General features: G+C 33.5%; 51 protein-coding genes, 1 tRNA gene, 1 other RNA gene and 4 pseudogenes (2 of these 57 cut by a window edge). 24 read left to right on the top strand and 33 right to left on the bottom strand.

The features are described 5' to 3' along the window. From HJ01_RS17915 to HJ01_RS14695, 4 genes are all read right to left on the bottom strand, one after another. Positions 1-24 carry the 5' portion of a hypothetical protein gene (locus HJ01_RS17915; RefSeq protein WP_007139272.1) on the bottom strand. The gene continues 525 nt to the left of window position 1, outside the view, so only the first 24 of its 549 coding nucleotides appear in the window; its start codon is at positions 22-24; its stop codon lies beyond the left edge, outside the window. 98 nt (positions 25-122) lie between these two features. After that, positions 123-1208: a DNA polymerase III subunit gamma/tau gene (gene dnaX, locus HJ01_RS14705; RefSeq protein ID WP_007139271.1), complete on the bottom strand. Its 1086-nt coding sequence runs from the start codon at positions 1206-1208 to the stop codon at positions 123-125. A 377-nt stretch (positions 1209-1585) separates the two neighbouring features. Next, the gene (locus HJ01_RS14700; RefSeq protein ID WP_007139270.1) at positions 1586-1885 is read right to left on the bottom strand and encodes a hypothetical protein; all 300 of its coding nucleotides are present in this window, start codon (positions 1883-1885) and stop codon (positions 1586-1588) included. A gap of 45 nt (positions 1886-1930) precedes the next feature. Then, entirely contained in the window at positions 1931-2239 is a 309-nt protein-coding gene (locus HJ01_RS14695) for a hypothetical protein (protein WP_040474005.1), read from the bottom strand. 118 nt (positions 2240-2357) lie between these two features. On the opposite strand from HJ01_RS14695, the gene rnpB reads away from it, so the two are divergent. Continuing rightward, positions 2358-2681: RNase P RNA component class A (rnpB, locus tag HJ01_RS17210), an RNA gene on the top strand. Positions 2682-2815: 134 nt separating this feature from the next. Next, positions 2816-3751 (top strand): ketopantoate reductase family protein, encoded by a 936-nt coding sequence (locus tag HJ01_RS14690; protein WP_007139268.1) that lies wholly within the window; start codon positions 2816-2818, stop codon positions 3749-3751. A 95-nt stretch (positions 3752-3846) separates the two neighbouring features. On the opposite strand, the gene HJ01_RS14685 is transcribed toward HJ01_RS14690, so the two are convergent. After that, entirely contained in the window at positions 3847-4440 is a 594-nt protein-coding gene (locus HJ01_RS14685) for an RsmD family RNA methyltransferase (protein ID WP_007139267.1), read from the bottom strand. Beyond that, the gene (locus HJ01_RS14680) at positions 4437-5258 is read right to left on the bottom strand and encodes a DUF3822 family protein (protein WP_007139266.1); all 822 of its coding nucleotides are present in this window, start codon (positions 5256-5258) and stop codon (positions 4437-4439) included. Before HJ01_RS14680 ends, HJ01_RS14685 begins: the two co-directional genes overlap by 4 nt. Before the next feature lie 153 nt (positions 5259-5411). On the opposite strand from HJ01_RS14680, the gene HJ01_RS14675 reads away from it, so the two are divergent. From HJ01_RS14675 to kdsB, 5 genes are all read left to right on the top strand, one after another. Further along, positions 5412-6833 (top strand): ATP-dependent RecD-like DNA helicase, encoded by a 1422-nt coding sequence (locus tag HJ01_RS14675; protein ID WP_007139265.1) that lies wholly within the window; start codon positions 5412-5414, stop codon positions 6831-6833. 12 nt (positions 6834-6845) lie between these two features. After that, complete coding sequence (locus tag HJ01_RS14670; RefSeq protein WP_007139264.1) at positions 6846-7235, top strand: VOC family protein; 390 nt, start codon at positions 6846-6848, stop codon at positions 7233-7235. Positions 7236-7261: 26 nt separating this feature from the next. Next, positions 7262-8092 (top strand): 4,5-DOPA dioxygenase extradiol, encoded by an 831-nt coding sequence (ygiD, locus tag HJ01_RS14665; protein ID WP_007139263.1) that lies wholly within the window; start codon positions 7262-7264, stop codon positions 8090-8092. A gap of 85 nt (positions 8093-8177) precedes the next feature. Next, positions 8178-9269: an acyltransferase family protein gene (locus HJ01_RS14660; RefSeq protein WP_007139262.1), complete on the top strand. Its 1092-nt coding sequence runs from the start codon at positions 8178-8180 to the stop codon at positions 9267-9269. Between the two features lie 81 nt (positions 9270-9350). Then, entirely contained in the window at positions 9351-10076 is a 726-nt protein-coding gene (gene kdsB / locus HJ01_RS14655) for a 3-deoxy-manno-octulosonate cytidylyltransferase (protein WP_007139261.1), read from the top strand. Positions 10077-10499: 423 nt separating this feature from the next. Here kdsB and pgl read toward each other — a convergent pair whose 3' ends face one another. The 6 genes from pgl to HJ01_RS14625 form a co-directional block, all read right to left on the bottom strand. Then, positions 10500-11219: a 6-phosphogluconolactonase gene (pgl, locus tag HJ01_RS14650; RefSeq protein WP_007139259.1), complete on the bottom strand. Its 720-nt coding sequence runs from the start codon at positions 11217-11219 to the stop codon at positions 10500-10502. Continuing rightward, positions 11203-12762: a glucose-6-phosphate dehydrogenase gene (gene zwf, locus HJ01_RS14645; RefSeq protein ID WP_007139258.1), complete on the bottom strand. Its 1560-nt coding sequence runs from the start codon at positions 12760-12762 to the stop codon at positions 11203-11205. The genes pgl and zwf overlap by 17 nt, the downstream gene beginning before the upstream one ends. A 17-nt stretch (positions 12763-12779) precedes the next feature. Continuing rightward, entirely contained in the window at positions 12780-14186 is a 1407-nt protein-coding gene (gene gndA / locus HJ01_RS14640; RefSeq protein WP_007139257.1) for an NADP-dependent phosphogluconate dehydrogenase, read from the bottom strand. Between the two features lie 77 nt (positions 14187-14263). Then, entirely contained in the window at positions 14264-14905 is a 642-nt protein-coding gene (hxlA, locus tag HJ01_RS14635) for a 3-hexulose-6-phosphate synthase (protein ID WP_007139256.1), read from the bottom strand. A gap of 43 nt (positions 14906-14948) precedes the next feature. Beyond that, positions 14949-15515, bottom strand: coding sequence for a 6-phospho-3-hexuloisomerase (gene hxlB / locus HJ01_RS14630; protein ID WP_007139255.1), 567 nt, complete (start codon positions 15513-15515; stop codon positions 14949-14951). A 282-nt stretch (positions 15516-15797) separates the two neighbouring features. Beyond that, positions 15798-16685, bottom strand: a complete 888-nt coding sequence (locus tag HJ01_RS14625; protein ID WP_007139254.1) for an AraC family transcriptional regulator — start codon at positions 16683-16685, stop codon at positions 15798-15800. A 1064-nt stretch (positions 16686-17749) separates the two neighbouring features. On the opposite strand from HJ01_RS14625, the pseudogene HJ01_RS14620 reads away from it, so the two are divergent. From HJ01_RS14620 to HJ01_RS14610, 3 genes and pseudogenes are all read left to right on the top strand, one after another. Continuing rightward, positions 17750-18018, top strand: a pseudogene (locus tag HJ01_RS14620) (cytidylyltransferase domain-containing protein); the annotation flags it as partial. A gap of 139 nt (positions 18019-18157) precedes the next feature. Next, complete coding sequence (locus HJ01_RS14615; RefSeq protein WP_007139251.1) at positions 18158-19471, top strand: M16 family metallopeptidase; 1314 nt, start codon at positions 18158-18160, stop codon at positions 19469-19471. A gap of 4 nt (positions 19472-19475) precedes the next feature. Further along, positions 19476-20876 (top strand): M16 family metallopeptidase, encoded by a 1401-nt coding sequence (locus tag HJ01_RS14610; RefSeq protein WP_007139250.1) that lies wholly within the window; start codon positions 19476-19478, stop codon positions 20874-20876. Between the two features lie 86 nt (positions 20877-20962). On the opposite strand, the gene HJ01_RS14605 is transcribed toward HJ01_RS14610, so the two are convergent. Both HJ01_RS14605 and HJ01_RS14600 read right to left on the bottom strand, forming a co-directional pair. After that, positions 20963-21673, bottom strand: coding sequence for a potassium channel family protein (locus tag HJ01_RS14605; protein ID WP_007139249.1), 711 nt, complete (start codon positions 21671-21673; stop codon positions 20963-20965). A gap of 64 nt (positions 21674-21737) precedes the next feature. Next, positions 21738-22403, bottom strand: a complete 666-nt coding sequence (locus tag HJ01_RS14600) for a spermidine synthase (RefSeq protein ID WP_007139248.1) — start codon at positions 22401-22403, stop codon at positions 21738-21740. Positions 22404-22465: 62 nt separating this feature from the next. On the opposite strand from HJ01_RS14600, the gene HJ01_RS14595 reads away from it, so the two are divergent. Continuing rightward, the gene (locus HJ01_RS14595) at positions 22466-23017 is read left to right on the top strand and encodes a 1-acyl-sn-glycerol-3-phosphate acyltransferase (RefSeq protein WP_040474004.1); all 552 of its coding nucleotides are present in this window, start codon (positions 22466-22468) and stop codon (positions 23015-23017) included. 37 nt (positions 23018-23054) lie between these two features. On the opposite strand, the gene HJ01_RS14590 is transcribed toward HJ01_RS14595, so the two are convergent. Next, complete coding sequence (locus tag HJ01_RS14590) at positions 23055-23531, bottom strand: helix-turn-helix domain-containing protein (RefSeq protein WP_007139246.1); 477 nt, start codon at positions 23529-23531, stop codon at positions 23055-23057. 311 nt (positions 23532-23842) lie between these two features. Between HJ01_RS14590 and HJ01_RS14585 the strand changes: the two genes are divergently transcribed. The 4 genes from HJ01_RS14585 (at position 23843) to HJ01_RS14570 (ending at position 28765) form a co-directional block, all read left to right on the top strand. Beyond that, complete coding sequence (locus tag HJ01_RS14585) at positions 23843-24997, top strand: M14 metallopeptidase family protein (protein WP_007139245.1); 1155 nt, start codon at positions 23843-23845, stop codon at positions 24995-24997. 77 nt (positions 24998-25074) lie between these two features. Then, positions 25075-25554, top strand: coding sequence for an Lrp/AsnC family transcriptional regulator (locus HJ01_RS14580; protein ID WP_007139244.1), 480 nt, complete (start codon positions 25075-25077; stop codon positions 25552-25554). Between the two features lie 98 nt (positions 25555-25652). Next, on the top strand, positions 25653-28238 hold the full coding sequence (locus HJ01_RS14575) for a phosphoenolpyruvate carboxylase (RefSeq protein ID WP_007139243.1): 2586 nt from the start codon (positions 25653-25655) through the stop codon (positions 28236-28238). A gap of 11 nt (positions 28239-28249) precedes the next feature. Then, positions 28250-28765, top strand: coding sequence for a DinB family protein (locus tag HJ01_RS14570; RefSeq protein WP_007139242.1), 516 nt, complete (start codon positions 28250-28252; stop codon positions 28763-28765). A gap of 1 nt (position 28766) precedes the next feature. Here the strand turns inward: HJ01_RS14570 and HJ01_RS14565 are convergent, their stop codons facing one another. The 6 genes from HJ01_RS14565 to aroB all read right to left on the bottom strand — a co-directional run bounded on the left by HJ01_RS14565 (position 28767) and on the right by aroB (position 35699). Then, complete coding sequence (locus HJ01_RS14565) at positions 28767-29243, bottom strand: DNA-deoxyinosine glycosylase (protein WP_007139241.1); 477 nt, start codon at positions 29241-29243, stop codon at positions 28767-28769. A 9-nt stretch (positions 29244-29252) separates the two neighbouring features. Then, positions 29253-31367, bottom strand: coding sequence for a DNA helicase RecQ (gene recQ / locus HJ01_RS14560; protein WP_007139240.1), 2115 nt, complete (start codon positions 31365-31367; stop codon positions 29253-29255). 104 nt (positions 31368-31471) lie between these two features. Beyond that, positions 31472-31873 carry a hypothetical protein gene (locus HJ01_RS14555; RefSeq protein WP_007139239.1) on the bottom strand — a complete coding sequence of 134 codons (402 nt, stop codon included), beginning with the start codon at positions 31871-31873 and terminating at the stop codon, positions 31472-31474. A 9-nt stretch (positions 31874-31882) separates the two neighbouring features. Continuing rightward, positions 31883-32854: a deoxyhypusine synthase family protein gene (locus HJ01_RS14550; RefSeq protein WP_007139238.1), complete on the bottom strand. Its 972-nt coding sequence runs from the start codon at positions 32852-32854 to the stop codon at positions 31883-31885. An 88-nt stretch (positions 32855-32942) separates the two neighbouring features. After that, complete coding sequence (locus HJ01_RS14545; RefSeq protein WP_007139237.1) at positions 32943-34343, bottom strand: decarboxylase; 1401 nt, start codon at positions 34341-34343, stop codon at positions 32943-32945. 288 nt (positions 34344-34631) lie between these two features. Further along, entirely contained in the window at positions 34632-35699 is a 1068-nt protein-coding gene (gene aroB / locus HJ01_RS14540; protein ID WP_007139236.1) for a 3-dehydroquinate synthase, read from the bottom strand. 92 nt (positions 35700-35791) lie between these two features. Between aroB and HJ01_RS14535 the strand changes: the two genes are divergently transcribed. Then, entirely contained in the window at positions 35792-36961 is a 1170-nt protein-coding gene (locus HJ01_RS14535; RefSeq protein ID WP_007139235.1) for a proline dehydrogenase family protein, read from the top strand. 104 nt (positions 36962-37065) lie between these two features. Here HJ01_RS14535 and HJ01_RS14530 read toward each other — a convergent pair whose 3' ends face one another. Continuing rightward, positions 37066-38853, bottom strand: coding sequence for an ABC transporter ATP-binding protein (locus HJ01_RS14530; protein WP_007139234.1), 1788 nt, complete (start codon positions 38851-38853; stop codon positions 37066-37068). 217 nt (positions 38854-39070) lie between these two features. Between HJ01_RS14530 and HJ01_RS14525 the strand changes: the two genes are divergently transcribed. Further along, positions 39071-39145: transfer RNA gene (locus HJ01_RS14525), tRNA-Val, on the top strand. 116 nt (positions 39146-39261) lie between these two features. On the opposite strand, the pseudogene HJ01_RS14520 reads toward HJ01_RS14525, so the two are convergent. After that, positions 39262-41429, bottom strand: a pseudogene (locus tag HJ01_RS14520) (TonB-dependent receptor domain-containing protein). Positions 41430-41538: 109 nt separating this feature from the next. Here HJ01_RS14520 and HJ01_RS17985 point away from each other — a divergent pair. Then, a complete protein-coding gene (locus HJ01_RS17985; protein ID WP_007139231.1) occupies positions 41539-41670 on the top strand; it encodes a hypothetical protein in 132 nt (43 codons plus the stop codon). Between the two features lie 11 nt (positions 41671-41681). On the opposite strand, the pseudogene HJ01_RS18050 reads toward HJ01_RS17985, so the two are convergent. Beyond that, positions 41682-41795 (bottom strand): annotated as a pseudogene (locus HJ01_RS18050) (hypothetical protein); the annotation flags it as partial. Between the two features lie 204 nt (positions 41796-41999). Between HJ01_RS18050 and HJ01_RS14515 the strand changes: the two are divergent. Both HJ01_RS14515 and HJ01_RS14510 read left to right on the top strand, forming a co-directional pair. Next, positions 42000-42917 (top strand): bestrophin family protein, encoded by a 918-nt coding sequence (locus tag HJ01_RS14515; RefSeq protein ID WP_007139229.1) that lies wholly within the window; start codon positions 42000-42002, stop codon positions 42915-42917. 53 nt (positions 42918-42970) lie between these two features. Continuing rightward, entirely contained in the window at positions 42971-44113 is a 1143-nt protein-coding gene (locus HJ01_RS14510; RefSeq protein WP_007139228.1) for a serine hydrolase, read from the top strand. Here the strand turns inward: HJ01_RS14510 and HJ01_RS14505 are convergent. The 3 genes from HJ01_RS14505 to HJ01_RS14495 form a co-directional block, all read right to left on the bottom strand. Further along, positions 44110-45042, bottom strand: a complete 933-nt coding sequence (locus HJ01_RS14505; protein WP_007139227.1) for a hypothetical protein — start codon at positions 45040-45042, stop codon at positions 44110-44112. The genes HJ01_RS14510 and HJ01_RS14505 overlap by 4 nt on opposite strands. A 22-nt stretch (positions 45043-45064) precedes the next feature. Further along, positions 45065-45916 carry a substrate-binding domain-containing protein gene (locus tag HJ01_RS14500; protein WP_007139226.1) on the bottom strand — a complete coding sequence of 284 codons (852 nt, stop codon included), beginning with the start codon at positions 45914-45916 and terminating at the stop codon, positions 45065-45067. Positions 45917-46030: 114 nt separating this feature from the next. Next, positions 46031-47548, bottom strand: coding sequence for a succinate CoA transferase (locus tag HJ01_RS14495; protein ID WP_007139225.1), 1518 nt, complete (start codon positions 47546-47548; stop codon positions 46031-46033). 170 nt (positions 47549-47718) lie between these two features. Here HJ01_RS14495 and HJ01_RS14490 point away from each other — a divergent pair, with 170 nt between their 5' ends. Beyond that, positions 47719-48525, top strand: a complete 807-nt coding sequence (locus HJ01_RS14490; protein ID WP_007139224.1) for an AraC family transcriptional regulator — start codon at positions 47719-47721, stop codon at positions 48523-48525. Between the two features lie 48 nt (positions 48526-48573). Here the strand turns inward: HJ01_RS14490 and HJ01_RS17910 are convergent. The 5 genes and pseudogenes from HJ01_RS17910 to HJ01_RS14470 all read right to left on the bottom strand — a co-directional run. Then, positions 48574-48710: pseudogene (locus HJ01_RS17910) on the bottom strand (phosphorylase); the annotation flags it as partial. A gap of 26 nt (positions 48711-48736) precedes the next feature. Next, positions 48737-49273 carry a GNAT family N-acetyltransferase gene (locus HJ01_RS14485; RefSeq protein WP_007139222.1) on the bottom strand — a complete coding sequence of 179 codons (537 nt, stop codon included), beginning with the start codon at positions 49271-49273 and terminating at the stop codon, positions 48737-48739. Between the two features lie 116 nt (positions 49274-49389). Beyond that, positions 49390-50259, bottom strand: a complete 870-nt coding sequence (locus HJ01_RS14480) for a nucleoside phosphorylase (RefSeq protein ID WP_007139221.1) — start codon at positions 50257-50259, stop codon at positions 49390-49392. An 83-nt stretch (positions 50260-50342) separates the two neighbouring features. Next, positions 50343-50672, bottom strand: a complete 330-nt coding sequence (locus tag HJ01_RS14475) for a translation initiation factor (RefSeq protein ID WP_007139220.1) — start codon at positions 50670-50672, stop codon at positions 50343-50345. Between the two features lie 254 nt (positions 50673-50926). Further along, complete coding sequence (locus tag HJ01_RS14470) at positions 50927-51877, bottom strand: isopenicillin N synthase family dioxygenase (RefSeq protein WP_040474021.1); 951 nt, start codon at positions 51875-51877, stop codon at positions 50927-50929. A 173-nt stretch (positions 51878-52050) separates the two neighbouring features. Here HJ01_RS14470 and HJ01_RS14465 point away from each other — a divergent pair, with 173 nt between their 5' ends. Then, positions 52051-54027, top strand: coding sequence for a thiamine pyrophosphate-dependent enzyme (locus HJ01_RS14465; protein ID WP_007139218.1), 1977 nt, complete (start codon positions 52051-52053; stop codon positions 54025-54027). Between the two features lie 71 nt (positions 54028-54098). Beyond that, entirely contained in the window at positions 54099-55847 is a 1749-nt protein-coding gene (locus HJ01_RS14460) for a DUF885 domain-containing protein (RefSeq protein WP_007139217.1), read from the top strand. Positions 55848-56189: 342 nt separating this feature from the next. Here HJ01_RS14460 and HJ01_RS14450 read toward each other — a convergent pair whose 3' ends face one another. After that, positions 56190-57083 (bottom strand): LysR family transcriptional regulator, encoded by an 894-nt coding sequence (locus tag HJ01_RS14450; protein ID WP_007139215.1) that lies wholly within the window; start codon positions 57081-57083, stop codon positions 56190-56192. A gap of 98 nt (positions 57084-57181) precedes the next feature. Here HJ01_RS14450 and HJ01_RS14445 point away from each other — a divergent pair, with 98 nt between their 5' ends. Then, positions 57182-57671 carry the 5' portion of an NAD(P)H-dependent oxidoreductase gene (locus HJ01_RS14445; RefSeq protein ID WP_040474003.1) on the top strand. It continues 104 nt past the right edge of the window, so 490 of the gene's 594 nt are visible here — the first part of the coding sequence; it begins with the start codon at positions 57182-57184; its stop codon lies beyond the right edge, outside the window.

Genomic DNA, 57671 nt, shown 5'->3' with positions numbered 1-57671 from the left:
TTCTTTGTTAGCAGAAACTTGCACTGTGTTTATAGCAGGAATTACTGCAACAGGTATTGATTCAGTAGCCTTTGTTGTATCGGCTATTGAATAATCATTTTTTCTGAAATAAGTTGGAGGAATTATGTATGAATCAACTTTTTTTTTTCTCCATCAAAAGTGATAGAGGCTAGTTGCATCAAACAAAGTTCAACGAGTAATCGTTGATTTTGACTGAGTTTGAATTTTAGGTCGCAATCATTTGCAATAGCGATTCCCTTTAACAAAAAATCTTGACTGCATTTTTGAGCTTGCAATCCATACATTTTTTGAGCTTGTTCTCCAACTTCTAACAAGGATAAAGTGGAAGGTGTTTTACTTACTAATAAATCTCTAAAATGAGAGGCTAAGCCTGATACAAAATGATGGCTGTCAAATCCTTTAGCAAGTATTTCGTTGAAAGTAACCAATAATTCAGGAATTTTATTTTCAAGAATTAAATCGGTAACGGTGATATAGGTTTCGTAGTCAAGAACATTTAAGTTTTCAGTAACTGCTTGGCGTGTTAAATTAGTACCACAATAGGAAACCACTCTGTCAAAAATGGACAATGCGTCACGCATAGCACCATCTGCTTTTTGAGCAATAATATGTAAAGCATCATCTTCATAAGCGATACCTTGATTGGTAGCTACTTCTGCAAGATGCTCTTTGGCGTCCTTTACTGTGATTCTTTTAAAATCAAATATTTGACAACGAGATAATATCGTTGGAATGATTTTATGTTTTTCGGTCGTTGCCAAAATAAAAATGGCATGTTTTGGCGGCTCTTCTAATGTTTTCAAGAAAGCATTAAATGCTGCTGAAGATAACATGTGCACCTCATCAATAATATAAACTTTATATTTTCCGGTTTGCGGGGGAATACGAACTTGATCGATCAAACTTCGAATATCATCGACAGAATTGTTTGATGCTGCATCGAGTTCGAAAACATTAAAAGCAAAATCTTCAGTAGGATCGTCGTAGCCCGGCTGATTAATTTTTCGAGCTAGAATACGAGCACATGTCGTTTTTCCTACTCCTCTAGGTCCTGTAAATAATAGGGCAGAGGCAAGATGATTGCTGTCTATGGCATTCAATAAAGTATTGGTAATGGCTTTTTGTCCCACTACATCATTAAATGTTTGAGGACGATATTTCCGCGCCGATACTACAAATTGTTCCATAGAATTTTTATTCGATAGCAAATATAGGAAAAGCGGTTATATTATGAAAAGGATAATTTGTTTAATTCTAAAATTAACATCGTTGTTGAAGACATATCTAAGTATTACCGAGGACTAGATTCTTTTGGTTTAAAAAATTCACGCCGATTAAATATTTATTGCCTATTGGAAAACAACGATGGTATCTACAACGCTATTTTCATATAATTCTTAATTAGCCAAAGCGCTTTCCTTTCTAGTTCGTCTAATAATTATTCAGTAAGAAAGATAAGACTCAGATTTTAACTTAGTTCAAAATAGATCCTTTAGGGAAATAAAAATACGGCGAGAAATCGTATCAAATTTAACTATTGTATTTTTTAGCTAATGACTATTCTTTACTTTATATTGTCTTTAATACTTATTTGTATTAATGTTTGCGCAGCTTCAGAAACTGAATTTGCTGAAAATCCAGTAACAAATACCCCTTTTTTTCCAGATTTTGATTTAATACCAAAGACCATAGCCTCGTCATCTGGGTTAGAATCTCCCTCATAACGGTAAACATGAACTATTTCATACTTATCAGGGTTCTTTGAAATATCCTCTTCATGAAGGTTGAAATCAAAGTTAAAACCTTTTTCACTCAAATCATCTAGAGCTTTAGAAACGGAATCATAATGATATATGCTTTTCATATTTTTTTATATTTAAAGGGTGTAAATTTTATGGTTGTTGATAGTTTAGATTTTACATTGTTCACTACCTTCAATGCATATTTTGTTTAAAACTCGAGCAGCCTCGCTATTTGTATTAGCTGAAAAACCAGAAACAAAAACTCCTTTTTTACCTGAGGTCGACTTTATACCATAAACGACGGCTGAATCTCCAGGGTCAGAATTGCCTTCATAACGATAGACATGTTTCACTTCATGTACACTAGGATCATTTACAATTTCGTTTTCGTGAATATTAAAATCATAGGCGAAGCCCATTTCTTTTAAATTATCCAGGGCTTCAGAAACAGTCGAGTAATGATATATAGGTCTCATGATTACGAAGTTTTAATTATTACTTAAAGATAACCATTTTAAATCTAAGTATTTATAAAAGACATGTTAAAGTAAATTATGAAAACTTGACTTCGTTGATATATTGTCGTAAATTCGCGGCACAGACCGCCTTATCGCCGTTTTGAGTGATCAAGAAGGAGGAAAGTCCGGACACCATAGAGAAGCATAGCGGGTAACACCCGTCGGTTTTGTCTGAAAGGATGAGATTAGGACAAGTGCAACAGAAAGTATGTACAGGTAATGCTGTAGTGAAACCAGGTAAACTCTATGCGGTGAAATATCAAGTATATCAGCATTTAAGGGCGTCTCGTCCGTTGTTGAAGGGTAGATAGTTTGAGCTTATGAGTAATTGTAAGCCTAGATAAATGATAAGGGTTCGCCTCGGCGAATACAGAATCCGGCTTATAGGTCTGTTTTTTTTATTTTTTATAAAAATGCAATAAAATAAGGATTTTAAAATCTAAAAGAGAACCATTAAGAAATTATGTTTCATTAAGTTTAAGACTTAATTTTCTGATTCTCTTAATGGTTTACTTTTATGTTAAACGGAAAGTTATGCAAACAAGAATAGGGATTTTAGGATTAGGTGGCGTAGGTGGTTATTTTGGCGGACTTTTAGCCAAAGCGTATGCCGAATCGGATGAAATTGAAATAATCTTTATAGCTCGTGGAGAAACTCAAAAAGTGGTATCAGAATCTGGTTTAAAAATCAGTACTGATGAAACTGAAATGATTGTATTTCCAAGTATTGTTTCTAATGACCCTAAAGTTATAGGCAAACTAGATTATCTTATCTGCGCAACAAAAACGTATGATATTGAAGAGAGTCTTCTTTCTATAAATAAATGCATAAACAAAAACACGATTTTTCTTCCTTTATATAATGGTGTTGATGCTCCGGATCGAATTAGCGATTTATTTCCTGATAATCAGGTTTTACAGGGATGTGTCTATATTGTTTCAATGATTAATACTCCAGGAGTTATAAAGAAAGTGGGACCATATGAAAAACTGTTTTTCGGATCCAGAACTGCCTCTATTTATAAATTGAATGCACTACAATCAATCTTCCAAAAAGCGGCTATCGACAGTAAGCTTGTGGATGCAATCGAAGAAACGGTTTGGGAAAAATTCATATTTATTTCGGCGTTAGCATCAGCTACTTCCTATTTGAATCAGAATATAGGTGAGATTCTGGAAAGCGCATCTAGCCGAAAATTTTATGCTGATTTACTTAACGAAATTACCATGATTGCAGCAATAAAGGGATTAGAATTGCCCAATGATATTATTATGCAAACCATTCTAAAATTAGAAAAAATGCCTCATGCAGCCACTTCATCAATGCATCGTGATGTGTTGGCGGGAAGGAAATTTGAGCTTGGTTCATTGACAGAGTTTGTGGTCAATGAAGGAGTAAAATATGAAATGGAAACACCAACTTATAAGCTGGTATTAGATAAATTGGCTAAAATAAATATAGCTATTTAAGTTCTCAGTTAAAATTCTAAAACCAATAATTTTAGATTTAGATACACATAAAAGCCCTTGCAGACGCAAGGGCTTTTATGTATTATTGAGTTTGACTATTCATCTTCGCTGTTGCTTTCCATTAAGTCTTCATCTAATTCTTCTTCGCCTTTAGCTAATTCGAAGAAACTAAATATAGAACCACCATAGCTTTTCTTGAATGAAAAATGAATCATATGATCGAGTTTGGTATATTTAGAATGTTCAATAACCATCATGCCATCCTCATTAAGTGTGTTTTTTTCGAAAACTAGTAATACGATTTTTTCAAATGTAGTTTGGTCTAAAGCATAAGGAGGATCTGCAAAAATAATATCAAAAGTGGCATTGTTTCTTTCTAAAAATTTGAAAACATCACTTTTAGTAGCGGCAATATTAAAATCATATTCGGCAGCGACTTGCTTGATAAACTTTACGCAACCAAAATCGCCATCTACAGAGGTGATTGGAGAACTTCCTCTTGAGGCAAATTCGTAGCTTATGTTCCCGGTACCAGCGAATAAATCCAATACTTTTAGTCCTTCAAAACTAAAATGGTTGTTCAATACATTAAATAATGCCTCTTTAGACATATCGGTAGTAGGACGAACGGGCAGTCCCTTTGGCGGAGAGATTCGTCTCCCTTTAAATTTTCCTGAAATTATTCTCATGAGTTGAAAAGTATAAAATGTTTTCTGTTTTCGGTCTCAGAAAAATAATTGTTCCATCGTAAGGCTTCAACGTCTATCAGTGAAACGTTACGGATGTATTTGTATGCTATTTTGTAAAATTCATTTTCAGAACTGATATCTCCTATTAATTCCAGATAAAATTTCTCTGGATTCAAATTCAGTTGCTCTGCGGTAAATAGGACGTAATAAATGAAATCTTCAGGTGTCTCATAATCGAAAGAGTTGAATAGTAACAATTTTTGATTTTGGATGACTATGATTTCAAAATGACCTTGGTGAAAATGAACAGTCATTTTTTTTTCGTCATTATTTTTGGATGCATCCAAAATGGTTGACAAAAGAACACTGTTTGCATGCTTATAATCAAAAGTGCCAAACTGGTCAATAAAAAAATTATTCATGTTGACATAAGGAATGTAAACCGAATTGATCTGGTAATTACTGATTTCATCAAAGGCAAAAAAATCCGTTTCAAAAACTTTAGTATTGTACTGTAAATAGCTTCCCATGAAATTTTCGTCAAAGAGAGGAGCAGGGACAAATGTGGATAGATTGTTATTGTGCAAAACAAGCACATCGTCATATTCCTCAGTTAATTCCGGATAATCTCTGAAAGCATTCAAAAATAAATCCTCGATTTTTATCGCTTTATGAAAGCTATCAAACTGCACTTCATTAAAGGAAGTAATCGTATTGTTGAGTGTGTCAAAACAACAAAAAGAAAGTCCGGTCAAGGAAACTTGAATGGACAGTTTTTTATATTTCTTTTCGGTAATATTTGTATTTTGTGTAGACATATTCAGATTTGTAATCCATTCTTTCTATACAATCAAGAAAGGATTTAATGCGATGACAAACTTACAATTTTTTTTTATTCTAATGCTATTTAATGTGCTTCCCTCAATTTTGATTCCTATATTTGAAGTTCATTTTACAGTAACCATTCCACAATGAATTCCTCCCTGTTTTATAGCCTTTTACGCAAAAGTTTTCCTTTTAGTCCCACATACAATCAGGATATTTTTTTTCAGAAAATAGCTATTTTTTTGACAGAACCAGATAACGACACCATTTTTGTGCTTAAAGGATACGCGGGAACTGGAAAAACAACGGTTATCTCGACAATTGTAAACAACCTTTTAAGTATCAATAAAAAATATGTTTTGCTTGCGCCAACAGGTCGCGCCGCTAAAGTAATTGCTAATTATTCAGAGAAACCTGCTTTTACGATTCATAAAAAAATCTATTTCCCTAAGAAATCCTCGAGTGGAGGCGTATCTTTCACCTTGCAACAAAACAAACATAAGAACACTATATTTATTGTCGATGAAGCCTCGATGATTTCGGATACCAATTCTGATTCTAAGCTTTATGAAAGTAGTTCATTACTAGACGATTTGATTTCGTATGTTTATTCAGGAACTAATTGCAAAATGATTCTCTTGGGAGATACCGCCCAGTTGCCTCCGGTTAATTTAGACATCAGCCCGGCATTGGATATCCAAACTTTAGGTTTGAATTACAATAAAGAAGTAGAACATATAGAACTCGACGAAGTTATGCGTCAGGAAGAAGATTCGGGAATTTTGTACAATGCCACCGAACTCAGGGAATTACTGAAGGATTCCTTCATTACCGATTATCAGTTTGACGTCAAGAAATTCAAAGATATTGTCCGTCTAGTTGATGGATACGATATACAAGATGCGATAAATTCTGCCTACAGTAATTATAGTATAGAAGATACAGCTTTTATCGTGCGTTCTAATAAAAGGGCAAATCAATACAATGAACAAATAAGAACTAAAATCCTCGATAAGGAAAGTGAACTCTCAACAGGTGATTTCTTGATGGTAGTAAAGAATAATTATTTTTGGCTTAAAGATTCTGATGAAGCAGGTTTTATTGCTAATGGAGATATTATCGAAATTCTAGAAATTTTTAATATCAAGGAATTGTATGGTTTTAAGTTTGCCAAAGTAAAAATACGAATGGTCGATTATCCAAAACAGATTCCGTTTGAAACCGTCTTATTATTGGATACTATAAAAAGCGAATCTCCGTCCTTAACCTATGATGAATCCAACCGCTTGTATCAGGAAGTCTTGAAAGATTATGAAGGCGAAACCAAATACAAGCAATTCCAAAAGGTGAAAGCCAATGAATACTTTAATGGTTTGCAAGTAAAATTCTCGTATGCTATTACCTGTCACAAATCCCAAGGTGGACAATGGAACACCGTTTTTATAGAGCAACCGTATTTACCAAACGGCATTGATCGGGATTACATCCGTTGGCTATATACCGCGATGACCCGAGCTAAAAACAAATTATATTTGATTGGTTTTAAGGATGATAATTTCGTGGAATAAATTTAATAAATAATGAAACAAAAAATAGCTCATATTGCTTTGGTTGTTGCTGATTATGATGAAGCAATTACTTTATATACTCAAAAATTACAATTTGATTTAATTGAAGATACAGTTTTAAATGATGCAAAGCGATGGGTTTTGGTTGGTCCAAAAGGTGCAATTGAGTTCAGTTTGCTTCTGGCAAAAGCGGTAAATAAAGAACAGTCAGAAAAAGTTGGAAATCAAACAGGTGGGCGCGTTTTTCTATTTTTAAATACTGATAATTTTGAAAGAGATTATCAAAATTTACTGGATAATAAAGTTAAAATTATTAGAGAACCAATTCTGGAAGAGTATGGTAAAGTAGCAGTATTTGCAGATATTTATGGCAATCTTTGGGATTTGATAGAACGCAGATAATTAAGAGTAAATGAACTTTATGCAATATGAACACATTAAACGACTTACATAAAATATCAGGTTCATTTTCGAATACTGAAAAAATGCCGGTTCTGTTTCTAGGACACGGCAGTCCGATGAATGCAATTGACGAAAATGAGTTTGTGGCCGGATTTCAAAATCTAGCCAAAACTTTACCGCAACCCAATGCTATATTGTGTATTTCAGCACATTGGTTTACAAAGGGTACTAAGGTTACTGCAATGGAAATGCCCAGAACGATTCATGATTTTGGTGGGTTTCCCCAAGAGTTGTTTAATGTAGAATATTCAGCGAAAGGAAGTCCTGAATTGGCATTAGAAACAACAAAATTATTACTTCCATTGGAAGTGGAACTCGATGAACATTGGGGATTAGATCATGGAGCTTGGAGTGTGATTAAGCATTTATATCCTGGTGCAAATGTCCCTGTAATTCAATTAAGTATCGATTATACAAAACCGGGACAATTTCATTTTGAATTAGCAAAAAAACTAAGTGCATTACGTACTAAGGGAGTCTTAATTATAGGAAGCGGAAACATTGTTCATAATTTAAGATTGGTCGATTTTCAGAATTTTGACAGAGACAATTATGGTTATGATTGGGCAATTGAAGCGAAAGAAACAATAAATGATTATTTGCTTGATGGAAATTTTCACCCGCTTGTTAATTTTGAAAAACAAAGCAAAGCGTTTCAACTAGCGATTCCTACACCGGAGCATTATTTACCTTTGATTTATACATTAGGATTAAAAGAAAAAAATGAAGAACTAAAATTGTTTAATGACAAATTATTGGGAGGTTCGTTGAGTATGACTTCGGTCAAGATTATGTAGTATTGATATAATTTATCAGAATCATTAAATAAAATATATCTTATATTTGGGCTGTGAAAAATGAAACTAATTTTGGTATAAAGAAATGATTAAGCCTCTTACATCGCTGCGATTCTTTTTTGCATTTATTATATTTACCCATCACCTAACTTTCTTAGGTAAAAGTAAGGCATCTTATTTGAGATGGATTCATGAATTTATCCTAAAAGAGGGATTTATTGGTGTGAGTTTTTTCTTTATTTTAAGTGGGTTTATATTAGCTTATAATTATCGTGATTCCATCTTAAATAAAAGCATTTTAAAATCTGATTTTTACATTGCAAGAATCGCAAGAATCTACCCCGTTCATTTATTATGCTTACTTATTGCCGTTCCCATAACACTTAAAGATGTTTCCTTTAATTTATCAACTTGGCTGGCTCAGCTATTCTTTAATGTAACGTTAACCCAAAGTTTTATACCGGTAAAGTATATCTATTTTTCATTTAATTCTCCCTCCTGGAGTATCTCAAATGAGCTATTCTTTTATTTATTATTCCCTTTTTTAATAATTTTAGGTTCTAAAGTTAAAGACAATAAATACAAGAAAGGGTTATTAACAATGTCGATATTGCTAATTCCTTTACTCATGCTAATTATTCCTGCACCATATTATAAGAATCTCTTTTATGTAAATCCATTTTTTAGAGTTTTTGACTTTATTATAGGTCTCATTTTGTTTGAAATCTACTTAAGAATTAAGAAACAACAAAGTACAACCAATAATGATCTACTTGAAGTTGGTTCTATTTTATTATTACTGATTTTCTTTATTTTCCATGAATGGGTGCCATTAGTGATGCGTTATTCAGTTTATTACTGGATTCCAATGTGCTTATTGATATTGATTTTCTCTTTTCAAAATGGAATAATTTCAAGGTTTTTATCGAATAAGTCACTTATGTTTCTTGGAGAAATTAGCTTTGGGTTTTATATGTTTCATCAGCTCGTATTAAAGTACTTTATAGATTTCAATCAACATTATTTTCATATTAAAAACGAATATTATATTATAGCTATCATATTAGCACTTTCTTTGATTGTAAGTTATATTAGTTTTATTTGGTTTGAAAAACCTCTAAATAAATATTTCAAAACGATTTTAAAGCAAAAAATGGGCAGTAAGAAAATAGCATAAATTTAATAATAGCACATCATAATAAATAGTTACCTTATACATTTATAATAACCGAATAGTCCAGCAATCTAAAATACATCCATGAAAATAATAGCAGTTATTCCCGCCCGTTACGCTTCAACACGATTTCCAGCAAAACTGATGCATGACTTGGGAGGTAAAACAGTGATTTTAAGAACCTATGAAGCCGCCATGAGTACGCAATTATTTGATGATGTTTTTGTAGTAACGGATTCGGATTTAATATATAATGAGATTGTTTCGAATGGAGGAAAGGCCATTCGTAGTATTAAAGAACATGAATCGGGGAGTGACCGTATTGCAGAAGCAATTGAAGATCTGGACGTGGATATTGTGGTGAATGTGCAAGGGGATGAACCTTTTATCAACGAGGAACCTCTGGCGAAATTAATCGAGACTTTTAGGAAAGATTCGGCAAAACAAGTTGATTTAGCTTCCTTGATGCGAGAAATCAAAGACCAAGACGAAATCAATAATCCTAATAATGTAAAAGTTGTAACGGATCAAAATGGATTTGCACTGTATTTCTCCCGTTCGGTAATTCCGTACGCACGGGAAAAAAATGTAGGAGTTCGCTATATGCAACATATCGGGATATACGCTTTTCGCAAACAAGCTCTATCTGACTTTTACAGTTTACCAATGAAATCATTGGAGGCATCCGAAAAATTAGAGCAATTACGTTACCTAGAATTTGGAAGACGAATCAAAATGATTGAAACTACTCATGTCGGAATCGGAATCGATACGCCGGAAGACTTGGAAAAGGCCAGGAGAATGCTTTAGTAAGTCTTGAAAACGAATGAAGGAGAAACTATATACCAACAATTACAAAAGTTGAAAGTCAATAAATATTTTAAAGGTAGGCAGTAAATTTTATTTAGGATCTAACTTGTAACCAACCTCAAGGGACAGTGGAACACTGTTTTATTGAACAACCATATTTGCTAAACTTTATTGAAAAGAGGACTGCAGGGATAACCCTGAAGCAGTTAGTTTTTTTTAAACCTTGAAAACTAATTTATTTTTGGAAATAAATTAGTTTATGGGCAGCAACTTTAGCTGTGAATCTTTTATTACATTGAAGTTTGTTACAGTAGAGAAGTAGATATTCTACTTTAAATTTTGCTGATGCGGAAGGATTTAACTATCAAGTTAATTATAAAAATAGCATTTTACAAAAACGTAGTTTTCATTAACATATCTAAATTAACTGCTGCTACTTGTGGCATCTTTATCGGTTAAGAATAATAATTCTCCATCTAAAGGTTTAATTAATTGAGTAGGATATTTTTCAGGATTATAAGCTCCATGTAAAACTTCGTTTAGGGCATGAGCTTTATTTTCCCCGAAAGTCAATACTAAAATCTGCTTTGCTTTATTAATGAGAGGTGCAGTTAGGGTAATTCGAAACATAGTTTGTGGCTCTAAATAATAGGCCGATACCCACTTATGCTGTTCTTGCAATACGGCTTGCCCTGGAAAAAGAGAAGCAGTATGGCCATCATCGCCCATTCCTAATAAAATAAGGTCGAACTGTCCGTCCTCGCCAGTTATATTTTTAATAGATTTTTCATATTCCAAAGCATAATCCTCAGGAGTAACACCTTCTCTATACATGGGAAATATATTGTTTTTTGGTATGCTTACATGACTTAAAAGACAATCGTATGCCATTTTCGCGTTGCTGCGCTCATCATCAAGGGGTACCCAGCGTTCGTCGCCCCAAAAAATAAATATCTTTTCCCAATCTATTTTTTCCTGATAGGCGGGTGTTGCTAAGAGTTTGTAGACAGCTACAGGCGATGAACCTCCGGTAAGAGCTACCACAAAGCGGCCCCGCTCCAGTATCGCATTTTGTGCAGCAGCTACAAATATATTGGCTGCATTAGTAGTTATTTCTTCTTTATTATTAAATATACGTACCATCTAGTGCTTCTTTTTGTTTTTGCTCTTCTATTTTTTCTACTTCTTCATTTAGGGTATTTGACGCCCAAGAATGACCCTGACGGGCTAGTAATTCATTTGCTGCTTCAGGACCCCAGCCCCCGGCCTCATATTTGTGTAGACTTAACGATTGATCATTTTCCCACGCTTCCTGAATGGTTGTTACAACATCCCAGGCTTCTTCAACCTGATCGGAGCGCATGAATAGAGTAGGATCTCCTTGCAAGGCATCTAATACTAATGTTTCATAGGCTTCAGGTGATTGAGTAGAACATGAAAAATAATCGAAAACCATCTCTGCAGGTTTTAGCGAAAGTGACAGACCAGGCTTTTTTGTCATAAATTGCAATCTAATATCCATTGCAGGCTGAATATTTATAATTAAGCGGTTTGGCATCATACCTTCTTTTCCAAAAGAAAAAGTAGAATGGGGTACTGGCTTAAACTGTATGACAATTGAGGATTGCTTTTCTTGCATTCTTTTGCCCGTGCGTACATAAAAAGGAACACCTTGCCAGCGCCAATTGTCAAGATAAAACTTCATAGCCACAAATGTTTCTGTATTAGAGTTTTCATCAACTCCCTTTTCTTGAAGATATCCTGATATCGTTTTCCCCTTTACCAACGCTTTTTCGTATTGGCCTCTCACCGTGTAATGTTTTACTTCTTCTGGTTTTATTCGACGTATCGCTTTTAAAACGTCAGCTTTACGGTTTCTGATCTCATCTGCTTGTAATGATGTAGGTGCTTCCATTGCTACCATAGTCAAAATTTGCATCAGGTGGTTTTGTATCATATCTCTTAAAGCTCCGGCGCCTTCATAAAAACCACCACGGTCTTCAACACCTACTTCTTCCGCCACAGTAATCTGCACAGAATCAATGAAGTTACGGTTCCAAAGTGGCTCAAACATGGAATTTCCAAAGCGGAAAGCGAGAATGTTTTGCACTGTTTCTTTGCCTAAATAGTGATCTATACGGTATATCTGTTCCTCATCAAAGGTTTTTGATAACAGTTTATTTAGCAACTCTGCAGAATTTTTATCGTAACCAAAAGGTTTTTCAATAATAATACGATCTTGATCCGGATTAGCGGCAAGGTTTAATTTTTTAATATTATTGGAAATCGTTTCAATGAAAGAAGGCGCTATTGATAGGTAAAAAAGTCGGTTGGCACGTTCTCCAAAAGACGAATCTATGGCATCCAATTTTTGTTTCATTAGCAAGTATGATTCTTCTTTGTCGATATCATTTTGCAAATAAGTTATATGTGAAGCAAATTGCTCAAATTCTTTTTTGGAAGCTATTTTATTTCTGGAAAACTCGGTCAGATTATCGCTCACATGACTTCTGTATATTGCATCACTGTTTTTTGCCCTTCCAAGCGCAATGATCTCAAACTTTTCTGGCATACGACCATCAAGGTAAAGATTATAAAAGGCGGGGAAAAGCTTTCTTTTTGCTAAGTCACCCGTAGCCCCAAAAACAAGAATGATGGTAGGCTTTATAGTATTGAGATTATCCATTATGTTCCATTTAAAATTTAGTCATTCCACTCAGTGTGGAATATACCATTAGTATCTGTACGTTCATAGGTATGAGCCCCGAAGTAGTCGCGCAATGCCTGTATTAAGTTGGTCGGAAGTTTTTCTGAGCGGTAAGCATCAAAATAGGCTAAGGAATTCATTAGACCTGCTATAGGTATACCTTTTTGCACTGCAAATTGCACTGTAGACCTTATATTGGTTTGATTCTCGTTTAAAGTCTTAGCAATGCTATCATCGAGAAGTATGTTTTTCAGTTCCCCATTTTTGGCATAAGCCTGACGGAAATCTTCCAATAGTGTGGACCGAATAATACATCCACCGCGCCAAATCTTAGCTATTGTCTCCAGATTCAGCTCATAATTGTACTCTTTTGAAGCTTTGGTTAATAAGGCTAATCCTTGGGCATAGGTAATTAAAATAGAAAAATATAAAGCCCCTTTAAGTGTTTCTATGGCCGAAGGCAGGTCAGTATTGGTTTGTTCCGCATTCCAAATTAATTTTGAGGAAGCCTCAATTCTTTCTGGTTTGTTTTTAGACATTTCCCGCATTGCTAAGGCAGCATCTACTGTTGAAAGGGGAACTTCTAAATCCATGGCATTTTGAGAAGTCCATTTTCCTGTTCCTTTGGATTTCGCCCAGTCAGAAATTAGATTTATTAATAGCTGACCGTCGGTATCTTTTTTCTTTAGAATGTGTCCTGTTATTTCAATCAGGTAGGATTCGAGTTCGGTGTTATTCCAGTCTTCAAATACTTTTTGAATTGTAGTATCGTCTAATTTGTATCCGCGTTTCATAAGATCATATGCCTCTGAAATAAGCTGCATAATTCCATATTCAATTCCGTTATGAGCCATTTTTACGTAGTTCCCCGCAGATCCGTTGCCTAAGTATTCTACGCAAGGTTCCCCATTAACTTTTGCTGCTATGGATTCAAAAATAGGGCGTAATCTTTCATAAGCTTCTTTATTACCACCGGGCATAAGACTCGGACCAAAACGTGCTCCTTTTTCGCCCCCTGAGATTCCCATCCCAAAAAAGTGGATTCCTTTGGCCGATAATTCTGTAAATCTTCGGTCGGTATCCGTAAAATAGGTGTTTCCGCCGTCGATAATAATATCCCCTTTATCTAGGTGAGGCAGTAGATTGTCAATGACATTATCTACAGGTTTTCCTGCAGGTACGAGTATCATGATAGCCCTTGGCTTTTTAATAAGTGCTACAAACTCTTCTACAGCTGTTGTGGCTCTAATTCGGTGTTGGGAATTTGCTTCCTCTGTAAGAGAAAGAACTTTATCCGCATCTAAATCTAATCCAGCTACAGCATATTTTTGGTCGGCCATATTTAAGAGCAAATTACGTCCCATTACTCCAAGGCCAACTATACCAAAATCGAAAGTATTCATAATTAGTATGTAAATTTATTATTAGAAAAAAAAAGGCTGGACTCTATAAATAAAGTCCAGCCAAAATTAATCAATTATTAGGCTACAACAACACTATTTATAGCTTCTTTTAATGCCTTTGCAGCAGCAGCAGGATCTTCAGCACCGTAAATGGCACCGCCCGCAACAGCTACATCTGCACCAGCAGCTACAACATCCTTAATTGTACTAATGTTTACACCACCTGCTACAGAGAAGGGAACTTTTGCTAGTCTACCTTCACTAATAAGTGTTTGTACAGAATATCCTGCTAATGTTTGTTCGTCAAGACCAGCATGTAATTCTACAAAAGCAACTCCAAAAGCAGTTACTTCTTTAGCTCTTTGTACTCTGTCTTTAACTCCAATAGTATCAACTACTACTTTTCTACCATATTTTGCTGCAGCTTCTACCGCGCCTTTTACAGTTGCATCATCTACAGCACCCATAACGGTTACTAGATCTGCTCCAGCTTTGAATGCAATCTCTGCTTCTAGGAAACCGGTATCAGCAATTTTCATGTCTGCAAAAATTAATTTGTCAGGGAAAGCTGTTTTCATTGCTGTTACCACACTAAGTCCTTCCGATTTAATAAGCGGAGTACCTAATTCTATAATATCTACGTAAGGTGCTACTTTATGTGCTAGTTCTAATGCTGCTTCTGTAGTAAGTAAATCAATTGCGACTTGTAATTTTGTCATGTCTAAAATGTTTAAAAAAATTAATAATATAAAAAAAAAATCGTTATTCCAGGTTGGCGTGTTTGGGCCATAAATCTTCTTTGGTCAATTCTGATTCTTGCCAAAGCGACATAAAGACGCCTTCTAGGATAAATAATGTAAACTGTTCAAAAAGGCTGCCTGCATACTGCTTGGAGACCGAAACTCCAAAGTCTGTTTTTGTTGCCGCTTTTATGAATATGATGTGGTCTGCCACTTCTGCTAATTTGCTTTCTGCATCGGCAGTCAGCGCAATAACTGTGGCTTTTTGTTTCTTTGCTTTCACCGCTGATGAGAGTACTGAAGAAGTAGTGCCGGATCCTGATGCCAGCAGTAACAAATCTCCTTCAAGAATGGCAGGTGTATTTGTTTCTCCTACTATGAATACCGTATAGCCTAAATGCATAAACCTCATGGCTGCCATTTTTAATGCAAGTCCGCTTCTCCCTGCTGCCATTACAAAAATTCGTTTGGCTGCTTTAATTTCGTTAACCAAAACCTTTATCTCTTGAGGATTAATCTCATTTGCTAATTTTAGGTTTTCCTCTAAAATAACATGTAGATTTTTGTTTGTCAAAGTATTAGTATTCATTTTGTTTTATTTTTAAATAAGCGATGCGCGCACCCTATCATTCAAATTAGTACACCAATGAAATTGGGTAATTTTGATCGATTTTTTTTTGAGTGTCTGAGGTATTGCCTGATTGAAATTACAAGATGCCTTTATAAATTTAATTTTTTCTATTCAAAATTAAATGGAATAATAAAGCTGTAATCGATTTTTTGCCTCAGTAATTAACCTCTATTTTGAATAGTATTAATTACTGAGGCAAAGATAGATCAGAAGGGAAGGAGGGGTGTTATATATACAAGACTATGCGGTATAAATTTGCGCCAGGCCGTTCTGAAGGTCCGTTGGTGTTTCCTTTAGTTTTGCTTTTACAAATTTATTAAGTGCAGATGGGGAACTGAACCCAAGGTCAAATGCGATTTCTTTGTGAGAGAGATCAGAAAATAATAGTTGTCGTTTAATTTCTGTAAGGATTCGATTATGGATAGCATTTATTGCAGTTTCTCCAGAATATTTTTTATTTAGTGCATTGAGCTTTTTAGTACTGATAGCCAATTTTAAAGCATAGTATTGTACAGTACGCTCGGTTTTATATTGATGGTTCAAAAGTTTTTTAAAGGCAATATAATTGCTTTGGTCCGGACCTTGAGTCTCTGGATGTAAAACAGGATGTTGGCCGTGTATAGACTCTATGAGTCCTAAAAGGAAAATTTTGATGTAAAAACGAGCCTGTTCTTTTTTAACAAGACTCGGGGCGTTGTAAATATCCTGTATATTGTTAATAATAGGGAGCACCTTCTCAAATTCAACACTAGAAAGGGCGGTGCAATTAAGGTGGACTGATAGGTTAACATTGTAAGGACTAAGTTCATTTTTCAATATATCAGAGCAAAATAATACTTCTTCAAATAAAATAATTTTACCAGACAAATCAGTAGTCATATGTGACAAAAAGTGGATTTGATCAGGAAATATAATAGATATTTTTCCTGATTTCAATACATATGCTTTGTCTTCGATATGTACTTTAATATTTCCAGACTCCACTATAATAATACAAAAATGATCCTTTTTATGTGGTTTCAAATAATCTTCAATGCTTTCCGTACCAAGATCAAAAGCACGAAAGGACAAATTTTTATCATTCTCTTTTTTTATATTTTTCTTAATTTCAAACCTTTTTAAGTACATAGGATATTTTTTATATAACTGCTAAGCGTGCTAAAATTAGCAACTCTAATGCATCAAGTTCATTGTAATTTAATGTTCAATAATACTCGTCACCATATTTTATTAAATTCAGTACACCTATTTTTTTAATAGACTCGTAATAAGAAACCAGAGTGTAAAAAAAAGTAAGAACAAAAACAGTTTGTAAATGTACTCTTTTCATAATTTTAAGAGAGAAATTTAGCTTAAAATTTGGCTTAAGTTAGATTCAATAGTATTTTTAGATGATTAGTTAGGAAATTTAATTTTTAAATGTTGGGTAGTAAAACGGTCAAACTGACTACTTAATTCCTGCGTAAATCAACTAGCTGTTTCACATCAAAAGATATTTGGTCAGTTCATATATAATAAAAAGTAGCAACGGACAAGTTGGAAATCATAAAAAAAGCGAAAGGTGCAGCCAATAATAAAAAAACAATTAAAGTTTGAATTGTATTCTTACTTTTAAGGCTTTGACAAAATATTAAAAATTAACTACAAGAGAGTTAAATTTTATTTTGACATTTAACAAAAGCAGCTGTTTTTTATTCGTATTCCGGAGTTGAAATAAGATAATGGAAAAATTTATTATTTAGAGCAAAGAAAAATTCCATTAATTGATTGACCATTTGAAGAAGTAAATAAAAGCGACAGTTTAAATCAATTTAGCTGAAAGTAATTAGTTATTAATTTAAAAATAATTTTTAACTATAATATATTGGTACACCTATTTCACTTGTTATAAAAAAAGAGCTTGCTAATAGATAGGCCTCAACTCATAAATCAAAGGATCAAATTGATGACAGTTTTTTCATGAATTCGTAATAGCTGTGTTGGAAGATAATTGATTAGAAAATAATTTAAGCTTTAAGCATAGTGTTATGGTATTAAAAAAACATACTTGCAATCATTCCCACCCGTTAAGTATCGTCACGATTTTTCGCAAAATTGATGCAAGATTTAGTAGTGGAAACACTAGTGTTATGTAGCAATGAAGCGGCAAAGAGGACTAAGTTGTTTGATAATGTTTTTGTATCAAGATAGTCGCATTGTATTTTTCTCTTGTAGTAATCCCATATCCAAGATAAAAAATGCAGGAGTTCGCTAAATGCAACACATCGGGATATATGCTTTTCGCAAACAGGCTTTATCTGACTTATACAGTTTACCAATGAAATCATTGGAGGCATCCGAAAAATTGGAGCAATTACGTTACCTAGAATTTGGAAGACGAAACAAAATGATTGAAACTACTCATGTCAGAAGTGGCATCGATACGCTTGAAGACTGGAGAAAAGCAAGAGGAATGCTTTAAGACTGCTTTCATTTTTTTATTGATTACTTCAATGACCAGAAAAATGCTATAAATACACTTCTTAAGTAAGTTTAATCTTGTGAATTTTAAAATACTCAATTAAATTTATTAGTTTTATCGGTAACTAATTTATTTACCGATGAAAAAAATAATGTTCCATCTTTTTCTTTTGCTACCCTTAATAGGACAAGCACAAATGAAAGCAGATGATGTAAAAACGTTTACCTTGACAAATGGAATGAAGTTTCTTGTAGTGGAAGACTTTTCTATCCCAAATGCCAATATGTATTTGTTCTACAAGGTGGGAAGTCGAAATGAGTATCAGGGCATTACAGGTCTGTCCCATTTTTTTGAACACATGATGTTTAATGGTGCGAAAAAATACGGTCCAAAACTCTTTGATCGCACGATGGAATTTAATGGAGGGGCAAATAATGCCTATACCACTGAAAATGTGACAGTTTATACTAATTGGTTTCCGGCATCAGCTACAGAAGTTATATTTGATCTTGAAGGCGATAGGATTTCTAGTTTAAGCATCGACTCTACGATGGTAGAAAGTGAAAGAGGCGTTGTGTTAAGCGAGCGTCGTACAGGTCTTGAAAACTCTCCTTGGAGACTTCTATCTCAATCTGTGCAAGCAACAGCATTCCAAGAACACCCTTATCATTGGCCCGTTATCGGTTATGAGGATGACATGAAAAACTGGACACAGCAAGATTTAGAACGCTATTTTAAAACATATTATGCACCTAACAACTGCGTCGTTGTGGTATCTGGCGCAATAAAAATGGAGAAAGTCAAAGAGTTTGCGAAGAAGTATCTTGAACCAATTCCGGCTCAAATTGCACCACCTCAAGTTCACATTGTTGAACCTGCTCAAACTGGTGAACGAAGAATTACAGTTAAAAAAGAAGTAGCAACTCCTTACCTTATGATTGGCTACCACACACCTGAGTCAAAAAGCGAAGATTACTATGCTTTGAATATTCTTAGTTCTGTTCTTTCTAGTGGTAATTCATCACGTTTGTACGCATCATTAGTAGATCAAAAACAATTAGCCACGCAGGTATTTACTGATTTTGGAGACAGTTTTGATCCTAGTCTTTTCAATGTATATGCTGTTGCTAATAAAGACGTAAAGGAATCAGATTTAGAGCAAGCAGTTTATGCGGAGCTTGAAAAAATCAAAAAAGATGGAATCAGTGAAAAGGAGCTTCAGAAGATAAAAAACCAGAAATTAATGGAGTTTTATGACCAAGTAGAAACCATAAATGGAAAATCAAATAATATAGGTACTTACGAAGTGTTTTTTGGTGACTATCGAAAAATGTTCAATGCTCCGGCTAATTACAATAAAATCACAACGGCGGAGGTGCAGAAAGTTGCCAATAAGTATTTTACGAAAAGTAATAGAACGGTAGGTATTTTAAAAACAAATGTAGAAGAATAAAATTATGGAAGGAATCAAGCACAAAATAATGATATTCAGCCTACTGCTGATAACTAGTATTACCGTTTCGGCCCAAAGCTTTAAATTACCTGATTACAGTAGCTTTAAATTAGCCAACGGTCTGACTATCTATTTGATGGAACAACATGACGTGCCTGTAATTAGTGTTTCGGCTATATTGCCTGCAGGAGCAATTTATGACTATGATAGGTCAGGTGTAGCATCACTTACGGCTACCGCACTTAAACATGGAACTAAAAATTTCACAAAAGAAAAGATCGACGAAGAGTTAGATTTCATAGGGGCTAATGTTGATACTTACGCATCTAAGGAATTCTCTGGTCTTTCGTCTAAATTTGCCGCTAAGGATAGGGATAAAGTACTGGTAATTATCAAGGAGTTATTACTTAATCCAGCTTTTGATGCAGCAGAGTTTGAGAAAGAAAAAAGTCGCCTTTTAGTTCAGTTAGAGCAACAAAAAGAAAGCCCAAGATCAGTTATAGGACCTTATTTTGATACTCTTTTGTATGGGAATCATGCCTATGGAAATGTGATTAATGGTAATAAGGCTACCGTTGGAAAATTGACTGTAAATGATTTAAAAGATTTCTATAAAACAAACTATAAGCCTAATGGTGCTGCAATCACTGTTGTAGGAGATTTTGTTAGCAGTGATATGAAAGTAGCATTAAGCAAATTGTTTTCTGGTTGGGAAAAATCAGTTGTTGAAAAAGAAAACCCTGCATCAAATTCAATTAAAGTCCCAACAGAAAACAAAGTGCTTTTAGTAAATAAAGGGGACGCAAAGGAGACTACATTTTATATTGGATCAGCTGGAATTAGTAGAAATAATCCTGATTATGTTGCTATTGAAGTTGTTAACACACTTTTTGGAGGACGTTTTACTTCAATGTTAAATGATGAACTAAGAGTAAATTCGGGTTTAACCTATGGTGCTAACAGTAGATTTAATGCTTTAAAGAATGGAGGTTCATTTGTAATCAGCACATTTACTGCTGTTAAAACTACTGAAGCCGCTATTGATAAGGCATTGGAAGTTCTTAATAAATTACATAGTAATGGCCTCGACGAAAAGTCTTTGAGTTCAGCTAAGAATTATGTAAAAGGACAGTTTCCTCCACGTTATGAAACAACTGGACAATTATCCAGTTTGTTGTCGCAAATGTTTTGGTATAATTTTGACAAATCATTTATCGATAATTTCGAAAAAAATGTTGATGGTCTTGATTTGGCGAAAGCCAATCAAATAATAGCTAAATATTTCCCTAAGGATAAGCTGCAATTTGTGTTAGTAGGTAAATCAGAAGACATAAAGAAAATAGCTGAAAAATACGGTAAAGTATCAGAAGTGCAAATAGACGATGATATTAAAAAAAGGAATTAATAAATAAAAGTTAATAGCAGAAAAAGAGAGGATTAGTCCTCTCTTTTTTTGTTTATATAGTTTCGCATCTGAATAAAAAAGACTTTTTATTCCTTATTATCTTGATCAAAATAGCCTTTAGATTTTATTTTGGTTGAAAAAAAATTTAAAAATAAAACTACATAAAGCAAGACAAATAAAGCTTGCATACTAACTAAAAATCTGCCAAAAGGTTTAACGGGATAAAAATCTCCAAACCCTATTGTTGATGAAGTAGTAGCACTAAAATAAATGGCATCAAACCAATGCGTAAAAGGCTTATTTAAATAATTATCACAGCTGTACAAAACTGCAAAAGCAAATACCATTTCGATGTAATTAAAAAACAATAAAAGCATTGATCTTTTATACGAACGGGGTTTCGAAAATAAATCGGATGCGAAAATTAAAGTGGGGATGTATAAAACAGTTTCCAACATCACATAAACCATTACCGCAAGAATAAAAAGGTTGTTTTGCCATTGGTTAATCAGCATCAGTAAAGGCAGTGCCACTTTGAGTAGGACATAAAAATCTAAAGCCAAATCCTCGTATTCAGGCCCTTTTTTGGTAGACAGATATTTAATGTAAATTCCAGGGAAAAACAATACGGAAGAGGATAGAAATAAACGCACAATCTTTTCAATGCCATTGTCATCCTGATGGTCATTATTCCATATTGATTTTATATTTTGAATTCGCTTTTGAAAAGGATTGAATTTTGGTTTCTCTACTTTGGTGATATTTCCCAATAGAAGCTTACGTATAATTTTTTTCATCTGTTTAAGCTAAAGTTCAATCTAATTTACATCTAATTTTCTTTTATATAAAAGGAATATCTATTTATTGGTGTTTTTCAATTACTATCAATTCATTATGTCTCTCCACTCTTGGAATTGATTTAATAGCATAATCAACTTTATTAAATTCAGTGATGTATTTTGAATTCCTACTGTTGTGCTCCTCATTCAAAAGCATAGTATTAAAGAGAACGACTCCTTTACTCCGCAATAGGAAACATATTTGATCGGTAAAAAAAGTTTCATATAAAAAATTAGGCATCGTTGTGTCCTGAAAAACATCAATAATGATCAAATCGTATTTTTCTTTGGTTTTTAAAACAAATTCAAAGGCATCATCAATTACAACTTCAAGTTGTTCCACTTGATCCAAGTTAAAATATTGATTGGCTATCTTTATTATATTTAGATCGATTTCTACTCCGGTTATTTTCCCTTTAAATTTGATTTCATCAACTAATGTTTTTATGACGCTGCCACCGGCTACTCCTAAAACTAAAATATGTTCCATAGCCGCTATTTTTTCATAGCCAACAGTTTTTAATCCTAGTCTTAAAATTCGCTGCAAACTACCGTAGGAATAATTTGTGTTTTCTGAATCTATAACTAATTCGCCATTTGCCCAAGTCACTTCAATCGATTTACTAACTGCGGATTTAACGGTGTGAATTTTAATGGGAATAAAATAACTCAATATTTTTTTTATCATCAATAGCAGTTTTTATCAAAAATAAGTTTTAAATTATATATTTGACCCAAAATTGCCAAACAATGAAGAAACAAATTTATAAATGGATATTTTTCAAGCTCATGGGTTGGAAGATTGTGGGAACTATCGATGCGGACATTAAGAAATGCGTTATGATGGTTATGCCTCACACAAGTGCGCATGATTTCTATCTAGGTATATTTACAAGAGGCATAACAGGTTTAGAAATGAATTTTGTAGCTAAAAAGGAATTGTTTGGTTTTCCATTGGGTTATTATTTTAAATACATGGGTGGCGAACCATTAGATCGATCTGGTGGAATGAACAAAGTAGACGTGATTGCAGAAATTTTTAATAGAAGAGAAATTTTTCGTTTGGCAGTTCTTCCTGAAGGCACGCGAAAAAAAGTGGGAGAAATTAAAACGGGATTCTATTATATCGCCTTAAAAGCAAATGTTCCTATAATTCCAGTCGCATTTGATTTTGGTAAGAAAGAAGTTAATTTAGGAAGGCCTTTAATGCCATCTGGAGATATAGAAAAAGAAATGCCTATTTTAATGCAACATTTTGCAGGAGTAAAAGGTAAGGTTCCTGAAAAGGGATTTCAATTTTAATTTTTTATTGTAATAAACTCTAAAATTGCCCAAGAGCCTAATTTGGTTTAAATTCTTTAAAGGTTCCATCTTTATAAAAAAATACAATTTTTTCCACTTCCTCGGAAAGAGGTCTGCCTGCAACATTTTGAATTTCCTCTTTATTAGGACTTACTTTGTTTTCCTTATTAGTATCATTTTCTTTTGAAAATAAATTTTGAGGAATTAAAGGTTCGCTGATTGCATCAGAAGAAGAGGGTGTAATTTCTTTTTCCTGTTTTTCTTCCTGTATCTGAATTGTCTTATTATTTTTCGGAAAACTTCCCTTGCCGTTCAGAATCCAATACAAATCTACATCTGGAAATACATCTAAAATTTTAAGAATAAAATCTAGACTAGGTTTGTTTCTCCCTGAAAGGAGATGGGACAAACTGGATCGCTGTACCCCAATTTTATCGGCAAATGCAGAAGCGTTAAGACTGTAATAATCTAGTATTATTTCGAGACGTTTAATGAATTCTTCTGTGTTTACCATTGTAAATTGTAATTAAAAATAAGCTATTTACAAATGTAATTAAAATAGTCGTTAACACCAAAATTACAACTGTAAATAGTAAGTTACAAACAAAAATAAGTCAAGTAAAAGATTATTTGATATGACTTAATATACTGATAAATAATATTTTAACTGTTAAAAGAAAAACAGGTAACATTTGTTACATAAGCTAACATAATAGGCCCTTTTGATTAGCTTGATCTTGGTTACATTTATAATTTATGCACCAAAACAAGTGTTTACAATTGTAAAAATAAAGTTGTTTACTTTTGTAAATCAAATAATGTAACATGGATTTAGAACAATTATTCATTGATAATAAAGAAAAGTCTATCTCAGGTAGATACCTTACTTTAGAATCGATTGAACCTTTATTAGAGAAAATGAATACCAATAATCAACTTACGATTATTGGAAAATCAGTACTTGAAAAACCGATTTATAGATACCAAATTGGAGAAGGAAAAATAAAAATATTGCTTTGGTCTCAGATGCACGGAAACGAAAGTACCACCACAAAAGGCTTAGTTGATTTCTTGAATCTGTTAAACAGTGGCACTGAACTTGCAAAACAATTGTTAACTAATTTTAGTTTTTACTGCATACCAATGCTAAACCCTGATGGAGCAAAACTCTATACTCGTGCAAACGCAAATGGAGTAGATTTAAACAGAGATTCTCAAGATCTTAGTCAACCGGAAAGTAAAGTATTGAGAACGGTTTTTGAGTCTTTTAAACCGGACTACTGCTACAACCTACATGACCAGCGTACTATTTTTGGTGTGGGAAGTACTGGCAAGCCGGCTACAATGTCTTTTTTAGCTCCTTCGTATAATGAAGAAAGAGAGATTAATGAATCTCGATTGAAAGCTATAAATCTTATCGCGGGTATTAATACTGTTTTGCAAAAGTATATACCAAATCAAATAGGTCGTTTTGATGATTCTTTTAATATAAATTGCATTGGAGATACTTTTCAATATATGGGCGCGCCTACCTTATTATTTGAAGCAGGACATTTTCCTGAGGATTACGACAGAGAAAAAACGAGAAAGTATGTGTTTATGGCTTTAGTTTCTAGTTTTGCGATACTTAGCGAAAACGATATAGTTGACAATAGAATTGACAATTACTTGAGTATTCCTCAAAATAAAGTCGTTTTTTATGATTTTATATACAAAAATGTCAAATTAAATTATGATGGTGTTGAAAAAATCACGAATTTTGCTGCACAATACAAAGAAGAATTAATTGAAAATGAAATTTATTTTAATGCTTATATTGTAAAAATTGGAGATTTGGAAGGTTATTACGCTCATTTTGAGTATGATGCAAAAGAAGCAGCATATAAAGATGAATTTGGTAGGTTTCCGGAATTAAATCAAAAAGCCGATTTTTATTTAGAAAACAGCATTAAAATTGTTAACGGATTGATAAAAAAATAATTATTTATATCATTTTGTTATTTTTATGTATATTTTTATGCTTTGTTATAGCCATTAATAATGTTAATTAAAGAAATATGAGTAAGTTCCGTTTAGATGAAGTAGATCACCAGATTTTAGATATGTTGATAGACAATACAAGAGTTCCGTTTACGGATATTGCAAAAAAATTATTAATTTCTGCAGGAACTGTTCACGTTAGGGTTAAAAAAATGGAAGATGCCGGTATCATTATGGGCTCTTCATTAGTACTTGATTATGATAAATTAGGTTACTCTTTTATCGCTTATGTGGGAGTTTTTCTTAATAACACTTCTCAGACGAAGTTTGTTTTGCAACGCATCAATGAAATCCCTTTTGTAACGGTAGCTTCTGTGACAACAGGTAAGTTTAATATTTTTTGCAAGATTAGAGCAAAGGATACAAAACATGCTAAGGATGTTATTTTTATGATTGATGATATTGATGGAGTATACAGAACTGAGACTATGATTTCACTTGAGGAAAGCATTAACGATAAAAAGCGTTTAATGCACACGATCTTTAAAAACATGTAATACACTTGAACGCTATATTTTATATAACCTCAAGTTAGTTCTTGAGGTTATTTTTTTATAACTATTTTTCGTTAAACCAAACCAACTATAACAAAATTATGTATACACTACCCAAAATTGAACGTTTTAATGAAAACGTCCTTTCTAAATATAATATATACAATAGTGTTTTTATTACTTTACCCTTTCAATCGATAGATAATACAGGAGCTTTACTTCCTTTATTTACAGATGTTTGTGAAAGTGGCTTCAAGAAACTGGAAACACCTAAAGAAATCATAGAGTCTTTCTCTAAAAAATACCTACACAGCGATGTTGAGGCTGATAAAATTGATTTGATGTTTCGTTTTATACAGTATATTGAGCGTCAAATTGTTTTATTTGATGCTGTTGAAGATGCCGCTTTTCCTATTGTGAATAATATGGAGGGCAGAGGGTCTTTAAGAGATATTAAAGAGAAAGCAGACGCAAAAGGAAAGAGAGAAGAGCTAATAGGTTTCTTGGAAGATTTTAATATAAGAACTGTACTAACAGCTCATCCTACTCAATTTTATCCAGGTTCAGTTTTAGGAATTATCAATGATTTGACTGATGCTATTAGAGATAATAATCTACTTGACATCAAGGAGCTTCTAGCTCAATTAGGAAAGACTCCTTTTATAAAACAAGAAAAACCTAATCCATTCGATGAAGCAGTAAGCTTGATTTGGTACCTTGAAAATGTATTTTATAGCACTTCAGGTGATATGGTTCATTATCTTCAAAAAAATGTTTTCCATGGCAATTCGATTCAAAATTCATTGATTAAACTTGGTTTTTGGCCAGGAGGCGATCGTGATGGTAATCCATTTGTTACAACAGAAATTACTTTGAATGTAGCGGAGCGTTTGAGGACCTCTATTATGAAATGTTATTATATAGAAGTAAGAGGTTTAAAAAGAAAGCTAACGTTCTCAGGTGTTGATGTTTTGGTTGCTGAACTTGAATTTAAACTTTATCGTTCTGTCTTCTATTCAAAAGGTGAAATATACATTACTTTAGAGGAATTTAAAGCGCAATTAAACAAGATTAAAACAATAATAATCGAGCAACATCAATCGCTTTATTTAGACGAATTAGAAGCGCTTCTTATAAAAGTCAATTTGTTTGGATTCCATTTTGCAACTCTAGATATTCGTCAGAATAGTAGAATACATGATGCAGTTTTTAAAGACGTCCATGAGTTTTATTCGAATTCGAATACGGATGTTTTTCCGGAAAATTATTATGACCTAACAGAAGAGGAGAAATTTGAAGTATTGTCTAATGTAAAAGGAAATCTTAATTCAGCTGATTTTGAAAATGAAATCACAAGATCAACTATTGAGTCGATCCAAGCTATAAAGGTGATCCAAGAAAATAATGGTGAGCTTGGAGCTAATCGATATATTATTAGCAATAATGAAAGTGCTCTCAATGTTATGGAAACTTTTGCTTTAATCCGTTTAAGTGATTGGGAAGCCCCTACTGTTGATGTAGTGCCTTTATTTGAGTCGGTTGACGATTTAATGAATGCCCACAATATTATGGAGCAGTTATATACTAATCCAATGTATGCTGGTCATTTGGTTAACAGGGAAATGAAGCAGACTATAATGCTAGGTTTTTCTGACGGAACAAAAGATGGAGGTTATTTAATGGCTAACTGGAGTATCTACAAGGCTAAAGAAGAGCTTACCGCTATTTCCAGGAAATACGGTATTAAGGTTATCTTTTTTGATGGTCGTGGTGGGCCACCAGCACGTGGAGGAGGAAAAACACATAAGTTTTATGCTTCGCTAGGGCCAACAATCGAGAATAAAGAGATTCAGATTACTGTTCAGGGACAAACTATTAGTTCTAATTTTGGAACTTTAGATTCCTGTCGTTATAATTTAGAGAATTTACTAAGTGCTGGTGTTACAAATCAGGTATTTAGTAAAAATAAAAATGAATTATCGGACGAAGAGAAAGTAGTGATGGGTCAATTAGCTGATTTTGGATATGAAAAGTACTTAAGCTTTAAGAATCACCCAAAATTTATTCCCTATTTGGAGCAAATGAGTACTTTAAAGTATTACGCCAAAACCAACATAGGAAGCCGCCCTTCTAAAAGAAGCAAGTCGGCAGAATTAGACTTTAAAGACTTAAGAGCGATTCCTTTTGTGGGTTCTTGGAGTCAATTAAAGCAAAATGTTCCCGGTTTTTTCGGAGTGGGTACTGCACTCAAACATTTTGAAGATATGGGTCAGTGGGATAGAGTTCAGGATTTATATGATAATTCTTTGTTCTTTAAAACATTGTTAGAAAACAGTATGATGTCTTTGGCAAAATCTTTCTTTCCGCTAACAGCATACATGAAAAAAGATCCAGAGTTTGGTCCTTTTTGGCAAATAATATATGATGAATTCTTAGAATCTAAGAGGTTATTATTGAAGATTGCGGGTCATAAAGAACTAATGGAAAACTATCCTGATGGTAAAGCTTCAATTCAAATAAGAGAGCGTATTGTATTGCCATTGTTGACAATACAGCAATATGCTTTATTGAGAATTAATGAGCTAAACAAAGAAAGTGTTGCTAACGAAGAGTTGATAAAAGTATACGAAAAAATAGTAATGCGTTCTCTTTTTGGGAATACAAACGCAAGTAGAAATTCAGCATAAATAACATAAAGATGAAATCAAACCAATTACCTGTTACCGAATATGCGCCTTTTTATAAGAGCTATATTCAAGCTTTAGAGGATGTAGAATTGATAGAGGAGTTAGAGATTTGTGTGCATGAATTTATCAGATTTGTGCAGAATATTCCCATGGATAAATTTGATTACCGTTATGCGGAAGGCAAATGGACTATAAAGGAAATTATTCAGCACCTTATTGATGCGGAACGCGTTTTTAGTTATCGTGCAATGCGCATTTCTAGAAATGATATGACGCCATTACCTGGTTTTGAAGAAAATCATTATGTAGACAATACTAATGCAAATGCTAGAAGCCTTCAGGAGTTATTGACAGAAATGGCAGTTGTAAGACAGTCTACTTTGTCTCTATTTAAAAGTTTTTCAGCAGAACAGCTAAACATAATCGGAATAGCTTCTGATAGTCCAGTTTCTGTTCGTGCGATTGGTTTTATTCTTATTGGACACCAAAAGCATCACCAGAGAATTTATCAGGAAAGATATTTGTAAATTACTGAAAGTAGCTTGACCAAATTTTAAGCTTATTTTCAAAAGACATAGTATTTGCAGGACTTGTAGAAGGCATCACGTAATAAGTGATGCCTTCTTTTTGTCCAAATTTCTTTAAAAAGTACTTATGACTGTCCTTGCCGTTAAAGATTATTTTATTAATTGAAGGGTATTGTTCGAATAAGGATTCAAAATCATTTTCAGTTTGGTTTTTTATATGAACGTCTAAACTTCCTTTCCTCTCGCAGTTTTGTAAAACGTCCCATAGTCCAATTCGATTAAGTTTTAAAAATTCTATTTTTTCATTAAAAATTAGAGGAATAGGCATGTTATCAAACAGTGTATATATAATTTTCCAAAAATGATTTCTCGGGTGTGCATAATATTCTTGTTTCTCAAGAGAAGCAATACCTGGTATGGTTCCTAAAATTAGGATTTCGGTATTTGAACTTACAAAAGGAGTAAAGGAGGTTATCATAGTAATTGCTTAAGTTGGTCTATTTTCTTTTTCTATGATTGCCAAGGCTAACCTTATCTTGTCATATCCTAGTTTTCCTTCAAGATAGTCAAAATACGGCTTTAAGATAGTTGGATTTTCTAATTTTATACTAGCTTTGTAAACGAGTTCTACTTCCTCCTTGGATACAAATTGATTTAAATCTATTCTTTCACCGTCTACATATAATTTGGCTAAATGGGACATTATCGTTCCTAGTCCCAACTTTCTTTTCATTGCAATTTCATTCACAGATATTCCGCTTTGAAATAGAAGTAGTGTTTCTTTATAGGTTCCAGCTTCTTTTTTAGGTTTTACTGCTTTGTTCTTTTGAAATTCGATAATCGCATTTATAAATGCATCTCCATATTTCTCTAGTTTTGCCTTCCCAACACCGTCAATAGCGATCAATTCGACATCACTCATTGGTCTTTTAGTTTCCATTTGACGTAAAGCCGCGTCACTAAAAATCACATAGGCTGGAACGCTTTCCTCCTTGGAGATTTCGTAGCGCAATTTTCTTAATTTTTCGAATAGAGAGTTGGTTGCCGATTTGCTTTTTAGCTCTTTGGTATCTGTTTTTTCAACAGTATTTTTTTGTACAGTTGTTAATTGTACTTTGTCACCTTCAAATAAAACTTCGCGGGCTAATGTGGTGAGTCTTATTTTGTTTTGCTGATGAAACGCAATTTCGCAATATCCTTGATTAATCAGTTGGATAATGTATTGATTCCAGTCGTACCAAGATATATCAGCACCAACGGCATATGTTTTTAGATTTTGATATTCTTTTTCGAAAATATAGGCATTCTTTGATCCTCTGAGGAAATCAACAATTACGGGTAATGGCTCCAATTCCTTCAAACGCATAATGGCTGATAATGCTTTTTGGGCTATAATTGTACCGTCGAAAAAGGCGGGCGGATTTTTGCAAATGTCGCAATTCCCACAATTTTCGGTTACTAATTCTCCAAAATAAGATAGTAAGATTTTCCTGCGACAACTCAAAGCATCAGCATACTGCTTCATTCTTTCGAGTTTTGCTAACTGCACTTCGGCGTTTAAGCCTTGTGAAGCGAATTTTTGCAATTGAATTACATCACCATAACTTTCAAACAATATAGTTTCTGACGGCAATCCATCACGACCTGCACGTCCAATTTCTTGGTAATAACCCTCAATGTTTTTTGGTAAGTTATAGTGGATTACCCAGCGTACATTTGATTTGTCGATTCCCATTCCAAAAGCTATAGTGGCGCAAACCACCTGGCAGTCATCATTGATGAAATCATCTTGTGTTTTAGATCGGACTGTACTATCTAAACCTGCGTGATAAGCTTTAGCATTGATACCCGCTTTCTGAAGTTTCTCCGCAAGCTCCTCGGTAGTTTTTCTACTTAAGCAATAAACAATTCCAGATTCACGTGGTTTAGCACTAATGAAATCAACGATCTGTTTAACTCTGTCGAGTGCTGGACGAACTTCTAAGCTTAAGTTTTTTCTATCAAAAGAGGATATAAATGACTTAGGTTCTTTTAAGTTTAATTGTTTGCTAATGTCCTTACGTGTAGCCTTATCAGCTGTTGCAGTTAAAGCTAATATTGGAGTAGAAGGGAAGCGCTTTTTGAGATACCCCAAATTAGTATACGCCGGACGGAAATCATGTCCCCATGATGAAATGCAATGTGCCTCGTCAATTGCAATAAGACTTAAGGTTATTTGGCTAAATACATTTTCTAAATAGGATAAACTTTCAGGGGCAACATAAACAAGTTTGACTTTGTTGTTTATTAGATTCTGAATGTGCGATTGCTGTTCGGCATCTGTTTGAGAACTATTAATATAGCAAGCTTGAATTCCATTTGCTTTTAAACTGTCTACCTGATCTTTCATCAAGGCAATTAACGGAGAGATCACTATAGTTATTCCAGGAAATAGTAATGCTGGTAGTTGAAAGCAAATAGATTTTCCTCCACCTGTAGGCATAATCGCCAAAGTATCTTGGCCCGACAAAATTGCATTTATTACTTGTTCTTGATTTATTCTAAATTTTTCAAAACCAAAATTTTCCTTAAGTGTTTCATGTAATTTTTGAGATGTAATCATAAGGAATTATTGGGACATTAGGGGAGGTGCTAATTTAAATATTTTAGTACTCTATTAAAAAAAGGAACTCATTTGTGAGTTCCTTTTTTTTAAATCATATAAGTTTAATCTTCATCATCTTCTTCTTCGTCAGAATAGTCAGCGGTATCAGGATCTTCATCATCCTCATCAATATCAGGCTTGTCGTGATTGTCATCCTCATCATCGTCATCATCATCATCATCCATGTCATCATCAGTCATTCCTTTCATTGGCATGATTGGCTCAATAACGTCATCGATTTCTTCATCTTCATCGTAGTTTTCAATTCTATCAGCAAGTTTCATACTTACTTTCACTAAGTAAATAGTGTCTTCAGTGCGTACTTCAACCGCTTCAATCAACTCATTTTTTGCATTTCTAAAACGCACAATATTCGAATCGTCATAACCATCAGGAAATTTTTCAACCAAAAGGTTTAAGATTTCATTGGTAAGTTTTGCATAATCAACAATTACTCTTTTCATAAGGAAATTCTATAAATCTAATAAATAAGCAAAAATTAGAGGTGCTACAATTGTAGCATCCGACTCAATAATAAACTTAGGAGTTTTAATGTCTAACTTACCCCAAGTAATTTTTTCATTAGGTACTGCCCCCGAATAAGAACCGTAACTGGTAGTTGAATCTGAAATTTGGCAGAAATAGCTCCAAAAAGGGGTTTCTGGCATTTCCATATCTTGATACAACATCGGAACTACACAAATTGGGAAATCTCCTGCTATACCACCACCAATTTGGAAAAACCCAACTCCATTAGCGGAATTTTTAGGATACCAATCTGCTAAAAATGTCATGTATTCTATTCCAGATTTCATAGTGGAAACTTTTAAGTCTCCTTTAATGACATAGGAAGCAAAAATATTTCCCATAGTACTGTCTTCCCATCCTGGACAGATAATTGGTAAGTTTTTTTCCGCTGCAGCATACATCCAGCTGTCTTTCAAATCGATTTCGTAATATTCTTCTAAAACGCCTGATAAAAGCATTTTATACATATATTCATGCGGTAAATAACGTTCCCCTTTTTCATCTGCATCTTTCCAAATTTTGTAAATGTGCTTCTGCAAACGACGGAATGCTTCATGCTCAGGAATACAAGTATCTGTTACTCGATTTAAACCTCTTTCAAGTAGATCCCATTCTTGTTCTGGAGTCAAATCACGGTAGTTTGGTACTCTTTCGTAATGTGAATGAGCTACCAAGTTCATGATGTCTTCTTCTAAATTTGCACCTGTACAAGATATAATTTGTACTTTGTCTTGACGAATCATTTCTGCAAAAATCTTTCCGATTTCGGCAGTACTCATTGCTCCAGCAAGAGTTACCATCATTTTAGCTCCATTAGCAAGCTGTTCTTCATAGCCTTTTGCTGCATCTACTAAAGCCGCAGAATTGAAATGCAAATAATGCTTTTCTATAAACTGACTTATAGGTCCTTTACTCATTTTATTTGGTTTAAAGATTTAAAAATCAATTAATTGAATATATTCAAATATAATAAATTTTTAAGTTGACTAATTGTGTGTTAAATATTTATTTTTTATTGTACCCTAATATTTTTAAAACGTCATCAGAAGTTTGTTGCTCTGAAAAGACTTCGGTAGCGATTATTCCATTTTCATCTCGATCAATCAAAATGTGTTTGGGTTGTGGAATTAAGCAATGGTGTAAACCACCATATCCGCCTATTGTTTCCTGATATGCTCCAGTATTGAAAAATCCAATATATAACGGTTTTTCCTTGTTGTATTTTGGCAAATAGATAGCATTCATATTTTGCTCAGAGTTGTAGTAGTCGTCGCTGTCACAAGTCAAACCACCGAGTAATACTCTTTCATAGGTTTCATTCCAGCGATTAATAGCTAGCATGATAAAACGTTTGTTTATTGCCCATGTATCCGGTAAAGTAGTAATGAATGAAGAGTCAATCATATTCCATTTTTCCCTGTCATTTTGTTGTTTTTGATACAAAATTTGATAAATGGCGCCACCACTTTCACCTACAGTAAACGAACCGAATTCAGTAAAAATATTAGGAACTTCTACTTCAGCTTCGTCACAAGCAATTTTTATTTGATTGATTATTTCATCAATCATATATTGATAATCATATTCAAATGCTAAGGAGTTCTTGATTGGGAATCCACCACCAATGTTTAAACCGTCCAATGTTGGACATTCTTTCTTAAGCGCTATGTATACTTTGATACATTTCACTAATTCATTCCAATAGTAAGCAGTATCATTGATACCAGTATTGATGAAAAAGTGCAACATTTTCAGTTCCAATTTATCGTTTTCCTGAATTTGTTTTTTGTAAAAACTAACAATGTTTTTATACCCAATTCCTAGTCTGGAAGTGTAGAACTCAAATTTTGGTTCTTCTTCGGCAGCAATACGGATACCAATTTTAAATTTCCCTTTTATTTCAGCTTGAAGTAAATCTAGTTCTTCATAGTTGTCAATAATTGGAATGGTATTCTTATGACCGTTATTGATTAAGCGAGCAATGTTTTCGATGTATTGATCTCTTTTAAAACCATTACAAATTACAAACGTGCTTTTGTTAATTTTACCGTTAGCCATCAAATTCTCAACAATATTGATATCAAAAGCAGAAGAAGTTTCAACATGAATATTGTTCTTGAACGCTTCGTTCATTATGAATTCAAAGTGAGAACTTTTGGTACAATAGCAGTAATAGTATTTTGCGTCATATTTGTTTTTTTCCATCGATTTACGAAACCAGCTTTTGGCTTTGTTAATGTTGTTGGAAATTTGGGGTAGGTAAGTAAACTTTAAAGGTGTACCATATTGTTCTACCAATTTCATCAAATCAATATTATGAAACTGAAGGTTATCTTTGTTTAATTTAAATTCCTCTTGAGGAAAATAGTAAGTTTGATTTATTAAGTCGGAATATTTAGTATTCATTTAGCTTTTAGTGTTTTATATTAATTAAATTGAAATAAAATAAGCTAAAATTCAAACTCTGATATTTGCATATATAATCTGAAGCTTTTCGTGATCTACTTTTAAATATTGAGACAAATCAAAACTGAAGTTCTCTTTAATCGAATAGAAACGCTTCAAGATCCTTTTAAAAGATCGATTGTTTCTATTCTCATACGAGCTATAATTCCTTTGGTTATGACTGTTTTTCATTGAGGCAAATGTAAAAAATAATTTATACGTAATCCAATCCTTTTTGCTAAAAAATATTTAAGATTTATAATCGTTAAATGCTCTAAGAATTAATTCATTTTCAACAGATTGATTTATTTTGATATTCCCAATACCTTCTATCAAGGCAAACTGAATTGTTCCATACTCGTTTTTTTTGTCATGGATTAGCAACTCTAAGATCGGTTGAATGTCATTATCTAAAATTGTGACATCTTCAAAGATAGATTTTATGGTGGTCTTTATAAGGTTGTATTCATCAGCATTTATTAGTTCTTTGTCCAATGATATGTAGCTTTCTAAAATCATTCCTATAGCAATCGCCTCACCGTGTAATAATGTTGTTTTATTCTCATTTTCTAAAAAATAACTCTCAATGGCATGTCCTAGGGTATGACCAAAGTTCAATGATTTTCGGATGTGTTTTTCAGTAGGGTCTTGCGAAACGATTTCGTTTTTTATGGCTACAGATCTGTGAATAAGTTCATCTAAGTCAACAAAATCAATAGCTTTTAGATCAAGAAATTGCTCCCAATATGCCTTGTCGTATATTAATCCGTGTTTTAGCATCTCAGCAAGACCAGAACGCATTTCGTTTTGCGGAAGTGTTTCAAGGTATTCAGTATCAATTAGCACCATGTTTGGGGTATTAATAACTCCAATTTGGTTTTTTAAATTACCTAAATCAACACCGTTTTTTCCTCCCACAGAAGCATCTACCATTGAAAGTAGAGTGGTAGGAATATGAATAAAGGCTACCCCTCGTTTAAATGTCGAAGAAACAAAGCCACCTAAATCAGTAACAACACCACCTCCTAGATTTATTATCAAGGTTTTTCTGTCTGCGCCAAGTTCTGTCAAAACATTCCAAATTTGGACACAAGTTTCGATGTTTTTATTCTCTTCTCCATTTTCAAATTCGATTATCTCAATAGTCAAATCGGTTTCTATAAAGGGTAGAAATTTGGGTAAACAGAACTCATTTGTATTAGTGTCTACTATAATAAATAAATTAGAATACTTATTTTCTTTTAAATGAAGGTTAAGGGCTTCGTATCCTTTTTCATTAAAATGAATCGGATAATTACTGGCTTGTATTGATTGCATCATTGTAGATTAATTGAATGCGCAAAATAAGGTAATTTTTGGTAAATAATATTGAAAAGTCTGTCTATATTTGTTTAAAAATATCACAATAGATGGAAAAATTATTTAATAATACACAAGTTGCCTTTTCATTAAAAAGCGACACCGAACTTGATCGAGCTTATTTTCTTTTTAAAATGATTGCAAACCAACCCTTAGTAAGAATTGGAGCAGCAGTCACTAATTTTGCATTGAATGTAAATTTACCTGTTGAAGGTTTAATTCGTGCCACTGTTTTTGATCATTTTTGTGGAGGTATTAATGAAAATGACTGCCTTTCTGTAGTTGATAAAATGTACACCAAAGGGGTTTCATCTGTATTAGATTATTCAGTTGAAGGAAAAGAAGAAGAAGATCAGTTTGATGCTGCTTTGAGAATGACTCTAAAAACGATTGATTTTGCCAAAGAACGTGAAGCAATTCCATTTGCAGTTTTTAAACCCACAGGTCTTGGTCGTTTTGAATTGTATCAAAAAGTAGGAGAGAAACAAACACTTACTTTAAAGGAGCAAGCAGAATGGGATAGAGTAGTAGCTCGTTTTGATATAGTTTGTAGTGAAGGACATAAAAAAGATGTTGGTTTACTAATCGATGCTGAGGAAAGTTGGATGCAAGATGCAGCTGATGAAGTGGTGACTGAAATGATGCGTAAATACAATAAAAACAAGACTATTGTTTTTAATACCCTTCAAATGTACCGTTGGGATCGCTTAGATTATTTAAGAAAACTGCATGATCAGGCTAAAAAAGAAGGTTTTTTTATAGGAATAAAAATAGTTCGCGGGGCTTATATGGAAAAGGAGAATGTACGTGCTGAAGAAAAAGGATATCCTTCGCCAATATGTTCTACTAAAGAAGCCACGGATGTTAATTATGACGCGGCAGTTAGTTATATGGTTGATCATTTAGAGAGTATGTCTGTTTTTGCAGGAACACATAACGAACAAAGCACTTATTTTTTGATGGACTTGATGAAAGAAAGAGGAATCGAAACAAATGATAGCAGAATTTGGTTTGGTCAATTATACGGAATGAGTGACAATATTAGTTACAACTTAGCCGAACAGGGTTACAATGTCGCTAAATACTTGCCTTTTGGTCCTGTAAAAGATGTTATGCCTTATTTAATACGTCGCGCCGAAGAAAATACCTCTGTAGCTGGGCAAACCAGTAGAGAATTATCTTTAATAAAAGCAGAAAGAAAAAGAAGAAAAGGAAAATAGAATAGATTAAGTATATTTCAGAAAATACTTACTGCCATTTTTGAATAAAAAAAACTCCAATTAATACAATTGGAGTTTTTTTTGCGGGCTACTTATTCTAATGTTTAAGAGTTGCTAAACTGTAGATTACTTAAGTTTTTATAAATCCCGTTCTCTAAGATTATCAATTCTTGATGTGTCCCTTGTTCTGAAATTACGCCATTATCAAGTACTAAAATTTGATCTGCACTACGAATGGTTGATAGTCGGTGTGCGATGATGATACTCGTTCTTCCTTGCATCAAAATTTCTAATGCTTCCTGAACTAATTTTTCACTTTCACTGTCTAAAGATGATGTGGCTTCATCAAGAATTAATATACTAGGATTTTTTAGAAGCGCACGTGCTATCGCAATACGTTGCCTTTGTCCTCCAGAAAGCTTGATTCCTCTTTCTCCCACAATTGTTTCGAATTTTTCAGGGAAACCTTCGATGAAATTAAATGCGTTCGCTTGTTTTGCTGCCAAAAGAATTTCATCTTCAGTTGCATCCGGCTTTCCGTAAGCTATATTTTCCTTTATGGTTCCACCAAATAAAATCACATCTTGGGGAACAATACTCATATTTCCTCTTAGGGTTTCCAAATCAAAATCATAAATGTTTTGTCCGTCGACTAGGATTTCGCCACTATCAATATCATAAAAACGAAGTAAAAGGGAAGCAATAGTTGACTTTCCTGTTCCACTAGGACCTACAATGGCTATTTTTTGTCCAAAGTTTGCGGTAAAATTCACGTCTTTTAATACTTTGATCTCTTTTCTAGAAGGATAGCTAAATGCTACATTTTTGAATGTGACATTACCTCTAATTTTTTCAATTGGCGCTGTGTTCTGTTCTGAGTTGATTTTTTCAGGAGTTTCATCCAATAATTCAAAAACACGTTCAGTAGCTCCAATTGCTTTTTGGATTTGGGCATACAATTCTGCAATTCCACCAAAAGAGGCACCGACAAAAGTAGAGTATAGGACAAATGATATTAACTGTCCCACGCTCATTTCGCCACTGATGCTCAACCGAACACCAAACCAAACCACAGCAACAATAGCTCCAAAAAGACAGAAAATGATAAAGGAAGCGAAGTATCCCCTATATTTACCTCCTTTAATGGCTATTTTAACTACTTCTTTGATTTTTCCATCGTAACGAGCAATTTCGTACCATTCATTGGCGAAAGCCTTAACAATACTAATTCCTTGCATGGTTTCTTCAACAATAACCTGACTCTCGGCAACTTGATCCTGAACATTTTTAGAATATTTACGAATGAAGCGGCCAAAAATAACGGCAGCCACCGCTACTAAAGGAACAACTGATAGCATTAATAATGTTAGTTTGATACTTTCAGTGGCCAATAAGGCAACACCACCTATGATTAGAATAAATTGTCTCAAGAACTCTGCAATGGTAGAGGTTAAAGTGTCTTGTATTTGTGTTATATCTGAGCTTATTCTACTATTTAATTCACCAACTCGTTTTTGAGAAAAGAAAGACATCGGAAGCTTTACTAAGTTACTATACAAAGAGTGTCTCACATTGGCTAAGGTATGTTCGGTGAAATTGATAAATAAGGATAATCTAAAAAACGAAAAAATAGATTGCATAAAAAGAATACCAATCAATAATAATGCAATATTGTTAGCTTGGGTGTAACTTTTATTCTTCACGCAATCAATCAACATCCCCATTAATTTAGGGAAGGCTAATGCGGTAGCACCAGTAAGCAATAAAAAAATGAGACCAACATAAAATTTCCAACGGTGATTTCCCGCATATTGAAATATAAGCGTTGCTTTATTGAGTGAAGTAGCTGTAATTTTTGATTTTGGTAAATCATTTTCTTTGAACCTTGCCATTATATCTTGTTTATATCGCAAATGTAATACTATAGCGATTCATTACAAAAAAATAGTAGTCCTAGAAAAAACTATTAATTCGTTGTAACAGAGTATGAAAGGATTTAGAGGTGATTTTTTATTAATTTATTTTTAATTTTTGCTTGTAAATACCAATTCTAGGTGTATATTTGCACCAGCAATAAGAGACAATAAAACATCTTTAATTGGTAAAGTGGGGCGATTAGCTCAGCTGGTTCAGAGCACCTCGTTTACACCGAGGGGGTCGGGGGTTCGAACCCCTCATCGCCCACAAAACTTCTCAAGAAATTGAGAAGTTTTTTTTTGCTTTAGTTTTTCTAGACAATAATTTGGGATCAATCTTAATCAATCCCAAAAAAGTGTGCCTGTGTTATTGATTTATGAATTTTAAATTTTTATTTTAATTCCAGCATTTACTACGAATCCGTCTAATGGAGCATAGATGTCTTTGAAAACAGGATTTGAAATTGTTCCGGTGTATATACTACCAAATTTGGTTTGTCTTGTATCTGTATAGTTTTCGAAATTGCAATAAACTGAAAAATTCTCCCATAACTTTTCGATCATTAAACCAAAAATCCAATACTCTCTTGCTGTAGTGCCGTCATTTAATTTTTGTGGGCTATAATAATATCCTTCTAATCCAATTTTCCATTGATCTTCCATTTCATACATTAAAACATTATTTAAGCGGTGTTTAGACGTTAATGGATTTTCAGATTTTACACCAGAATTATCTATCGATGCATCAGTGTAGGTGTAACCAAGAAATAATTTAAAATCCTTATATCCCAATTTAACATTTGTTTCTGTTCCTTTCGTATCTAAATAACCGTCAATATTGACGAACTGATAGTTATCATCTGCAAGAGGTGTTAATACAAGTGGATTATCAACATTAGTAAAAAAGAATAACTGATTGATAGATACTGATATATCATTAGTTATATAAGTCTTATAATTAACATCGAAATTCACGCCATAACTCTTTTCAAGGGTATTAAAATCGCTATCTATAGGGCGTACATTTTGGTATTGAATACGCTCGCTTTCCTCAGTAAATACGGTTGGTGTTTTATAACCCAATCCTCCACCAATTCTAGAAGTAAGTTGATTATTAATTTTAAATAAAGCTGAAACTCTTGGTAAAAGAGAAAAGCCATAATCAACAACATAATCTCCTCTAAGCCCTGTTTCTATATCCAACCAATGGTTCGCTTTTACAGTGTTTTGGACAAAAGCGCCATACGTTATTTGATTGTAATTTCGCAATGGAAAAGCAGTGTTACCGTCTTCAGTAAAATTATCAGTATATAAGTTAGCTCCCACAACCCATTCAGAGATAGCACCATTATAAGAATATGCCAATTCAGAAAAGGTACTGTTCTGCAAACCGTCAAAAATATAATCTGGAATAGTTACGACACGGTTAAAATTATTAAAACTATTTTTAAACATCACAGATTCCTTTTCATTGAATTTATGTGTAAGAGTGAATTGCGTACTAATTCTCTGTGTTTTATTCTTTTCAAAATAACTATTTGGATAGCTGTTTTGATCTTTGATATAATCAATGTTTCCACCAATTCGATTTTCAAAAACCGTATTGATACCAAAATCAAGATTTGTATTCTCATTAAAATAGACAAATAATTTTGGATTAAAATTAAAACGTTCAAACTTCGGGATAGCGGTAAGCTTGATATCTGCAGGATCATAAGGTGCATTTCGATCATGTGATGCAAAAACAGTCAGTCCAATTTTATTAAATCTTTGCGAATAAAACCCATTAATATCCAGTCCAAGAGCGGATGTTCCATTAAGTAAAAAACGTAATTCTCTTTCTTTTGTTGGAGTTTTAGAGATAAGATTTACCAATCCGGCAATTGCTCCACCGCCATATAAAGTAGAAGCAGATCCCTTAATTATCTCTACTTGTTTTAAATCTAATGGAGGTGTTTGCAGTAATCCCAGCCCACTTGAAGCGCCAGAAAAAACAGGGAAACCATCTTTTAATATTTGCGTGTATCTACCGTCTAATCCTTGAATTCTAATAGATGAATTTCCTGAAGTGCAGATGTCTGTTGCGTTTGTATACCTGTACTTTCATTAAGCATCATACGGATATCGCCTGGTTTCATATTCCCTTTTTCTTCTAATTCTTCTCCGGCAATAAATTCCACTCTGCTAGGAATGTTACTAATACTTCTGGTTCCTCTGGTTGAAGTGATAACAATTTCATCCATCTCTTCAGCTTCACTTTGTAATAAAACTTCTAAAAATTCGCCTACAAAAGGTATCGCAAATGTTACTTTGTGATTGCTAAAACCATCAATAGAAAAAGAAACAATATGTGTTCCTTCGAGAAGATTTTCAAAAACAATAGCGCCGTTAGTATCTGATTTAGAGACTAAATTAGTTTGCTCAATTTTAGCTGTCACAGCATTTATAGGCTGATTTGTTTCAGCATCTTTAATAAGGACTTTGATTGTATTTTGTGCTTGTGCCGTGCCAATAGTTGCTATTGCCACAATCAATAAAATATATTTAAACATATAAATTTTCTTAATATTAATAAACATAAGGTGTTTGCGTGATCTCAAAATCAAGCAAGTCAAAACTGTTCTATATTAAGTGCTTTTGGGCGGTTGCCAAATGTTACAAATGAAAGAAGAGTATACAAATTTATCATACGATAATGGTTGTACCATTTCATCTGTAGAAAAATCTGTTTTTTCACTAATAGGGGTGAAAGTGAAGTTTATTGCGAACCCAATGCAACTGCCACAAGAGTAAAATGGCGAACACTTTCCGTTGCAATCATTACCGCAATCGTCAGAATCATTCTCACAGTTTTTCCCTAAAGCACATTCTGATTGTTTAGTATATGCAGAGCAAGGTACTGTTGAAAGAAACAGCACAATAAACGATAAAATTGTTACCCATATTTTCACATTGCAAAATTAAAGATAAAATTTACGATTAACTTATGATGTTACAATTTTCTTTAAATCAAACTTAAAATGATTTTCAAATAGTACACGATTTTAAATAACCATATGGACTTTACTTGATTTTTAAGAAAAATTTATTCTTAAACCCTCATAAAGCAGTAAATTTGCGCTATGATTACTAAGAAAAAAACAAACTGGTTCAAAATGCTCTTTGAGTGGAACGGATCGGTGCTACCGCAACTTTTGCCACGTTTATCTATCCTTTTTATCTATTCTATGTTAGTTGTCTATTTTAGAGAAGATTTACTGAGCTACAATATCTATATCAATCCTGCCATTTTTACTCTTTTCGGAATAGCGCTAGCCATATTTCTAGGATTCAGGAATACCGTAAGTTATGATCGGTTCTGGGAAGGAAGGAAATTATGGGGCGCTCTATTAAATGATACGCGTTCTTTAGCAAGGCAGGCTCATACACTAGTTGAAGGAAATGATTATGATAAGGAGCGAACTCATTTTATTCATTTGTTAACCGCTTTAGTACATGCTTTAAAACACCAACTGAGACAAACTGAGGCCGATGGAGATTTAGAAAGATTACTACCTAATTCAGCTGACGATAAATTTAAAACGTTTGTTTTTAAACCAATCATGATTTTGAAAGAATTAGGGGTTTGGGTTAACAAAGCGAAACTTTCTGGTAGGATAGATCCGATCACTCAAGCTAATTTTGATTTAAATTTGAATAAAATTTCAGATATTATAGGTGGTTGCGAAAGAATTGCAAGTACTCCAATTCCTTATACCTACAGCATCTTGTTGCATCGTACTGTTTATATTTATTGTTTTTTGCTTCCTTTTGGTTTTGTTGAATCAACAGTTTGGATTACACCATTTGTAATTGTTTTTATAGCTTATACTTTTGTTGCTTTAGAAGCAATTGCCGATGAACTCGAAGATCCTTTTGGTATTCAGCCTAATGATTTGGCTTTAGAAGCAATGTCAGATATGATTGAAAATACTTTAGCAGAAATAGATAATAAAAAAATAGATGCAATTCCTTCGCCACAGGGTTATTATATTATTTAGTTTAAGGTTAATGCATAAAAATTTATTTAACACATCAATTTAATTAACTATTTATGAAAAACGGTAATAAAATTATAGTTATAGTGCTGATATTCCTTAATATTGGTTGCTCATCCCGAAAAAAAAATATTCTTGCGGAAACTTTGAATTCCCAAAAAGAAGAGATTAAAAGAGTTATGGATAATCCAAATGCTTTTGAACTCCAGATTATTTATACCCATATTAAACGTAATCAAAAAAACGAGGTAAAATTTAAAGACTATACCTATAATCTTAATGCTAAAAACTATTTTTATCCAGCAAGTACTGTAAAGCTTCCAATTGCTATCTTAGCCTTGGAAAAACTAAATACAATACAAAATACGTCAATTAACACCGAATTCTCAATAGGCGATAAGCCACGTAAATTCAAATTTTCAGAGGAAATTTCGAAGATTTTTGCCGTCAGTGATAATGATGCGAGTACTAATTTATTAGAGTTTATAGGGTTTGATTATTTAAACAATAGTATGATAAAAAAAGGATTGTCTCCTTTTAGAGTAGTACATCGGCTGTCATCTCCAGATTCTGCGAATCCAATTACAAAACCGATTACGTTGTATAAAGAGGATAATTCTACCATGAATCTACCACCACTAATTAGTGAACCAAATAAGCCATTACTATTAAAGAAATTAAAGAAAGGAATTGGATACAAATATGATGGTAAAGTCATAAAAGGTCCGTTCGATTTTTCAAATAAGAATTATTACCCAGTAGAAACGTTGCATAATACTTTGAAAAGAATCGTTTTTCCTGAAGTTTTCAAAGAAAAGGAGCGTTTTCATTTGACAGAAAAAGACAGAGAATTTATTCTTTTTTCTATGCAGAATTTACCAAGAAATGCAGGTTATGATTCAAATCAATTTCCAGATAATTATTGCAAGTTTTTTATGTTTGGCGATTCCAATGTATCAATTCCTGATGATATAAAAATTTATAATAAAGTGGGAGATGCCTACGGTACTTTGATTGATTGTGCTTATATCGTTGATGTTCAAAATAAAATTGAGTTTATGATTTCGGCCACAATTTTAGTGAACAAGAATGAAATTTTTAATGATGATAATTATGAATATGAAGAAATTGGCCTTCCCTTTTTAGCAGAAGTAGGCAGACAGTTGTACCAGAGGAACAAAAAAAATAAATCCAATTAATCTAATCTTAATGCACCCAGGATTTCTTCAAACATGAATGGTCCGCCGGGATATTTAGCGGTATAGTCAAGATTAAGCCACACCTGTCCACGTTCGTCTATGTGATAGTGGAGCTGTTTTTTGTAGCTTTCATTTATAAACAAAACATTTTTGATCAAATAATTTACCGTTTCCAGATCATTTAGAGAGCCTATTAATATTTCGGGATAAATGTGTCCCTTGGTGTGAATCAGCCTTGGTGTTCCTCCAATAGCCCTAACTGCTGCAGCCATTAAAATAGAATGGTCGTCGCAATCCCCAGAAAAGTAATTCAATGATTCGCTTGCTGAAGCGATGTAGTCAGTGTCTTTTGGATCACTTACATAGTTCCAACGGCTGTTTATTTCTTTAAAAACAGCAAAGCATTGTATGATAGTTCTGTAATCAGAATATCCTTTTATGTTTTTGAAATTTTTTGAGGTGGCCATAATGGCAAAATTTCTAACTTTTGGGTTTTGATACTCAATAGCACTAAGAATCTTTGACTTATTGGGAAATGGAAGTAATTTTGCAATTATTATATCTTGAGGATATGGATTGTCAGACATGGTGTAAATCATCGAGTCGTAATCCTCATAAACACTATTGAAACCATAATTTCCAGATGCCGTACCATAAAACAAAAGCAATAGATATAAAATAATACAAACAATAATTACAGTTCGCAACAGCCTTAATATTAGCTGTATAATTATAATTATCAGTAAAAAAAGGAGGATTCTGTCTATGTTAAAAAACCAGTTAAGCTCTATTAAATTTTGATGGGCAATTATAAAAACGGGGACAGCTATTAAAATATTCAGGACAAAAATAATGACATCATCCCAGGGTTTGTTGACCTGAAGTTTTTGTTTTATATTTTGAAAAGAAAATTTTTTGTTGTTTATCATAGAAACCAAAAAAATGTAGAAACTAGACTGTCTTTACAATTTCATCAAAAGTACCTTTTTTATCGATGATTTTCAGCTGAAATAACTGATTTTGAACTTTGTTTAACATTTCTTTAGCGAATGGTTTTTGTGACCATTCTGTTAGTGACAACCATTGTTGAATATCCTCGGTTTTTTGATTAAATTTTGTTGCTAATGTTTTATCAATATTAAGAATATCCTTAAAGGTTTCCGTTCTTTTGTTGATTACTTCGAGAACCGTTTTAATGATTTCAGGATTTTGTTCTAAAACTGTGTCGCGAACAGCGATTACAAAACAAGGCCAAGGCGTAGGGCAGTCGCCAATTCTTCTAAAAATTCCTTTGTCGACTAAAGGTTTAGTCATGAAGCGTTCCCACATAAAGTAATCAGCAGTTCCATTTGTAAGTGCTTCAACAGCGCCATCAATAGTATTTATTATTTCGAATTGCAAATCATCAGTTTTCCAACCTTGGTTATCGGCATTTACAAACGCCATTAACTGTGATCCGGAACCCAATCTTGAGATAGCCACTTTTGTGTTTTCTAAATCAGATACTGTTTTATATTTAGAATTAGCCGTCACATGGATTCCCCATATTAATGGAGATTCTACATAAACCTGTACAATCTTGCTCTGATTTCCAGCAGCAATATCTTTAACAATTCCCTCTGTTAGGATTACGGCTATATCGGTTTGTCCAGAACGAAGCATTTGACACATTTTACCAGTTCCTTCGGGAACATCAGTCCAGTTTAAATCAATATTTTGAGCTTCAAATTCTTTGTTTTCTATGGATAAATGCCAAGGTAAATTGAAATGTTCTGGTACTCCAGCAATTTTTATTGTTTTCATTTTACAAATTTATTGCTAAGGTAGTAAGAGAATGGAGGATTTCAAATAAAAAAAATACCTAAACATAGAAAAATGGATAGGGAATCAACAAATTATAAACTAAAAAATATAGATTTAGTTAGATAATTCAATTGCTTTCTTTTGTATCATACTTCCAGTTTTGGCAAATCGGGTGTAAAAAGAAAAAGCTTCTTCTAGTAGGTGAGGAGTCTGTCCACCACCTAAACAGGCCCGATTATAATAATCAGTTAGTTCCTCTTTGTAATCTGGATGAGCACAATTTTGAATTATCACTTTTACGCGTTCTCTTGGTGCTAAACCTCTTAAATCAGCTAAACCTTGTTCGGTAACTAAAATATCCACATCATGTTCCGTATGGTCTATATGAGGAACCATAGGTACGACATGTGATATTGCATTGAATTCTTTAGAAGCTGACTGCGTGACAAAAATGCTTAAAAAACTATTTCGGGCAAAATCTCCAGACCCACCAATGCCATTCATCATTTTAGTCCCTGAGATATGTGTAGAATTTACATTGCCATAAATATCAAACTCGATAGCGGTATTAATAGCTATAATTCCTAATCTCCGTATTACTTCTGCAGAATTACTAATGTTTTGAGGACGTAGAACCATTTTGTCTTTATATTGATCAAAATTTTTTAGTACTTGTTTGTAACAGGCTTCGGAAACTGTAATCGATGATGCCGAAGCAAAATCCATTTTTCCAGAATCGAATAATTCAAAGGTACTGTCTTGCAATACTTCAGAATACATGACTAAATTTTCAAAGCTTCCTCTTGAAAATCCTGACATCACTGCATTGGCAACTTTTCCAATACCGACTTGTAAGGGCATTAATGATTTTGTCAGTCTACCAACTTCGATTTCATTTTCGAAAAAAGCTAAAAGATGATCGGCAATCGCAGTTGTTTTTTTATCTGGGGCACATACTAAAGCAGCACTATCTGGAAGTTCTGTAAACACAATTCCCACTACTTTTTTAGGATCAATAGTTATATAATCGACTCCAATTCGATCATAAGTAGATTTGATATTAACAACATCTCTATTCGGATATTTTTCGTGCATAAAAACATCATGTAATCCTTTAAAATTTAAAGGCATAGAGATGTTTATTTCAATTATAATTTTATCTGCTAAGTGTGCGAAAGTGGCTGAATTTCCCACAGAAGTCGTAGGTATTATATTTCCTTGTTCGTCCACGTAAGTGGCTTCAAGAATTGCAAAATCAAGTTTTGGTAGATGTTTATTTTCTAATAATTCAGCAGTCTCACTTAGATGTTGGTCTATGAACAACACCTCGCCTTCGTTAATTTTATTTCTAAGTGAACTATCAGCCTGGAACGGCATTCTTTTATATAAAGCATTATTTTTGGCTAGATTAGCATCCGTATTATGTCCTAAAGAGGCACCGGTTATAAGTGTAATAGCTACATTTTCAAATTCTGCTTTTTTTGCAAATGCAGGAAGCACCGCTTTGCTATCGCCAGCTTTTGTAAATCCGCTTGTACCTACGACCATTTTATCTTTTAAAAAATTGGCAGCTTCTTGTGCAGAAATTACTTTGTCTTTGTAACTTTGAAATCGAATTCGCTCTAAGTGCATAACTTTTGTTTTTAGTAAAGAATTTAATAATAATAGGTGAGTTTTATTAATGAATTAAAAACAATTGACATTTTAAATTATTAATATTACAATATTACTGAAATTTATAATTGACAAAATATCTTAAAAAGACAAATATATATTCATTTCGGACACTATAAGATCGATAAATGACAGAAGAAAAATATTATATAAATAAAGTTGACACTGATAAAAAAAGTATTTATTGTCATCATGATTTGATGGGTGAATTATTAATTCCAACCCATAAACATGACAAAGCTCAAATGTTATATACTGAAGGTGGCATCGTTTATGTGATTACACAAACCAATACTTATTTCTTGCCCGCCCGCCATTTTATGTGGATTCCGAAAGGTGTAGAGCACAGTATTCATACCAATTCTGAAAATGTAATCATGAGAAATTTATATTTTCCTGTTAAAAAGAATGAGCATACTTTTTATGAAAGTGAAGGGATTTATCCAGTCAACGATTTGTTGCTTCAAATGATGCTTTTTACCAATAGATGGGACGGTAATTTAATAAAAGGAAGTCGAAATTATGATATCACCAAAGCAATTAAAGCAATTTTACCTACCATTTGTTTAAATAATTTGCCGTTATCATTACCTTTTTCAAAAGATGTTCGACTAACGAAAATAGTTAATTACTTAGATGATAATTTAGGAGAAACCATTTTATTTTCTAAACTAGCGATTCAATTTGGATTTAGTGAGCGTTCCTTATATCGATTATTTCAAAAAGATTTAGGAATGTCATTCATACAATATCTCACTATTCGAAGAATTTTGAAAGCGATTGAATTGTTATTAGAAAAAAACCTTGCAGTTAATGAAGTGGCGCAAGCCGTAGGTTATAACAGTGTACCAAGTTTTAGTAATACTTTTTACAAAATCCTTAGACAGCGACCATCAGATTATATAAACGGAGAACAAATTCTAAAAAAAAGTTAGCCAATTGATTTGCTAACTTTTTTAATTTATTCCAATGTCCAATTTAAATTACTGTGCTAATTTAACCAATGTATAGGCAATTAATTCATGCACTTCTTTGTATGGATCTTCCCTGAAAGTTCCCGAAGCGCGATTAGCGCATTAAGTGACAAGGCATTATGACCTAAAAGCGCTGATAGACCGTAAAAACCTCCAGCAATTTTTATTTTTTTCATTTTAAGTAATCTGTTTTAGTCAATTCTAGCCAAACGCATGCTGTTCCTTCATCATCAAACTCTGAAATTTGCTGCAGTCCTATTTTTTCTAATATTTTCCTAGAACCTTTGTTTTCGATATCAGCATAGGCACATATTTTTTGGATCTTTAGTTGGTTAAAGCCATAGTCAAGCCATGCCTTTGCCGCTTCTTGTCCATATCCTTTGCCCCAATAATCCTCTATGAATCGATATCCTATGTCATAAAAATTTTGACGTTCGTTTACGGGTTCCGTAATGAATTTGAGTCCAGCCCAGCCGATAAACTCATTAGTTTCTTTGAGAATCACTGCAAATCGACCAACTCCATTTTGAATATATTGGATTTGGATGTTATTGATGTACTCTCGACTTTCTTCAATGGATGTGACTGGCTTATTACCAAGGTATCGGTGCACATTTTGATTGTTGTCCAACAAAAACATTGCTTCATCATCAGAAGGAATTAGTTTTCTTAAAATTAATCGTTCGGTTTCAATAGTTCCTATTTTCATTTTATTTAAAATTTTATAGTGACCAGATTATAGCCCCGATAGCAGTGAAAATCCTTTTTATTTTTCTTTAAAATAAAAAGATTGAAACGTATAGCGGGAAATAGCTCCTAAAACAATTAATTAGTAGCTAATTTTTCTAAGGTATAAGCAATCAATTCATCCACTGCTTTGTATGGATCTGAACTAAAAGTCCCGTTAGCACGATTGGCAATTATCGCATTAAGTGATAAAGCGTTGTGACCTAAAAGCGCCGATAGACCGTAAATTGCAGCCGTTTCCATCTCTAGATTGGTGATTCGGTTTTCTTTAAATTTGAAATTATCCATTTTAGAGTTCAATTTTTCATCCTGAATATCCAAACGTAAAACACGTCCTTGAGGGCCATAAAATCCTCCAGCAGTTGCCGTAATTCCTTTATGCATTTTGTCGCTTTCTATGATTTTTTCTAATTTTTCAGAGCAGGAAATCACATAGGGTTTTCCTTTGCGCAAATCCCAGTTGGTATGCTGTACAAAAGCATCTTCCATTTCGATATTCGAAACCTCGTCAATCAAGTAGGAGCGAAGCATGTTATCAAGTCCTAAGCCAAATTTAGACATCACAAAACTATCTACGGGAATGTCAGCGTGCAAAGAGCCTGATGTCCCAATTCGGATAATGTTTAACGAAGTAAGTTTTTCTTTTGGTTGACGAGTTTCTAAGTCGATATTCACTAACGCATCGAGTTCGTTGATTACAATATCAATATTGTCAGGACCAATTCCTGTTGACATCACTGTAATTCTTTTTCCTTTGAATATACCTGTTTGGGTTTTGAATTCTCTTTTTTGAGTAGAAAATTCTATGCTGTCAAAGAATTGGGTGATTTTTTCTACACGGTTCTGATCTCCTACAAAGATGATATCGTGTGCAATATGTTCCGGTTTTAGATTTAAGTGATAGACACTTCCGTCTGGATTAAGTATTAATTCTGATGATTGTATCATTTTTATTTTAATTGATAGTTAATAATTGACAATTGATAATTGAAAAAATAATTATTAATTATACATTTTCAATTATCAATTTGTTAACCTCCCACGCGTTTTACTTTGAAGCCCTTAACTTTAAGTATTTCCATGATTTTATCGCGGTAATCACCTTGAATAATAATGGAATCATCCTTAAAAGTTCCACCAACACTTAGTTTTGTTTTGATTTCTTTGGCTAAGATCTTAAAATCTTCGTCGGTACCTTCATAACCTTCTATAATAGTGGTGGCTTTTCCTTTTCTTTTCTCGAATTTACAAATCATAGGTTCTTTTTGAACGTATAATTCATGGGCAACTTCTTCAGTGGCTTCCTCTGGAGCTGCTTCGTGGTCTGGGAAAAGGTTTTTTAATTGGTCTTGTAAGTCCATATTGCTTTAAATCTTTTAATTGTTTTTTACCACATAGAATCATAGTCATTCTTTACGTTAATAAGGCGTTTCCCTTATTTACAGTAAAACATAGCTATGAGAAACCAAGAATTGGTCTCTATCTTTCTCCATTTTCTATGTTTCTATGTGGTGAAAACGTATATTTTTTATAATGTAAATATTTATGTTCTATAAAAAGAAAAAAGACATTAAGTAAACTCAATGTCTTTTATTACTAGAAGTAAAATTAGGAATTATATTTTGATTAATCCTAAATCTACTAAACGTTCGTACAAGTAATCACCAGCAGTAATATCGTCAAATTGTTTTGGATGTTCGGCATCAATGCAGTTCTCTAAACAATTCAATGGCATATCACTCACAGGATGCATAAAAAACGGCACTGAATAACGTGAAGTTCCCCATAATTCTCTTGGTGGATTAACCACTTGGTGAATTGTAGATTTCAATTTGTTGTTCGTATAACGAGATAACATATCACCTACATTAATAACTAATTCATCTGGTTCAGCAATGGCATCAATCCAATCTCCGTTGTGGTTTTGAACCTGAAGTCCTTTTCCTTGCGCACCCATTAATAAGGTAATTAAGTTGATGTCACCATGAGCTGCAGCGCGAATCGCATTAGCAGGCTCTGAAGTAATAGGTGGATAGTGAATTGGTCTTAGAATAGAATTTCCGTCTTTGGCAAAATTGTCAAAATGGAATTCATCTAAACCTAAACGTAAAGCTAAAGCACGCAAGACATAAACACCTGTTTTTTCAAGCATTTGATACGCTTCCTTACCTACTTCATTAAAACGAGGTAATTCTTTTACTTCAACATTTTCAGGATACTCTGAAGCGTATTTTGAGTTTTCACTCACATACTGGCCAAAATGCCAAAATTCTTTCAAATCCCCTTCTTTTCTGCCTTTGGCATGTTCTGTTCCAAAAGAAACATAACCTCTTTGACCTCCAATACCCGGAATCTCATAGCTATGTTTTGTTTCTAGAGGTAAAGCGAAAAAATTTCTTATTTCACTATACAGTTCATTTACCAATTTGTCATCTAAAAAATGACCTTTTAATGCTACGAAGCCAATATCTTCAAATGCACTTCCGATTTCATTTACAAATTTTTGTTTACGTTTCGGGTCGTCCGAAAGGAAATCACGCAAGTCAACACTAGGAATGTTTTGCATACTATTCATATTTTTTAATAACTTAGAACGCCTTAAGAGCCTTCCAATTACAAAGGTATTGAATATATTTAAATTAGAATTTTAAAAGTTATAAACAAAACAAAATAATATAACAATTTCAATCGATACTGTTATATTTTTTTATCTTTGAAATGCGAATTAAAGCCCACCACATGAAATTTGAAAGAAAAAATCTTACTGACGAAACTTTATTAGATTTATACAAAAGAATACTAAAGCCGCGGCTTATAGAGGAAAAAATGCTAATCCTAATTCGTCAAGGAAAGGTATCTAAATGGTTCTCAGGAATAGGTCAGGAAGCTATTGCAGTAGGAGTGACCGCTGTTTTAGATAAAGATGAATACATTTTGCCTATGCACCGTAATCTAGGTGTATTTACAGGAAGAGATATTCCGCTTTATCGTTTATTCTCTCAATGGCAAGGAAAAGCCAATGGTTTTACTAAAGGGAGAGATCGGAGCTTTCACTTTGGGACACAACAATATAAGATTATTGGAATGATTTCGCATTTAGGCCCGCAATTAGGTGTAGCTGACGGAATAGCATTAGCCAATAAACTTAAGAAAAACGGAAAAGTAACTGCAGTTTTTACTGGAGAAGGAGCTACGTCTGAAGGTGATTTTCATGAGGCACTTAATATTGCTTCGGTTTGGGAATTACCAGTTCTATTTGTTATTGAGAATAACGGTTACGGGCTTTCAACACCTACAAATGAGCAATATCGTTGCGAAAACTTAGCCGATAAAGGTAAAGGATACGGAATGGAAAGTCATATTGTTGATGGTAATAACATCTTAGAAGTATACAATCTATTATCACAATTGAAAGCTTCGATGAAGATTAATCCGCGTCCCGTTTTATTGGAATTTAAAACCTTTAGAATGCGAGGACATGAAGAGGCAAGCGGCACTAAATATGTCCCTCAAGAATTAATGGATCAGTGGGCAATTAAAGATCCTGTAGAAAATTACAGAACATTTTTAAAAGAAAATAAAATCCTTACTGAGGAGTTTGATGAAACTTTGCGAAGCGAAATTAAGAAAGATATTGACGAAAGTTTGGCTATTGCTAATGCAGAACCTGAAATCGAAGCTTCATTAAGTGAAGAATTAAATGATATTTATAAAACTTTTGTCTTTGAACAAGTTAAACCTACAGAGGAAAAGGAAAAAATACGTTTTATAGATGCTATTTCCAGCAGTTTAAAGCAATCGATGGAACGTCATGATAACTTGGTTATTATGGGGCAAGACATCGCTGAATACGGTGGTGCTTTTAAAATTACTGATGGATTTGTAGCGCAATTTGGAAAAAAGCGAGTTATTAATACTCCAATTTGTGAAAGCGCCGTAGTCTCTGCAGCTATGGGATTATCTATAAACGGATATAAAGCAATTGTCGAAATGCAGTTTGCTGATTTTGTTTCGACTGGTTTCAATCCTGTTGTGAATTTATTAGCCAAATCACATTACCGCTGGTTAGAAAAAGCGGATGTGGTGGTTCGAATGCCATGCGGTGGCGGAACCCAGGCAGGACCTTTTCATTCTCAGACCAATGAGGCCTGGTTTACCAAAACTCCTGGTCTGAAAGTAGTTTACCCTGCTTTTCCTTATGATGTTAAAGGCTTGTTGAACGCATCAATTAACGATCCGAATCCAGTGATGTTTTTTGAGCACAAACAATTATACAGAAGTGTTTACCAAGAAGTACCAAAAGACTATTACACTTTGCCATTAGGGAAAGCAGCTTTATTGAAAGAAGGAAATGAGGTAACTATCATATCTTTTGGAGCAGCAGTACATTGGGCTTTGGATACCTTAGAAAAAAATCCAGAAATTTCAGCTGATTTATTGGATTTAAGAACCCTGCAACCATTGGACACTGAAGCCATTTTTGCATCTGTCAAGAAAACAGGAAGGGTAATTATATATCAGGAAGACTCAATGTTTGGTGGGGTTGCGAGCGACATTTCGGCTATGATCATCGAGGAATGTTTTAAATATCTCGATGCTCCAGTAAAAAGAGTAGCCAGTTTAGACACGCCAATTCCATTTACAAAAGCACTAGAAGATCAATACTTGCCGAAAGGCCGATTCGAAATAGATTTGCGGGCACTTTTAGCCTATTAATAATTTAGAATAAGAAATGCCGTTCACTGAGCGGCATTTTTTATATCTTTATTTTTCTGAACTAACTACACATGAAAAAAATATTTGTTTCGATCTTACTGTCCATATTACTGTTTTCATGCAATAAAAAGGCGGAAACGATTGACACCGTAACTTTAAATGAAAAATTTGGAAAATACAAAGAAGGTTTTGTAATCGAACTTTGGAAGCTAAATCCTGACTGGGCCGCTAGTCAAGGATATCATAAATTAGATAGTTTGTTAGTTATTTCAGATTCCATTGGGATAAAGAAACAACTCGATTTTTCTCATGCGCAATTGGATTCATTGCAACGCTATTCTATCGAGGATCTTTCGGATAACAATATTATTGACTATTATATTATCAAAAATCAGTTGCAGAGCTCTATTTTTAGAATAGATAAGCTAAAATCATATATATGGAACCCATCTGAATATAATGTTTGTGGTGCTTTTGCTGAATTATTAAATGGAAAATATGATGCTGCAGATGCGCGCTTGCATAGTTTTTACTTAAAAATGAATGCAATTCCAGCCTATTACGAGGCTGCAAAAGTAAATATCAAGAATCCTACCTTAGAACATACTGAACTTGCTATTGCGCAAAATTTAGGAGGATTATCTGTTTTCGAAAAAGATTTGCCTAAAGCTTTAGCAAAAAGTAAATTGCCGGAATCAGAGAAAAAAGCAATAAAAGATAGAGCTAAAGTAGCCATTAATGCAATTACAACTTATGCTAATTGGTTAAAGGATTTAAATAATGCCACGCCGCGTTCCTTTAGACTGGGAGAAGATTTGTATCGAGAGAAGTTTAACTTAGACATTCAGTCGACTTATAAAGCTGATACAGTATATAAAAAAGCTGTCGATCATAAAAAGGAACTGCATGACAAAATGTATGTTTTAGCAGATAAATTATGGCCTAAATACATGAAATCGGAGCCTAAACCCGTAGACAGTTTAGAAGTCATTAAAATGGTTATCGATAAAATCTCTTTGCAGCATACCACAGCTCAAAAATTTCAATCAACAATTGAGAAACAAATTCCTGAACTGGTTGAATTTATAAAAGAAAAGGATTTGCTATATATTGATCCATCAAAGCCTTTAGTTGTTCGCAGGGAACCTGATTATATGGCCGGAGTTGCTGGTGCTTCAATATCAGCACCGGGACCCTATGATAAAAATGCAAATACCTATTATAATGTAGGGAGTATGAACGGTTGGAGTGCTGAAAAATCAGAAAGCTATTTAAGAGAGTACAATGATTATATTTTGCAAATTCTAAATATTCACGAAGCAATTCCGGGGCATTATACCCAATTAGTATATAGCAATCAATCACCAAGTATTATTAAATCTATCCTTGGAAACGGAGCTATGGTTGAAGGCTGGGCTGTTTATACAGAGTTGATGATGCTAGAAAATGGATACAAAAACTCAGATGAGATGTGGTTGATGTATTATAAATGGAATTTAAGAACAACTTGTAATGCCATTTTGGACTATAACGTTCATGTTAAAAATATGACTCAAGATGAAGCGATGAAATTACTTATTAACGAAGCCTTTCAGCAACAAACAGAGGCCGAAGGCAAGTGGAAGAGGGTAACATTGACACAAGTACAACTAAGTTCGTATTTTACGGGTTACACCGAAATATATGAATTTAGAGAAATGTTGAAGAAAGAGCAAGGAGCTAATTTTAAGCTGAAGCAATTTCATGAGAAATTCCTGAGCTATGGTAGTGCTCCAGTAAGATTTATAAAAGAATTGATGCTAAAAGAGCTCAAAAAATAATTGTACTTTTTGAGCTAGATTATTTATGTAATTCTAGAACTGCCCTAATATCCAGTAAAGGATTATAAACAGAAGAATTGTACCAAAGCATCCTCCGCCTAATTTTTTTGCGCCATAGCCTGCAATAATTGTTTTGAAAAAGCCATTCATATCTTTTTAGTTTTAAATATTTTCATAAAAATAATGATTTATTAAATACGAAAAAACGGAACAGTAAATCTTGAAACAAAATGCTATAATATTGATAATTATCGATTTTAGGAACTGATAAAGGAAGAAATACTAATTTTTACAAATGTATTCGTGTTAGATATAATTTTTTTAACTTCAATTACTTTAGGTTTAATTTAATTCGATGAAAATTTGTTTGATTCTCTGGATTTCTTCTTGATACATAGTTTTTTTTCTTGTTGCGAAATAGAGTGTATTTGTTAGAGGTGTTTTTCCTTCCCAAATGAGTTTTACTAAACCGTTTTCGATTTCTTTCCGGCATAAAAAATCAGGAACAACGGCTAATCCCTTTCCACTGCTCAAACAGCGGACAATAGAATTTAAATTTGGAACAATATAGTTAGGTCTAAAATCTGGGTATTTATTAAAATTTAACTGCCAAAAATGGCGTAAATGTTCCATGTCACCTGTCGTTCCGTACCATTTTTGCTGTTTTAACCACAGTTCTAATTCCGCGGTAGTTCCATTGCTTTCTATGTCATTAAATTCAGTTGTATCAATTTCATTACCACCAACAAGCACAATCGTTTCTGATGAAAATTCTTGGTATTCAATCCCATTTTTAACCACCATTTGAGGTGTAATAATCAAATCTAGGATTCCTTTCTCCAGATTTTCAACCATATCTGGATATTCGCCAAATTGAATGATAACGTTAAATGGCAAGCTTGAAATATACTGCTCAAGAGTGATTTGGAATGTTTCAAAACACATGCCTATACTGATTGTTGGCGTGTTTTTTTCTGTGCTTCTTTGAAAGTTTTTTTCGGCTTCTTCTAGTTTGGCTAAAGGCTCAATAATAAAATTGTAAAGTACTTTTCCTTTTTCGGTAGGAATCATTTTTCTCCCAGTTCTATCAAACAATTTATAGCCAACATAGTTTTCGAGTGCACTTAAATGCAAACTAACGCCGGGTTGCGAAATAAACAGAGCTGCTGCGGCCTTTGTCAATGTTCCTGTTTTATAGACTTCTTTAAAAGTCCGATACCATTCCAGATTTACCATAACTATTATATTTATGATACAAAGGTATGATTTATATTATTTTAATAATAGTATGTCGGGTTTTACCTTTGCAACATCAAATTAAAAATAAAAAAATTATGGCAAAAATATTTATAATTAATGGTGGACAAAAGTTTGGCCATTCAGGAGGTAGATTTAACGAAACCATTGCGATTGAAACTTTGAACTTCTTTCAAACAAATTCGGGTTTTGAAGTTAGAGCAACGAATATCAATGAAGAATATGATCCTGCAGAAGAAGTGGCTAATTATGTTTGGGCAGATGTTGTTATATACCACACCCCAATCTGGTGGTTTCAGTTGCCGCATGGATTTAAGAAATATATTGATGTTGTCTTTACCGAAGGGCATGCTAAAGGAATCTACAAAAGTGATGGGCGTTCTTCAGTAAATCCAGCAATCAATTACGGTACAGGCGGAATGCTTCTTGGGAAAAAATACATGGTAACTTCTTCTTGGAATGCTCCTAAAGAAGCATTTACTTTACCAGGGGAATTTTTTAATCAACGTAGTGTTGATGATGGTGCATTATTTGGTTTTCATAGAATGAATGCTTTTACAGGAATGG

Origin of the sequence: Flavobacterium frigoris PS1 (assembly GCF_000252125.1) — a bacterium.
In the GTDB taxonomy this organism is placed as follows: Bacteria; Bacteroidota; Bacteroidia; order Flavobacteriales; family Flavobacteriaceae; genus Flavobacterium; species Flavobacterium frigoris_A.
Note: the sequence above shows the minus strand (reverse complement) of the source record. Positions and strands in the feature narration are given on the sequence as shown.

Bases quoted from the DNA above. Each gene is read 5' to 3' on its own strand.
- dnaX (WP_007139271.1), bottom strand. From the start codon at position 1,208: ATGGAACAATTTGTAGTATCGGCGCGGAAATATCGTCCTCAAACATTT.
- HJ01_RS14700 (WP_007139270.1), bottom strand. From the start codon at position 1,885: ATGAAAAGCATATATCATTATGATTCCGTTTCTAAAGCTCTAGATGAT.
- HJ01_RS14695 (WP_040474005.1), bottom strand. From the start codon at position 2,239: ATGAGACCTATATATCATTACTCGACTGTTTCTGAAGCCCTGGATAAT.
- HJ01_RS14690 (WP_007139268.1), top strand. From the start codon at position 2,816: ATGCAAACAAGAATAGGGATTTTAGGATTAGGTGGCGTAGGTGGTTAT.
- HJ01_RS14685 (WP_007139267.1), bottom strand. From the start codon at position 4,440: ATGAGAATAATTTCAGGAAAATTTAAAGGGAGACGAATCTCTCCGCCA.
- HJ01_RS14680 (WP_007139266.1), bottom strand. From the start codon at position 5,258: ATGTCTACACAAAATACAAATATTACCGAAAAGAAATATAAAAAACTG.
- HJ01_RS14675 (WP_007139265.1), top strand. From the start codon at position 5,412: ATGAATTCCTCCCTGTTTTATAGCCTTTTACGCAAAAGTTTTCCTTTT.
- HJ01_RS14670 (WP_007139264.1), top strand. From the start codon at position 6,846: ATGAAACAAAAAATAGCTCATATTGCTTTGGTTGTTGCTGATTATGAT.
- ygiD (WP_007139263.1), top strand. From the start codon at position 7,262: ATGAACACATTAAACGACTTACATAAAATATCAGGTTCATTTTCGAAT.
- HJ01_RS14660 (WP_007139262.1), top strand. From the start codon at position 8,178: ATGATTAAGCCTCTTACATCGCTGCGATTCTTTTTTGCATTTATTATA.
- kdsB (WP_007139261.1), top strand. From the start codon at position 9,351: ATGAAAATAATAGCAGTTATTCCCGCCCGTTACGCTTCAACACGATTT.
- pgl (WP_007139259.1), bottom strand. From the start codon at position 11,219: ATGGTACGTATATTTAATAATAAAGAAGAAATAACTACTAATGCAGCC.
- zwf (WP_007139258.1), bottom strand. From the start codon at position 12,762: ATGGATAATCTCAATACTATAAAGCCTACCATCATTCTTGTTTTTGGG.
- gndA (WP_007139257.1), bottom strand. From the start codon at position 14,186: ATGAATACTTTCGATTTTGGTATAGTTGGCCTTGGAGTAATGGGACGT.
- hxlA (WP_007139256.1), bottom strand. From the start codon at position 14,905: ATGACAAAATTACAAGTCGCAATTGATTTACTTACTACAGAAGCAGCA.
- hxlB (WP_007139255.1), bottom strand. From the start codon at position 15,515: ATGAATACTAATACTTTGACAAACAAAAATCTACATGTTATTTTAGAG.
- HJ01_RS14625 (WP_007139254.1), bottom strand. From the start codon at position 16,685: ATGTACTTAAAAAGGTTTGAAATTAAGAAAAATATAAAAAAAGAGAAT.
- HJ01_RS14615 (WP_007139251.1), top strand. From the start codon at position 18,158: ATGAAAAAAATAATGTTCCATCTTTTTCTTTTGCTACCCTTAATAGGA.
- HJ01_RS14610 (WP_007139250.1), top strand. From the start codon at position 19,476: ATGGAAGGAATCAAGCACAAAATAATGATATTCAGCCTACTGCTGATA.
- HJ01_RS14605 (WP_007139249.1), bottom strand. From the start codon at position 21,673: ATGAAAAAAATTATACGTAAGCTTCTATTGGGAAATATCACCAAAGTA.
- HJ01_RS14600 (WP_007139248.1), bottom strand. From the start codon at position 22,403: ATGATAAAAAAAATATTGAGTTATTTTATTCCCATTAAAATTCACACC.
- HJ01_RS14595 (WP_040474004.1), top strand. From the start codon at position 22,466: ATGAAGAAACAAATTTATAAATGGATATTTTTCAAGCTCATGGGTTGG.
- HJ01_RS14590 (WP_007139246.1), bottom strand. From the start codon at position 23,531: ATGGTAAACACAGAAGAATTCATTAAACGTCTCGAAATAATACTAGAT.
- HJ01_RS14585 (WP_007139245.1), top strand. From the start codon at position 23,843: ATGGATTTAGAACAATTATTCATTGATAATAAAGAAAAGTCTATCTCA.
- HJ01_RS14580 (WP_007139244.1), top strand. From the start codon at position 25,075: ATGAGTAAGTTCCGTTTAGATGAAGTAGATCACCAGATTTTAGATATG.
- HJ01_RS14575 (WP_007139243.1), top strand. From the start codon at position 25,653: ATGTATACACTACCCAAAATTGAACGTTTTAATGAAAACGTCCTTTCT.
- HJ01_RS14570 (WP_007139242.1), top strand. From the start codon at position 28,250: ATGAAATCAAACCAATTACCTGTTACCGAATATGCGCCTTTTTATAAG.
- HJ01_RS14565 (WP_007139241.1), bottom strand. From the start codon at position 29,243: ATGATAACCTCCTTTACTCCTTTTGTAAGTTCAAATACCGAAATCCTA.
- recQ (WP_007139240.1), bottom strand. From the start codon at position 31,367: ATGATTACATCTCAAAAATTACATGAAACACTTAAGGAAAATTTTGGT.
- HJ01_RS14555 (WP_007139239.1), bottom strand. From the start codon at position 31,873: ATGAAAAGAGTAATTGTTGATTATGCAAAACTTACCAATGAAATCTTA.
- HJ01_RS14550 (WP_007139238.1), bottom strand. From the start codon at position 32,854: ATGAGTAAAGGACCTATAAGTCAGTTTATAGAAAAGCATTATTTGCAT.
- HJ01_RS14545 (WP_007139237.1), bottom strand. From the start codon at position 34,343: ATGAATACTAAATATTCCGACTTAATAAATCAAACTTACTATTTTCCT.
- aroB (WP_007139236.1), bottom strand. From the start codon at position 35,699: ATGCAATCAATACAAGCCAGTAATTATCCGATTCATTTTAATGAAAAA.
- HJ01_RS14535 (WP_007139235.1), top strand. From the start codon at position 35,792: ATGGAAAAATTATTTAATAATACACAAGTTGCCTTTTCATTAAAAAGC.
- HJ01_RS14530 (WP_007139234.1), bottom strand. From the start codon at position 38,853: ATGGCAAGGTTCAAAGAAAATGATTTACCAAAATCAAAAATTACAGCT.
- HJ01_RS17985 (WP_007139231.1), top strand. From the start codon at position 41,539: ATGAAAGAAGAGTATACAAATTTATCATACGATAATGGTTGTACCATT.
- HJ01_RS14515 (WP_007139229.1), top strand. From the start codon at position 42,000: ATGATTACTAAGAAAAAAACAAACTGGTTCAAAATGCTCTTTGAGTGG.
- HJ01_RS14510 (WP_007139228.1), top strand. From the start codon at position 42,971: ATGAAAAACGGTAATAAAATTATAGTTATAGTGCTGATATTCCTTAAT.
- HJ01_RS14505 (WP_007139227.1), bottom strand. From the start codon at position 45,042: ATGATAAACAACAAAAAATTTTCTTTTCAAAATATAAAACAAAAACTT.
- HJ01_RS14500 (WP_007139226.1), bottom strand. From the start codon at position 45,916: ATGAAAACAATAAAAATTGCTGGAGTACCAGAACATTTCAATTTACCT.
- HJ01_RS14495 (WP_007139225.1), bottom strand. From the start codon at position 47,548: ATGCACTTAGAGCGAATTCGATTTCAAAGTTACAAAGACAAAGTAATT.
- HJ01_RS14490 (WP_007139224.1), top strand. From the start codon at position 47,719: ATGACAGAAGAAAAATATTATATAAATAAAGTTGACACTGATAAAAAA.
- HJ01_RS14485 (WP_007139222.1), bottom strand. From the start codon at position 49,273: ATGAAAATAGGAACTATTGAAACCGAACGATTAATTTTAAGAAAACTA.
- HJ01_RS14480 (WP_007139221.1), bottom strand. From the start codon at position 50,259: ATGATACAATCATCAGAATTAATACTTAATCCAGACGGAAGTGTCTAT.
- HJ01_RS14475 (WP_007139220.1), bottom strand. From the start codon at position 50,672: ATGGACTTACAAGACCAATTAAAAAACCTTTTCCCAGACCACGAAGCA.
- HJ01_RS14470 (WP_040474021.1), bottom strand. From the start codon at position 51,877: ATGCAAAACATTCCTAGTGTTGACTTGCGTGATTTCCTTTCGGACGAC.
- HJ01_RS14465 (WP_007139218.1), top strand. From the start codon at position 52,051: ATGAAATTTGAAAGAAAAAATCTTACTGACGAAACTTTATTAGATTTA.
- HJ01_RS14460 (WP_007139217.1), top strand. From the start codon at position 54,099: ATGAAAAAAATATTTGTTTCGATCTTACTGTCCATATTACTGTTTTCA.
- HJ01_RS14450 (WP_007139215.1), bottom strand. From the start codon at position 57,083: ATGGTAAATCTGGAATGGTATCGGACTTTTAAAGAAGTCTATAAAACA.